General features: G+C 31.1%; 56 protein-coding genes (1 of these 56 running past the window's edge). 27 read left to right on the top strand and 29 right to left on the bottom strand.

From position 1 onward, the window contains the following. The 5 genes from RMO70_RS05590 to rpsF all read right to left on the bottom strand — a co-directional run. Window positions 1-94, bottom strand: partial view of a DUF6495 family protein gene (locus RMO70_RS05590; RefSeq protein WP_310555438.1) — the start only. 380 nt of this gene lie to the left of the window's left edge; 94 of the gene's 474 nt are visible here — the first part of the coding sequence; its start codon is at window positions 92-94; its stop codon lies off the left edge, out of view. A gap of 100 nt (window positions 95-194) precedes the next feature. Then, the gene (locus RMO70_RS05585; protein ID WP_310555437.1) at window positions 195-3,347 is read right to left on the bottom strand and encodes a TonB-dependent receptor domain-containing protein; all 3,153 of its coding nucleotides are present in this window, start codon (window positions 3,345-3,347) and stop codon (window positions 195-197) included. Window positions 3,348-3,433: 86 nt separating this feature from the next. Continuing rightward, window positions 3,434-3,877: a 50S ribosomal protein L9 gene (gene rplI / locus RMO70_RS05580; RefSeq protein ID WP_310555436.1), complete on the bottom strand. Its 444-nt coding sequence runs from the start codon at window positions 3,875-3,877 to the stop codon at window positions 3,434-3,436. 15 nt (window positions 3,878-3,892) lie between these two features. Beyond that, complete coding sequence (gene rpsR / locus RMO70_RS05575; protein ID WP_309607883.1) at window positions 3,893-4,189, bottom strand: 30S ribosomal protein S18; 297 nt, start codon at window positions 4,187-4,189, stop codon at window positions 3,893-3,895. A gap of 5 nt (window positions 4,190-4,194) precedes the next feature. Next, on the bottom strand, window positions 4,195-4,536 hold the full coding sequence (gene rpsF, locus RMO70_RS05570) for a 30S ribosomal protein S6 (protein ID WP_310555435.1): 342 nt from the start codon (window positions 4,534-4,536) through the stop codon (window positions 4,195-4,197). A gap of 165 nt (window positions 4,537-4,701) precedes the next feature. Here rpsF and RMO70_RS05565 point away from each other — a divergent pair, with 165 nt between their 5' ends. After that, a complete protein-coding gene (locus tag RMO70_RS05565) occupies window positions 4,702-5,394 on the top strand; it encodes a LytTR family DNA-binding domain-containing protein (RefSeq protein WP_310555434.1) in 693 nt (230 codons plus the stop codon). Here RMO70_RS05565 and priA read toward each other — a convergent pair. Genes priA through nadC form a run of 4 tightly spaced genes read right to left on the bottom strand, consistent with a single transcriptional unit; the run spans window position 5,391 to window position 10,143 of the window. Beyond that, entirely contained in the window at window positions 5,391-7,841 is a 2,451-nt protein-coding gene (gene priA, locus RMO70_RS05560; protein ID WP_310555433.1) for a primosomal protein N', read from the bottom strand. The two genes, RMO70_RS05565 and priA, sit on opposite strands and share 4 nt — an antisense overlap. Window positions 7,842-7,850: 9 nt before the next feature. After that, on the bottom strand, window positions 7,851-8,273 hold the full coding sequence (locus tag RMO70_RS05555; RefSeq protein WP_310555432.1) for a DUF2147 domain-containing protein: 423 nt from the start codon (window positions 8,271-8,273) through the stop codon (window positions 7,851-7,853). Window positions 8,274-8,277: 4 nt separating this feature from the next. After that, window positions 8,278-9,225 (bottom strand): YihY/virulence factor BrkB family protein, encoded by a 948-nt coding sequence (locus RMO70_RS05550; protein ID WP_310555431.1) that lies wholly within the window; start codon window positions 9,223-9,225, stop codon window positions 8,278-8,280. 60 nt (window positions 9,226-9,285) lie between these two features. Then, window positions 9,286-10,143, bottom strand: a complete 858-nt coding sequence (gene nadC, locus RMO70_RS05545) for a carboxylating nicotinate-nucleotide diphosphorylase (protein WP_310555430.1) — start codon at window positions 10,141-10,143, stop codon at window positions 9,286-9,288. Between the two features lie 115 nt (window positions 10,144-10,258). On the opposite strand from nadC, the gene rlmH reads away from it, so the two are divergent. Beyond that, entirely contained in the window at window positions 10,259-10,732 is a 474-nt protein-coding gene (rlmH, locus tag RMO70_RS05540; RefSeq protein WP_310555429.1) for a 23S rRNA (pseudouridine(1915)-N(3))-methyltransferase RlmH, read from the top strand. Window position 10,733: 1 nt separating this feature from the next. Next, entirely contained in the window at window positions 10,734-11,621 is an 888-nt protein-coding gene (locus tag RMO70_RS05535; RefSeq protein WP_310555428.1) for a glycosyltransferase family 2 protein, read from the top strand. A gap of 2 nt (window positions 11,622-11,623) precedes the next feature. Here the strand turns inward: RMO70_RS05535 and RMO70_RS05530 are convergent, their stop codons facing one another. The 3 genes from RMO70_RS05530 to RMO70_RS05520 are packed head-to-tail and all read right to left on the bottom strand — an operon-like array spanning window position 11,624 to window position 14,222. Beyond that, window positions 11,624-12,724 carry a glycosyltransferase gene (locus tag RMO70_RS05530; protein WP_310555427.1) on the bottom strand — a complete coding sequence of 367 codons (1,101 nt, stop codon included), beginning with the start codon at window positions 12,722-12,724 and terminating at the stop codon, window positions 11,624-11,626. Further along, a complete protein-coding gene (locus tag RMO70_RS05525) occupies window positions 12,721-13,125 on the bottom strand; it encodes an FdtA/QdtA family cupin domain-containing protein (RefSeq protein ID WP_310555426.1) in 405 nt (134 codons plus the stop codon). Before RMO70_RS05525 ends, RMO70_RS05530 begins: the two co-directional genes overlap by 4 nt. Continuing rightward, a complete protein-coding gene (locus RMO70_RS05520) occupies window positions 13,122-14,222 on the bottom strand; it encodes a glycosyltransferase (RefSeq protein ID WP_310555425.1) in 1,101 nt (366 codons plus the stop codon). Before RMO70_RS05520 ends, RMO70_RS05525 begins: the two co-directional genes overlap by 4 nt. 46 nt (window positions 14,223-14,268) lie before the next feature. Here RMO70_RS05520 and RMO70_RS05515 point away from each other — a divergent pair, with 46 nt between their 5' ends. After that, entirely contained in the window at window positions 14,269-15,162 is an 894-nt protein-coding gene (locus RMO70_RS05515; protein ID WP_310555424.1) for a glycosyltransferase, read from the top strand. A gap of 22 nt (window positions 15,163-15,184) precedes the next feature. Here the strand turns inward: RMO70_RS05515 and RMO70_RS05510 are convergent, their stop codons facing one another. The 4 genes from RMO70_RS05510 to RMO70_RS05495 are packed head-to-tail and all read right to left on the bottom strand — an operon-like array spanning window position 15,185 to window position 19,509. Next, window positions 15,185-15,943 carry a transferase gene (locus RMO70_RS05510; RefSeq protein WP_310555423.1) on the bottom strand — a complete coding sequence of 253 codons (759 nt, stop codon included), beginning with the start codon at window positions 15,941-15,943 and terminating at the stop codon, window positions 15,185-15,187. Further along, on the bottom strand, window positions 15,940-17,418 hold the full coding sequence (locus tag RMO70_RS05505) for an O-antigen translocase (RefSeq protein ID WP_310555422.1): 1,479 nt from the start codon (window positions 17,416-17,418) through the stop codon (window positions 15,940-15,942). The genes RMO70_RS05510 and RMO70_RS05505 overlap by 4 nt, the downstream gene beginning before the upstream one ends. Before the next feature lie 13 nt (window positions 17,419-17,431). Beyond that, complete coding sequence (locus RMO70_RS05500) at window positions 17,432-18,535, bottom strand: DegT/DnrJ/EryC1/StrS family aminotransferase (RefSeq protein ID WP_310555421.1); 1,104 nt, start codon at window positions 18,533-18,535, stop codon at window positions 17,432-17,434. Then, window positions 18,532-19,509 carry a GNAT family N-acetyltransferase gene (locus RMO70_RS05495; protein ID WP_310555420.1) on the bottom strand — a complete coding sequence of 326 codons (978 nt, stop codon included), beginning with the start codon at window positions 19,507-19,509 and terminating at the stop codon, window positions 18,532-18,534. The genes RMO70_RS05500 and RMO70_RS05495 overlap by 4 nt, the downstream gene beginning before the upstream one ends. A 109-nt stretch (window positions 19,510-19,618) precedes the next feature. On the opposite strand from RMO70_RS05495, the gene RMO70_RS05490 reads away from it, so the two are divergent. From RMO70_RS05490 to RMO70_RS05440, 11 genes are all read left to right on the top strand, one after another. Then, on the top strand, window positions 19,619-21,400 hold the full coding sequence (locus tag RMO70_RS05490) for a gliding motility-associated C-terminal domain-containing protein (protein ID WP_310555419.1): 1,782 nt from the start codon (window positions 19,619-19,621) through the stop codon (window positions 21,398-21,400). A gap of 41 nt (window positions 21,401-21,441) precedes the next feature. Continuing rightward, window positions 21,442-22,233 carry an RNA methyltransferase gene (locus tag RMO70_RS05485; RefSeq protein WP_310555418.1) on the top strand — a complete coding sequence of 264 codons (792 nt, stop codon included), beginning with the start codon at window positions 21,442-21,444 and terminating at the stop codon, window positions 22,231-22,233. Between the two features lie 87 nt (window positions 22,234-22,320). Continuing rightward, window positions 22,321-24,540: a RelA/SpoT family protein gene (locus RMO70_RS05480; protein WP_310555473.1), complete on the top strand. Its 2,220-nt coding sequence runs from the start codon at window positions 22,321-22,323 to the stop codon at window positions 24,538-24,540. Between the two features lie 156 nt (window positions 24,541-24,696). Then, window positions 24,697-25,491 (top strand): hypothetical protein, encoded by a 795-nt coding sequence (locus tag RMO70_RS05475; RefSeq protein WP_310555417.1) that lies wholly within the window; start codon window positions 24,697-24,699, stop codon window positions 25,489-25,491. 120 nt (window positions 25,492-25,611) lie between these two features. Continuing rightward, window positions 25,612-25,983 (top strand): hypothetical protein, encoded by a 372-nt coding sequence (locus RMO70_RS05470; protein ID WP_310555416.1) that lies wholly within the window; start codon window positions 25,612-25,614, stop codon window positions 25,981-25,983. Window positions 25,984-26,076: 93 nt separating this feature from the next. Further along, entirely contained in the window at window positions 26,077-26,949 is an 873-nt protein-coding gene (locus RMO70_RS05465) for a DUF3347 domain-containing protein (protein WP_310555415.1), read from the top strand. Window positions 26,950-27,433: 484 nt separating this feature from the next. Next, window positions 27,434-27,790 (top strand): heavy metal-binding domain-containing protein, encoded by a 357-nt coding sequence (locus tag RMO70_RS05460; protein ID WP_310555414.1) that lies wholly within the window; start codon window positions 27,434-27,436, stop codon window positions 27,788-27,790. A 61-nt stretch (window positions 27,791-27,851) separates the two neighbouring features. Next, a complete protein-coding gene (locus tag RMO70_RS05455; protein WP_310555413.1) occupies window positions 27,852-28,565 on the top strand; it encodes a MauE/DoxX family redox-associated membrane protein in 714 nt (237 codons plus the stop codon). Between the two features lie 5 nt (window positions 28,566-28,570). Then, the gene (locus tag RMO70_RS05450; RefSeq protein WP_310555412.1) at window positions 28,571-28,711 is read left to right on the top strand and encodes a hypothetical protein; all 141 of its coding nucleotides are present in this window, start codon (window positions 28,571-28,573) and stop codon (window positions 28,709-28,711) included. 140 nt (window positions 28,712-28,851) lie between these two features. Continuing rightward, a complete protein-coding gene (locus RMO70_RS05445; protein ID WP_310555411.1) occupies window positions 28,852-30,342 on the top strand; it encodes a serine hydrolase in 1,491 nt (496 codons plus the stop codon). A gap of 355 nt (window positions 30,343-30,697) precedes the next feature. Beyond that, window positions 30,698-30,925, top strand: a complete 228-nt coding sequence (locus tag RMO70_RS05440; RefSeq protein WP_310555410.1) for a hypothetical protein — start codon at window positions 30,698-30,700, stop codon at window positions 30,923-30,925. Window positions 30,926-31,121: 196 nt separating this feature from the next. On the opposite strand, the gene RMO70_RS05435 is transcribed toward RMO70_RS05440, so the two are convergent. Together RMO70_RS05435 and RMO70_RS05430 are read right to left on the bottom strand one after the other, a co-directional pair. After that, window positions 31,122-32,393 carry a glucose-1-phosphate adenylyltransferase gene (locus RMO70_RS05435; RefSeq protein ID WP_310555409.1) on the bottom strand — a complete coding sequence of 424 codons (1,272 nt, stop codon included), beginning with the start codon at window positions 32,391-32,393 and terminating at the stop codon, window positions 31,122-31,124. Beyond that, complete coding sequence (locus tag RMO70_RS05430; RefSeq protein WP_310555408.1) at window positions 32,390-33,814, bottom strand: glycogen synthase; 1,425 nt, start codon at window positions 33,812-33,814, stop codon at window positions 32,390-32,392. The genes RMO70_RS05435 and RMO70_RS05430 overlap by 4 nt, the downstream gene beginning before the upstream one ends. Before the next feature lie 605 nt (window positions 33,815-34,419). Here RMO70_RS05430 and RMO70_RS05425 point away from each other — a divergent pair. Together RMO70_RS05425 and RMO70_RS05420 are read left to right on the top strand one after the other, a co-directional pair. Next, a complete protein-coding gene (locus RMO70_RS05425; protein WP_310555407.1) occupies window positions 34,420-34,986 on the top strand; it encodes a hypothetical protein in 567 nt (188 codons plus the stop codon). A 114-nt stretch (window positions 34,987-35,100) separates the two neighbouring features. Next, window positions 35,101-35,514, top strand: a complete 414-nt coding sequence (locus tag RMO70_RS05420) for a DUF4345 domain-containing protein (RefSeq protein WP_310555406.1) — start codon at window positions 35,101-35,103, stop codon at window positions 35,512-35,514. A 459-nt stretch (window positions 35,515-35,973) separates the two neighbouring features. Here RMO70_RS05420 and RMO70_RS05415 read toward each other — a convergent pair whose 3' ends face one another. Next, window positions 35,974-37,029, bottom strand: a complete 1,056-nt coding sequence (locus RMO70_RS05415; RefSeq protein ID WP_310555405.1) for an oxidoreductase — start codon at window positions 37,027-37,029, stop codon at window positions 35,974-35,976. 118 nt (window positions 37,030-37,147) lie between these two features. Here RMO70_RS05415 and RMO70_RS05410 point away from each other — a divergent pair, with 118 nt between their 5' ends. The 4 genes from RMO70_RS05410 to RMO70_RS05395 all read left to right on the top strand — a co-directional run bounded on the left by RMO70_RS05410 (window position 37,148) and on the right by RMO70_RS05395 (window position 43,305). After that, window positions 37,148-39,136 carry a KUP/HAK/KT family potassium transporter gene (locus RMO70_RS05410; protein WP_310555404.1) on the top strand — a complete coding sequence of 663 codons (1,989 nt, stop codon included), beginning with the start codon at window positions 37,148-37,150 and terminating at the stop codon, window positions 39,134-39,136. Window positions 39,137-39,141: 5 nt separating this feature from the next. Then, complete coding sequence (locus RMO70_RS05405) at window positions 39,142-40,005, top strand: bestrophin family ion channel (protein ID WP_310555403.1); 864 nt, start codon at window positions 39,142-39,144, stop codon at window positions 40,003-40,005. A gap of 77 nt (window positions 40,006-40,082) precedes the next feature. Further along, on the top strand, window positions 40,083-42,503 hold the full coding sequence (pheT, locus tag RMO70_RS05400; protein WP_310555402.1) for a phenylalanine--tRNA ligase subunit beta: 2,421 nt from the start codon (window positions 40,083-40,085) through the stop codon (window positions 42,501-42,503). A gap of 85 nt (window positions 42,504-42,588) precedes the next feature. Further along, the gene (locus RMO70_RS05395) at window positions 42,589-43,305 is read left to right on the top strand and encodes a hypothetical protein (RefSeq protein WP_310555401.1); all 717 of its coding nucleotides are present in this window, start codon (window positions 42,589-42,591) and stop codon (window positions 43,303-43,305) included. On the opposite strand, the gene RMO70_RS05390 is transcribed toward RMO70_RS05395, so the two are convergent. Together RMO70_RS05390 and RMO70_RS05385 are read right to left on the bottom strand one after the other, a co-directional pair. After that, window positions 43,302-44,192, bottom strand: a complete 891-nt coding sequence (locus RMO70_RS05390) for an EamA family transporter (protein ID WP_310555400.1) — start codon at window positions 44,190-44,192, stop codon at window positions 43,302-43,304. The two genes, RMO70_RS05395 and RMO70_RS05390, sit on opposite strands and share 4 nt — an antisense overlap. Window positions 44,193-44,266: 74 nt before the next feature. Next, on the bottom strand, window positions 44,267-46,027 hold the full coding sequence (locus tag RMO70_RS05385) for an MFS transporter (RefSeq protein WP_310555399.1): 1,761 nt from the start codon (window positions 46,025-46,027) through the stop codon (window positions 44,267-44,269). 124 nt (window positions 46,028-46,151) lie between these two features. Here RMO70_RS05385 and RMO70_RS05380 point away from each other — a divergent pair, with 124 nt between their 5' ends. After that, window positions 46,152-47,108 carry a hypothetical protein gene (locus RMO70_RS05380; RefSeq protein WP_310555398.1) on the top strand — a complete coding sequence of 319 codons (957 nt, stop codon included), beginning with the start codon at window positions 46,152-46,154 and terminating at the stop codon, window positions 47,106-47,108. Here RMO70_RS05380 and RMO70_RS05375 read toward each other — a convergent pair. Together RMO70_RS05375 and RMO70_RS05370 are read right to left on the bottom strand one after the other, a co-directional pair. Then, the gene (locus RMO70_RS05375) at window positions 47,105-47,662 is read right to left on the bottom strand and encodes a Smr/MutS family protein (protein WP_310555397.1); all 558 of its coding nucleotides are present in this window, start codon (window positions 47,660-47,662) and stop codon (window positions 47,105-47,107) included. The two genes, RMO70_RS05380 and RMO70_RS05375, sit on opposite strands and share 4 nt — an antisense overlap. Next, window positions 47,662-47,850: a hypothetical protein gene (locus RMO70_RS05370; RefSeq protein ID WP_310555396.1), complete on the bottom strand. Its 189-nt coding sequence runs from the start codon at window positions 47,848-47,850 to the stop codon at window positions 47,662-47,664. Before RMO70_RS05370 ends, RMO70_RS05375 begins: the two co-directional genes overlap by 1 nt. 92 nt (window positions 47,851-47,942) lie before the next feature. On the opposite strand from RMO70_RS05370, the gene RMO70_RS05365 reads away from it, so the two are divergent. Together RMO70_RS05365 and RMO70_RS05360 are read left to right on the top strand one after the other, a co-directional pair. Continuing rightward, the gene (locus tag RMO70_RS05365; protein WP_310555395.1) at window positions 47,943-48,227 is read left to right on the top strand and encodes a DUF2752 domain-containing protein; all 285 of its coding nucleotides are present in this window, start codon (window positions 47,943-47,945) and stop codon (window positions 48,225-48,227) included. Between the two features lie 12 nt (window positions 48,228-48,239). Beyond that, window positions 48,240-48,566, top strand: a complete 327-nt coding sequence (locus RMO70_RS05360) for a CCC motif membrane protein (RefSeq protein WP_310555394.1) — start codon at window positions 48,240-48,242, stop codon at window positions 48,564-48,566. Window positions 48,567-48,647: 81 nt separating this feature from the next. On the opposite strand, the gene rocD is transcribed toward RMO70_RS05360, so the two are convergent. The 6 genes from rocD to RMO70_RS05330 all read right to left on the bottom strand — a co-directional run bounded on the left by rocD (window position 48,648) and on the right by RMO70_RS05330 (window position 54,479). Further along, window positions 48,648-49,928 (bottom strand): ornithine--oxo-acid transaminase, encoded by a 1,281-nt coding sequence (gene rocD, locus RMO70_RS05355; RefSeq protein WP_310555472.1) that lies wholly within the window; start codon window positions 49,926-49,928, stop codon window positions 48,648-48,650. Window positions 49,929-50,081: 153 nt separating this feature from the next. After that, window positions 50,082-50,624: a DUF1697 domain-containing protein gene (locus RMO70_RS05350; protein WP_310555393.1), complete on the bottom strand. Its 543-nt coding sequence runs from the start codon at window positions 50,622-50,624 to the stop codon at window positions 50,082-50,084. After that, window positions 50,621-51,583, bottom strand: a complete 963-nt coding sequence (locus tag RMO70_RS05345; protein ID WP_310555392.1) for a hypothetical protein — start codon at window positions 51,581-51,583, stop codon at window positions 50,621-50,623. The genes RMO70_RS05350 and RMO70_RS05345 overlap by 4 nt, the downstream gene beginning before the upstream one ends. Next, entirely contained in the window at window positions 51,576-53,402 is a 1,827-nt protein-coding gene (locus tag RMO70_RS05340) for an AAA family ATPase (RefSeq protein WP_310555391.1), read from the bottom strand. Before RMO70_RS05340 ends, RMO70_RS05345 begins: the two co-directional genes overlap by 8 nt. 260 nt (window positions 53,403-53,662) lie before the next feature. Then, entirely contained in the window at window positions 53,663-53,950 is a 288-nt protein-coding gene (locus RMO70_RS05335; protein WP_310555390.1) for a GIY-YIG nuclease family protein, read from the bottom strand. Window positions 53,951-54,326: 376 nt separating this feature from the next. After that, on the bottom strand, window positions 54,327-54,479 hold the full coding sequence (locus RMO70_RS05330; RefSeq protein WP_310555389.1) for a hypothetical protein: 153 nt from the start codon (window positions 54,477-54,479) through the stop codon (window positions 54,327-54,329). 16 nt (window positions 54,480-54,495) lie between these two features. Between RMO70_RS05330 and rlmD the strand changes: the two genes are divergently transcribed. From rlmD to RMO70_RS05315, 3 genes are read left to right on the top strand one after another with little or no spacing between them, the layout of a single operon-like run. Beyond that, the gene (rlmD, locus tag RMO70_RS05325; RefSeq protein WP_310555388.1) at window positions 54,496-55,911 is read left to right on the top strand and encodes a 23S rRNA (uracil(1939)-C(5))-methyltransferase RlmD; all 1,416 of its coding nucleotides are present in this window, start codon (window positions 54,496-54,498) and stop codon (window positions 55,909-55,911) included. Window positions 55,912-55,952: 41 nt separating this feature from the next. Further along, window positions 55,953-56,456, top strand: coding sequence for a DUF6452 family protein (locus RMO70_RS05320; RefSeq protein ID WP_310555387.1), 504 nt, complete (start codon window positions 55,953-55,955; stop codon window positions 56,454-56,456). After that, window positions 56,428-57,171, top strand: a complete 744-nt coding sequence (locus RMO70_RS05315; protein WP_310555386.1) for a DUF6048 family protein — start codon at window positions 56,428-56,430, stop codon at window positions 57,169-57,171. The genes RMO70_RS05320 and RMO70_RS05315 overlap by 29 nt, the downstream gene beginning before the upstream one ends. Window positions 57,172-57,671: the final 500 nt, after the last annotated feature.

Below are 57,671 nucleotides of genomic sequence, written 5' to 3'. Positions count from 1 at the left end.
ATTCCGCTTTATCGATGGATTGAGTTGCTAAAAAATTGATGAATTCTGGATGCAATTCTTCAAACTGTTCTTTAGTTAATCTGTCGTATTTCATTTTAAATATTAGATTTTAGATATTTGATTTTAGATTTAAAAATGATGTAAAAAAAAGCCTTCTTTATTAAAGAAGGCTAATTTAGATTTTTTCAATTGTATTAGAAAATATAACGTACTCCAAATTGTGCTTGCCATCTTGAAGCTAAACTTGCATCATAAGAGAAAGTTTTATTTTGAGTACCATTGAAAGTATATGTTGGAGTGGCTCCAACAACGGAAACACCAATTGGCTGTACACTTGTAGGAACTTGAACTAATCCCCATTTTGAATTTAGTAAGTTTCCAAAATTTAATACATCTATACTTAATTGAATCGTATTCTTTTTGTCAGATCCAGAAGAAACCTTAAAGTTATAATCTTGCATTACTTTAATATCCCATTTTCCTCTTATAGGTGATAATGCACCATATCTTGAAGCATATTGACCTCTATTAGCACTTAAGTATTCGTCTTGATCTATATATTGGTTAAACGCTACACCTTGACCAGGTCCAGAAAAACTCATTACACTAACTTCTTCCGTAGTAGGAATGTATATCAAATCGTTCACTCCAGAGCCATCATTATTTATATCTCCAGCATAGGTATAACTAAAACGACCACCACGAGCATATTCACCAAATGTTGATAAGGTTGTAGCCCATTTATCATTACCATATTTGAATTTTTTTGATAAAACAACAATCAATCTATTAGTATCACCATATTTTGAATTGGACAATACCGCTTGATTTACATTTCCTAAAGCTGGATTAAATGCAAATGCATCTCCTGTAATTTCTGCTTCGATTGAATTTACGTCTTGTGCAGCAAGAAAATTATAAGCTACACTTGCAAAAAGTCCATTTTCGAATGATTTTTGCAATTTAATAGTGGAGTTGAAAGCATTTCCTTTATTAGAATTTGTCATTACATAAGCACTTTTGGTACCTTTATCCGAAGCATTGTAGATTAATCTATTATCAATTCCTGATAATGTCCCAGTTGGCGCTTTTAAACCCCAGTTTTGAACGTGAACTCCATTAATATCTTGATTGTAAGACAAATCTGCAGTTAACACTATATTATTTTCAAATTTATGATCAAATCCTAAACTTGTTCTCCAAACTTGTGGCCATTTAAAATTTTTATCCATAATTTGTAAAAACCCATCATCAGCACCACTTACTTGGTTACCTAACCATACAAATGGTAGCTTCCCTGTAAAAATTCCAGTTCCACCACGAAGTTGAATCGATTTATCACCCAAAGCATCCCAATTGAATCCTAGCCTTGGTGACCATAATAATTTATCAGTTGGCAAAGTTGTAGAAATTAGCTTTTCTGCTTGACCTGTTTGAGGGTTAAAATAGTCAACAGTTTCATCTCTTGTAGTGTGATTGTTAACAAATTTTTTAATTAAATCACTTGTGTTAAAATACAAAGGTTTGTCTGCTCTAACTCCTAAAGTTAATTTAAAATTGCTACTAGCACTTATCTCATCTTGAGCATAAAAAGCTAATTGTCCAACATTAAGTTCTGCAAGTTTCCAACCACCTTTAACACCAACTCCAATTGCATTTAAAGTATTAAACTCTGTTTGGGCATAAGCCAGATTAGCAGCTAATCCAGCCGGATTTGCCGCTTGTGCCAAAAATTCTGCTACACTTGAATACGGTCTGAATGTTCCAAAATAATTAGCTCCTCCACCAAAATTATTATATGAAGTTAAATTAAAAGAGTTATCAAACTGAAATTTTTCAAACGACCCTCCAAAAGTAAATAAATGTCTTCCTAAATTATAATTCAAATTATTTGTTACTTGAATTACTTTTTGATCCAATGTATTGTTGATTGAAAAAGGCTCATGTCCTGCAATAATATAATTGGAACCTGATCCATCTTGAATAGTGATTACTGGTGCTGGAGTAGAAAAAGGTTTTCTAAAATCATCAAAAACGGTATAACCCGCTTGTAATTTATTAGATACTTTTTCGCTAAACTTTGAGTTTAATTCAATCAAACCAGAATACAGATTATTATTAATTTGATATCCAGATTTTTCGAATTGAAGTATTGCAGCATTAGGTCCTCTGAAACCAAGTGCTGATGGATGAGCAGGTTTATCTTTTGATGCATTTAGAAAATTACCTATTACCGATAATTTGTGATTATCATTAATATTCCAATCTATTTTTAAAATTCCTTTTGTAGAATTTGAATCGTGAGTATATCCTTGATAAGCTCCTGTATTATATCCTAGTCCTGCTAAAGCTGAAGATACAGCTATCAAATCAGCTTCTAAAACTCTAGATTCATTTATTCCTTGAATAGCATCTCCATTGTTAGCAATAAAATTTGAACCTAAATCACTTCTCTTATCGATTTCAAAATTGGTAAAGAAAAATAATTTATCTTTAATTATTGAACCTCCTAAACTAAAACCAGCCTGCGTTTGTTGTAATGAAGGAACAAATATTTCTTCCTTATCAATTTTGCTTCCAGTTAATTTTTCATTTCTATAAAAACTATATGCAGTACCACTAAACTGATTAGTACCCGATTTTGTAACCGCATTTATAGAAGCTCCAGTAAATCCAGACAATGTAATATCGTATGGAGCTGTAGCCACTTGAATTTGTTCAATAGCATCTAATGAAATTGGCTGTGCATTGGTTTGTCCTCCAGGAGTTGCTGCATCTAATCCGAAAGGATTGTTAAATACCGCTCCGTTTAACGAGTAATTATTGTATTGGTCATTTCTTCCTCCAAAAGATCCACCGCTTGACGAAGGTTCCAATCGAGTAAAATCTTCCGCAGACCTTGATATTGTTGGTAAAACCGTTAGCTCTCTTCTACCAATTGTAGTTTCTGCACCAGTCCTTCCACCTTGAAATACCTTACTTTTTGAAGCAACAATTTTAACTTCTTCCAGTTTTTGATTTACATCTTTAAGAATAACATCTAAACTATATGGATTTCCAAGTTCAAGATAAACATCGTCAATTTTATTTTCTTGATATCCCATATAGGATACTAAAATAGAATAAGGACCACCTACTCTCATATTGAGCATATTAAATCGTCCATCAAATCCTGTAACAGCTGAATATTTAGATCCAGTTGGGGTATGAATAGCAATAACGTTTGCTCCAGGCAGTGTTTCTAGATTTGTACTTTTAACAACCCCTTTTATACTTGAGGTAGTCGTTTGTGAAATAATAGTATTTATCCCAAAAACAATTAATAGTAAGGATAGTAATTTTTTCATAGTTGTGTTTAATTTTAATTTGGCACAAAATTAATAAAAAAAAATCACTCCGAAGAGTGATTTTAATATATTGTTAAAATAAAATATTAAGCTTGTTCAGCAACAATTTCATACCCTAATTCTACAATTACATCGCGGTGTAAACGAACAGAAGCATTGTATTTTCCAGTTCTTTTAACTATACCTGATGTTATAAATTTTCTATCGATAGATTGACCACCTTTAGCTAATGCTTCAGCAATGTCAATATTAGTAATCGATCCGAATAGTTTTTCACCACCCGCTTTTGCAGCAATTTTAATTTCGATAGCTTTTAAAGCGTCTCCTAATGCTTTTGCATCAGCAACAACTTTAGCTTCTTTGTGCGCTCTTTGTTTTAAATTTTCAGCTAATACTTTTTTAGCTGAAGAAGTTGCCATATGAGCAAATCCTTGTGGTATCAAAAAGTTACGACCGTATCCTGCTTTTACAGATACAATATCGTCTTTAAAACCAACATTCTGTACGTCTTGTTTTAATATAAGTTCCATAATTTTGCTTCTTTATTATTTTAGTAAATCAGCCACATATGGCATTAATGCTAAGTGACGCGCTCTTTTTACAGCTACAGACACTTTTCTTTGGTATTTTAAAGATGTTCCTGTTAAACGACGAGGTAAAATTTTACCTTGCTCGTTAACAAATTTCAATAAGAAATCTGCATCTTTATAATCAATATACTTGATACCAGATTTTTTAAAACGACAATATTTTTTCGTTTTGTTAGTATCAATGTTCAAAGGCGTTAAATATCTAATATCTCCGTCTTTTTTTCCTGAAGCCGATTGTTGTAATGTTGCCATAATGATTACGCTTTAGTTGCTTTTAATTTTGTTCTTCTTCTTTCAGCCCAAGATATTGCATGTTTGTCTAAACTTACTGTTAAGAAACGCATGATGCGCTCGTCACGTCTAAATTCAGTTTCAAAACCAGCTAATACTTCGCCAGCAACTGTGAATTCAAATAAATGGTAGAAACCACTTTTTTTGTTTTGAATTTCGTAGGCCATTTTTTTCAAGCCCCAATCCTCTTTGGATACCATTGTAGCACCTTTTGAAGTTAAAAAATCTTCAAATTTGCTTACTGTTTCCTTTACCTGGGTTTCAGATAAAACGGGATTCAAGATGAAAACAGTTTCATAATGATTCATAATAATTAATTTTATTTGTTAAAAATGTGGGTGCAAAAGTACTCTTTTAATTTAAGAAAACAATATAAACTTTAAAAAAATCGACGAAAGTTATAATTTCTCCGAAAAAATTTGCTTGTTAATTAATTTTTATTACTTTTATGAGCCGAACCTATTAATAATATTATGAAATTGAACTGTATAGTTGTAGATGATAGCTCTATTCAACGCATTTTGGTAACAAAATTAGTTGATGCTCATCCCAATTTATTACTTGTTAATGAATTCTCAAATGCAATTGAAACAAAAAATTGCTTGTCCACAAAAAAGATTGACTTATTATTTCTTGATATTGAAATGCCAATTATTAGTGGTTTTAACCTTCTTGATGGATTAAAAGAAAAACCACAAATCATTTTCATAACTGCAAAAGCAGAGTATGCTGTGAAAGCTTTCGATTACGATGCTACTGATTATTTACAAAAACCTATTACCAAAGAACGTTTTAACGCTGCAATTAAACGTGCAATGGATATGTACCAATTGAGAAGAGATAGTCTTGAAGAGGAAGGGGAACATATTTTTATAAAAAGTAATTTAAAAAAACTTAAAATTTATACTGCAAAAATCAAATGGATTGAAGCTTTCGGAGATTATGTAAAAGTAATAACCGAAGAAGATTCGCATTTGGTATTATCAACAATGAAAGCCTTTGAAAGTGATTTATCAAGTGACAAGTTCATTCGTGTTCATAAATCATTTATTGTAAATATCGACAAAATTGAGAAATTCAATAGCAAATTTGCAGAAATAGGACTTACAAAAATTCCATTAAGCAGAAACAAAAAAGAAAATTTAATAAAAGCTTTAGATTCTTAATAAAAATCTACATTCACATTTACTTTAATAGCACGATATTGCGAAACAGCCTCAAAACTATTTAGAATTTTCTGAATGGTTTTTTTTGTGTTTCCTAACGACTTATTCTGTGGTATTTTAATTAGAATAGTTCTAATATACTCATTTCTAATACGACTTACAGGTGGTTCTTCTGGACCTAAAATTGGGAAATCAAATTGCTGTTGCAAGACTTGAAACAACCACATAGCGCCTTCTTTGAGTTTGTCAAAATCTCGCTGTTTTAGTGTTAATTTGATTAATTTAAAATACGGTGGATACTTATATATTTGTCGTTCGTATAACTGTTCCTTATACATTGCAACAAAATCATTTTGAGTCACTTGTTGTATAATAGTATGATTGGGATTGTAAGTCTGGATAATAACTTTCCCTTTTTTGTCTGATCTTCCCGCCCTACCCGCTACTTGAGTCATCATTTGAAAACTGCGTTCAAAGGCACGAAAATCTGGAAAATAAAGCATCGAATCGGCATTTAATATTCCTACAAGAGAAACATTATCAAAATCCAAGCCTTTGGCGAGCATTTGAGTTCCAACCAAAATATCAATTTCACGATTCTTAAAACTATCAATCAATTTTTCAAAAGCATATTTTCCTCTCGTGGTGTCTTGATCCATTCGAGCAATTTTCTTTTCAGGAAAAAGAGTCTTAAGTTCCATTTCTATTTGTTCGGTTCCAAAACCTTTAGAAATTAAATCAATGCTAGAACAAGCGTGACAACTGTTTGGTTTAGCCATACTATAACCACAATAATGGCAACGAAGTTGGTTTTTGTGTTTATGATAGGTCAAACTCACATCACATTGTGGGCATTGTGGCACGTGACCACAAGTCATACATTCCATAACTGGCGCATAACCACGACGGTTTTGAAAAAGTATGATTTGTTCTTTATTTGATAAGGCTTCGGCAATCGCTTCTACTAAAGTCATACTAAAATGTCCGTTCATTTTCTTACGGAAATAACTGTCTTTCAAATCGACTAATTCGATTTCAGGCAAAACGGCATTTCCAAAACGCTCACTCATTTCAACTAAACCGTATTTGCTATTTTGAGCATTAAAATAGGTTTCAATACTTGGCGTTGCAGAGCCTAACACTACTTTTGCATTGTGAAAACCAGCCAAAACAATGGCTGCATCTCGAGCGTGATAGCGTGGAGCAGGATCGTTTTGTTTGAAGGTTTGCTCGTGTTCTTCATCGACAATAATGAATCCTAAATTTTGAAAGGGTAAGAATAAAGACGAACGGGCTCCAATAACAATTTGGGCTTTTTTAGAAGAATTCAATACCTGATTCCAAACCTCAACACGTTCGTTATTACTATATTTGGAATGAAAAACTGCTACTTTGTTCCCAAAATATTGGGTTAATCGAGAAACTAACTGGGTTGTTAATGCAATTTCTGGTAATAAATACAAAATCTGTTTTTCTTGCGTCAAAAATTGCTCGATTAACTTGATATAAACTTCCGTTTTACCTGATGCGGTAACACCGTGAAGCAGGCAAACTTCTTTTTCAGAGAATACAGATTCGATTTCTTGAAAAGCTTTGGTTTGAAAATCATTGAGCCCAACTTTATTTTTTTCAGAATCCGAAAAGGCAACACGATCTTGTTGAATGAAATATTCCTCAAAAATATTTTTATCGATTAATGCTTTAATAATTGAAGAAGTAGTACCTGAGAAATTAATTAATTCTTTTACAGAAATAGGGCTTTTATTTGAAGCTCTCATCTGGAAATAGGATAATAATATGTCTTTTTGCTTTTGAGCATTCTTTAAAATCAGAAGTAATTCTTGCAATTTCTCGTTGGAATCAAATTCAGAAACCAGCCGAATGTATCGCAGCAGTTTTGGTTTGTACTCCTCAATCATTTCTTCTTGAAGTGAAATAACGTTTTTCTGAAGTAATTTTTGAATGATAGGAAAAACATTTTTCTTGTTCAAAATTGCAACCACTTCATGTATTTTGAGTGAACTTTGCTGATTTAAGGCTTCAACTAGCAAAAACTCATCGTCCGAAAGTTGTGCCTCATCAAAAAACAATCCTTGCTTGTGCGAAATTATAGTTTCGCTTTCTAACAATAATGCTGATGGCAATGCGGAACGAAAAACCTCGCCAATGGAACACATATAATAGGATGCAATCCAATCCCAATGTTTCAACTGGCTTGGGGTTACTATAGGGTTTTCATCAATAATTTGATGAATTTCTTTAGCTTCATACAAAGTGGGTTCGTTGTGGTGTTTGGAATATACTAAACTGGTATAAAATTTACTTTTGCCGAAAGGCACAGCCACGCGAGACCCAATTTGAATAAAATCAAACTCAGCCTCAGAAACTCGATATGTAAAGGTACGAGGAACTGCAAGCGGCAAAATAACTTCTATAAAATAAGACATTGACTCAAATTATTTTACTCGAACCCAAGTTTGAGAACGACCTATAAGTGCAAAACCAATATAACCTCGCACTTCAAGCTTGTCTTTTCCAGAAAGTTTTATAAATGATTTGTAAATTTTCCCGGATTCTGGATCTATGATTTTTCCACCATTGTATTCGTCTCCATCTTTAGTCAAACCTTTAATTATATGGAGTCCAATTAGCGGTTTATCCTTATCAGAACCTGTACATTTTTCGCATTTGAAATTTCTTTTGGACACATCAACTATATCTATAATTTTACCATAGACTTTTCCTGCATTTTCATAAATCTCAATAATCGATTTAGCTTCACCTGTTTTATCATCGATGGTTTTCCATTTTCCAAAAACAGATTGTGCATTGGTTTGCAAACCAATAAGAAATAAAAAAATACATATTCTGTTTTTCATAGTTTTATAATTGAGGGTTTACTTCTGGGTGATGTTTTAATTTGGCAATAGCTGCATCAAGTTCAAAGCCAAGTAGCAGTATCATACAGTTTATCCAAAGATAAAACATCACAATTAATAATGTGCCTATAGAACCATATAATTCATTATACTTTGAAAATTTGACCACCCAAATTCCAAAAAAGTATGATGTTACAATAATTAAAATCGTTGTAAATACTGTTCCAATAGTTATAAATGCTCGTTTTTTAGTTTGCTTGATTCCAAATCTAAAAAGTATGGCTATGGCAAAAATTATTAAGGCTAACACAAAAATATATCTTCCAAATTGTATCAAAGATATTTTATCCGATATTCTACTGGAAAGTACGTCTTGAATGATAGTTTTTTGTATAAAAACCTCAAAGATAATGATGGAAGCCACCGCTACTATTAATATAAAGGATAATAAAAGAGAGATGCAAAGTGCTACAAAATATTGACGAAAATATTTTCTTTTCACTACAATATGCTGGGAAGTTTCAAAACCACTCATTACTGCGTTTACACCATTAGTCATCAAGAAAACCGACAATATAAACCCTGACGAAAGCAACCCTTTGTAACTATTGTGTAAGATATCTTTGATTATGGTTTCAATAGCTTCATAGGTGTTTGGCGGAACAGCATCTGAAACAAAAAATAAGAAATCTTCTTGAAAACCTTCGATTGGAATATACGGTATCAAATTTAAAATAAATAACGCAAACGGAAATAGTGCCATAAAGAAACTCCACGAAATGGCTGCGGCACGATAAGCTAAAGCACCTTGCACAATTCCAGCGATATAAAACTCCAAAAGTTCATATAACGACAATCCTTGCAACCAAGATAGTTTTATGCTTTGCAACACGATGACTATCTGCCTAAGTATCGGAATTTTTTTTAAGGTACTTTCTAGTTGTTGACTCATTTTTATAGTATTCAGTGGTCAGTGTTCAGTCCCGACGGCTATCAATAGTATTACGTATTTTTAAAAAGCTTTTAAACTCAAATCCATATTGTAAACTGAGTGTGTTAATGCTCCTGATGAGATGTAATTCACGCCACAATCAGCATAGTCACGAATGGTTTTTTCATTAATATTGCCAGATGATTCTGTTAGACATTTATTTCCGATTAATTGAACCGCTTTTCGGGTATCGTCAAAATTAAAATTATCTATTAAAATACGATAAACGCCATCAGATTGAAGTATTTCTTCTATTTCTGATAAATTTCTGGCTTCGACTATGATTTTTAAATCGAGATTATTTTCTTTCAAATAACGCTTTGTTTTGCCTATTGCCAATGTGATTCCGCCTGCAAAATCATTGTGATTGTCTTTGAGCATTACCATATCGTACAAAGCAAACCGATGATTTTCTCCACCACCAATTTTGACAGCCCATTTCTCGGCAGCACGAAATCCTGGTGTTGTTTTGCGAGTATCTAAAACTTTCGTAGAAGTTCCTTCTAGCAAATTGACGTATTTCTTAGTTTTGGTAGCAACAGCGCTCATTCGTTGCATTGAATTCAAAACCAATCGTTCTGCTTTCAATATGGATTGTGAACTTCCAGAAACGTGAAAAACGACATCACCATATTTTACAACGCTTCCATCTTGGATAAAAGTTTCGATTTGCAAATTGGAATCTACGTGTTTAAAAATCATTTTGGCAAAGTCGACACCAGCAATAATGCCTTCGTCTTTGACTAGTAATTTAGCTTTTCCAGTAGCTGATGTTGGAATACAGGCTAGAGAACTGTAATCGCCTGAACCTATGTCTTCTCGGATTCCGTTTTCGATTATTAAATGTAGTTCGTTTTGAAATTGCGCTTCTGAAATCATTTACTGATAAATTATTGGGCTAAAATAAGGAAAAATGTGGATTTGGTTATTTGTTTATTCGGTTATTTGAAAAAACTTTGCAACTTTGTAGCTTTATAACTTTGCTATTTAATTTATGAACATCAAACTTATTGCCATTGGCAAAACGGATGACAAATCGCTTCAAACTTTGATTGACGATTATACGAAACGATTGTCGTTTTATATCAAATTTGATTTAGAGATTATTCCCGATATTAAAAATGCAAAAAACCTATCAGAAAGTCAACAAAAAGAGAAAGAAGGGGAACTCATTTTATCAAAAATAGCTGCTACAGATCAATTAATCTTATTAGATGAAAACGGAAAAACCTTTTCTAGTATTGCATTTGCTGATGAATTACAAAAGAAAATGAATTCCGGAATTAAGACTTTAGTATTTGTAATTGGAGGTCCTTATGGATTTAGTGATACTATTTATAAAACAGCTACTGGGAAAATTTCGCTTTCGCAAATGACTTTTTCACACCAAATGGTTCGATTGTTTGTTATTGAGCAATTGTATCGTGGATTTACTATCTTGCGCAACGAACCGTATCATCATCAATAATATGCTTTCTATATTAATTCCTACTTATAACTATAATGCGCTGCCTTTAGTTGAAAAGTTATATGAACAATGTGTTGAGGCAGAGATTGTTTTTGAGATTATTGTTTTAGATGATAAATCAACTGATTTGAATTTTTTAATCGAAAACTCAAAAATAAATACCAAGGCAAATTGTAAATTTGATGTTTTAGAAAATAATATTGGTAGAAGTGCCATAAGAAATTTATTAGCAAAAAAAGCAGCTTACGAAGATTTACTATTCTTAGATGTAGATACCATTCCTGTTCATAAAAATTTTATATCAACATATGTTTCTCAAATAAACAAAGAGGAGAGAATAGTTTATGGAGGTATTTTGTATCAAAATCAAAAACCGCATAAAACACAATTATTAAGATGGGTTTACGGAAATAAAAGGGAAGCATTATCTGTTAAAGAAAGAAATAAGAATGTATATGTTTCTTTTTTGACTTTAAACTTTTTAATCAAAAAAAATATCTTTAATAAAGTCTTATTTAATGAAAACATCCCAAATTTAAGACACGAAGACACCTTGTTTTCATTTGATTTGAAAAGAAATCAAATTAGCATATCTCATCTAAACAATCCAGTATATCATATTGGTATTGAAAATAGTATTGCTTTTCTAAAAAAATCCGAAGAATCAATTATTGGTTTACATTTTTTAATTTCAAATAATTATCTTGATTATAATTATACAAAACTAGGTTTAACTTATTTTTATTTAAAAAAAATGAGAGTTATAGAAATAGTAAACTATCTTTTTACCAAAGTAAAATTTTTATTTAAAAGAAATCTTTTGAGCAAAAATCCTTCTTTATTTATTTTTGATTTATACCGAATTTGTTATTATTGCTCGTTAAAGTAATTTCAATTTTTAGCTAGTGATTCAAACAAAGAATTCCATTTTTTCATAATCAAATCCAGATCATATTTTTTTGAAGTTTCAAAAGCATTGCTTCCTATGCGTTTTAAAACCTCATTATTTTCTATTAGTTCAATTACACAATTGGCATAAAGATTTATTTGTTTTTCAGGAATTAGAAAGCCATTGTAATCATTTTTTATTAATGCTCTTGGACCAATAGGGCAATCAAACGCAACACAAGGCAAACCAGATGACATTGCTTCAATAAGCACCATCGGGAAAGCTTCAAATCTTGAAGTCATTACATATATGGAAGCTTCATTGTATTTTCCTTGGATTTCTTTAACGGGTTCAAAAAAATTAACACAATGCTCAATTTGCAACTCCTTTGCCAGTTTCAAATAGGTTTTGTTGTCATCCATATTTCCATAAATATCCAAAACCCAATCTGGATATTGCAGTACAACTTTTTGCCAAACTAAAAGTAATAAATCAATTCCTTTTTCATAACAATGTCGAGAAACTGATATGGCTTTTTTGCTATTTAATAATGATTTCTTTGTTGATGTGAACCAATTTGGATTTGGGATAATTTGTCCTTTTTCCAAACCCCATTCCTTTCGACTTTCCTCCGAAAGCAGGATTACTGTTTTGAACATTTTTACTGCAAATGATTTCAAAACTAAACTTACATAATATTTAGATTTAGTAAATAAAGTAGGTTTAGATTTTCTTTCATCAATGAATTTAGAACAATGAATTTCAAAAACTACAGGAATCGTTGTTTTAATTAATAATCGAAATAGACATCCTTTTATACCATTATCGCAAACTACAATTATATCTGGATTAATTTTGTTGATACAATGATGCAATGCTTTACAATATCGAAATAAATACTGCAATCTATTTCTTTTTAAAATTATAGTATGATGTTTTATTTTTTTATTAAAATCATAAAAAAAAGGAACATCGCCACTATCTTGTGCAATAATATGAATGTCGTATTCAAATTTTTCAACTAAATAATTAGTTTTAACAGAAAGAACTCTAGAAACGCCACCTTCATCTTTAATAGTTGGTGTTATGTAAAGGATTTTCATTTTTTAGATTTTAAAAAATCTTCATATTCTCTTATGTAATCTTCTTCTTCAAAAAGTGCCGAATTTAAAACTAAACAAATGGCTCCTGATGAAAAATTACCCAATTCACGCCATATTCCCGGAACAATGTGTAGCCCAATGTTGGGTTTGTTTAAGAAATAGCTTTCCTTTTGGTTTCCATCATCTACAATGACTTCAAAACTACCACTTAAAGCAATCAAAATTTCGTTTTGTTCTTTATGGGAATGACCTCCACGGTGCGCAGAACTTGGAACATCATATAAGTAATATACTCGTTTAAAATCAAAAATAAATCCGTCGTTTTGAATGAAGGCTAAATTACCTCTCGTGTCTTCAACTACTGGCAATTCTATTAATTTTATATCCTTTAAAGTTGTCATTTTTTTATTTTCATTAATTCTAACCACTGATTTCCTATGTTCTCTAAAGAAAATTTCTGGATACTATCTTTCGCATTATTTTTACAAATTGCATACAATTCTAGGTCAGAATACATCAAATTCAATGCTTCCGTTAGTTTATTGAAATTTTGATTCTCGACTAATATACCATTTTTTTTATCTTGAATGATTTCTTTTGGTCCAGATTCACAATCAAACGACACTACAGGGATTCCTGTTGCTAATGCTTCCAAAATAACATTAGGCAAACCTTCATTCAAACTACTTAGAACCAAATATAATGCATTTTTTAAATACTTATATGGATTGACTTGATATCCTAACAAATGTACTTTATCTTGAACATTATTTCTTCTTGAAACTGAATTTAAAAGCTCCAATTCACCATTTCCTAAAATAACTAAGTGAATATTCTCTTTTGGCAAATCGGAATTAGCATAACTTTCGATTAACTTATGGAACTGTTTTATCGGATTTTCATATTGACCAATAGCTATGATGTATTTGAAATCGATCTCTATTTTTTCGATACTTTTAGCAGTAATTTCTTCTATATTAACTGGATTGTAAATTAGTTTGATATTTTGCAGCTGGTGCTTTTCTTCTACGATTTGTTCTATTTGCTTTGTTATAACCACGTTTGCATAACAGGTATTGTACATCAATCGTGTTACCCAAGAATTATTAGGCATATAATGATCAATCAAAAAACTATGTACTGTGAAAATAGTATTTTTAGGATATAGGATTCTAGCAATTATAAGCTCTTGAATAATTTTTGATCTGAAACGAAAATCAATAACAAAATCAAAATGTTGCTCTTTAATGTACTGATTTAAAACTCTGAATCTTTTTAATTTATTAAAAAAACCATTGGACTTATTTTTCAGTAATCCCAGATTTAATATTTTCCCTTTATAAAGATAACTTACTTGATCAATGACGGTAATAATGTGTACATCAATGCCATTATTTTCAAAAAAAATAGACAAATTAGCCATTACCTTGTCACTTCCACCATCGCTTAATCGATATCCCACTAAAGCTATTTTGTGTTTTTTATTAGGATTAATCATTGGCTATTGCTTAATTTCGTAACAAATATACAGTTTATCAAAAAATATGCAAGACAATCCATTGGTTTCGATTATATGTTTGTGCTACAACCACGAAAAATATGTGGTCGAAGCCCTTAATTCTGTTATAAATCAAAGCTATAAAAATATTCAATTGATAATTGTAGACGATTGTAGTACAGATAGCTCTGTAGCTGTTATTCAAAATTGGTTGTTGGCGTATCCTGAAATTCAATTTATTTCAAACCATATAAATCTAGGAAATACAAAGTCGTTCAATATCGCACTACAATCTGTGACTGGAGCGTATATTATTGATTTGGCTGCTGATGACATTTTGATGCCAAATTGTGTGGCACTTCAACTGGAATGTTTTACAAAAACAAGCTATAAAAACACAGGAGTGGTATATGGTAATGTTGAATTAATTACCGAAAATGGTGATTTTGACTCTTATTATTTTCCAGTAAATGAGCAAAAAAAAGTAATTGAAAAAAGAAATACAGGTAATATTTACAGTAGTATATTAGCTGGAGGAAATAGTTTGTGTTCGGTTTCGGCAATGAGTACCAGAAAAGTTTTTGATGAACTAAATGGCTATGACGAAAACTTATACTATGAAGATTTAGATTTTTGGATTCGTGTTGCTAGAAATTATGATTTTGATTTTATAGACAAAATATTGGTTCAAAAGAGAGTTTTAAAAAACTCCCTTGGTGCTGATTTTCATAAGAAAAATTCAGCGCAATCAAGGAAAATAAATCATTCGACATATCAAATTTTAAAGAAGACGCTTCTATTAAATAAAACCAATGAAGAGAACAAGGCGGTCTTGAAACGAATACATTATGAAATGATTTTGAATTTCAAAGGAGGAAATTATGGTTTGCTATTAAAGTATTTATTTTTGGAGATTCAATTTAGAAGCAAGTCCATTTAATCCTGTAAACTTATTGAGACAACTAAATTATTATTAAAAAATCTTCTAATAATTCTCTTTCTTTATCCCAGTCTCTCGTATACTCTTTTTTGATTAACTTAGCAGGAACACCACCTAATAGAATATTACTACCCAAATTTGTATAATCTTTATTGCAAAGTGTGTTGGAGCCTATAACACAATAATCTGGAGTTCTAGTATTCAATCGTATCGAAACCCTATTTGATATTGAGTTATGAGTACCAATATGAATAGGAGCTGTCATAGGTATATCTTCTCCAGTCAGGCTATTTTTCATTGGATGTGAGTTTGTGTCAACTATTTGTGATTCATATCCAATTCTTGCCCAATCCCCTATTTTTATTTTATTAATACAAATAATTTTTACATCAGAACCCAAACACGACATATAACCAAATTCACAGTATGCATTTTCTCCAACATATATAGAAACATCTTTACCAATGTGCATATTCCCATTAAAAACAAGTTTGCCGTGCAAGAAAATTTCAGCAACTCCTTTTTCTTTCTTGAACAACTCAAAACGTTGCCCATAACCTATCATTCCACGTTTTATAGGAGCATTAATGATGACTTCTCCTTTTAAACTTTGAAATGTTACTTTGCCATAGAAAAATACAGGAAGTTTTACTGCAATCGATAAAGGAAATTTTTTGAAATTAAAATAAATGGTTTTAATCCAATTTACGGAATAATATAGCTTTATACGATGGTAAAAACTTCTTAATTTTCTATATGCTATTTTTAGAAATTCTATCATCTTCTTGTATTAAACTTTGAACTCATAATTTCTTTTAAATTCATTTTTTTATCTAAATGATATAATGAAAACAGTATTGAAATCACTACCATAAAAAACATTAAAATTGTTTTTAAAACGGAATTATCTATATATCGTAATGCGAAAGTAGCAAAACACATTAGAATGCACAACAAATATATTTTGTAGAAAGTAGGTTCGAAATAAAAATCATAGTGCTTCTTCACTATTATTTTTAGTCCATAGAAATGAATAAAATAATACAGTACGAAACTAATACCAAGTCCTTCAAGTCCATAAAAATAATATCCTAAACAATTTAAAATCAAAGATATTGAATTAAACCCTAAAGCTGTTTTTGTAAATAATTTAGAATCGCCTTTGGCAATCAATATGAAACCTATTGACCAAGAAACTGCTTTGAATAACATTCCTAAAACACCCCAGGAAATCATTGCCGTAATGACTAGAAATTCTTTTGAATATAAGATTTCAATAATTAATGATGCAAATACTAAAAAAACAATAATTATGGGTGTAATAATCAAAACAGCAATGGTAGCTTGTTCTAAAACTGATTTATTTACTTTAATTTTATCATTGATTGCAGCGGTTAATCTAGGGAAATAATCAGTAGTCATCACCGTAAAAATAATTCCAACATAAGAGTTTAAAATAGTAAAACCGGCATTATAAAACCCAACTTGGGTTATACCTCCAAGTCTATTTATAAAAATTTGCAAGATGTAGGAAGCGGCCAACGTTATAAATCCGCTTAAACTTAACATAATCCCTAAATGTAGTATACATTTAGCTTCTGTAATAATTTCTTGATTTGATAACTGAACTTTTGGTATTTTAATTTTACTGGAAAAATAAAATGCTACCAAATATCCTATCAATGAAGAAATTATTATAGACGGTGCAATTGCATCTATCTTCCAGTAATAATACATTGGAATTGTTACTACAAAACCCAATAAACTTCCATACAAATTGGCTCTTGCTAGATTGTTCAGTTTTCTTAACCCTTGAAGAATAGCTAATTTACCTGATGTTAATTGTTTTAATAACAACGAGATAGAAATCCAAATGAAATATATCGTATAATCAGAGTTTCCAAACGTAAGAATACTCAACCAATATGAAAATACAAGTGTAAAAGTAAAAGCAAAAAATCCTGTAATCCATACCAGTTTATCTATTACAGTAGCCGTTTTAGACAATTTTAAACTATTTTCATCAGATTCAGCGATTGCTTTTGTAGCACTGGTTTGCAAACCAAAATTAGTAAATCCAGCTATCAATTCTATTGTTGAATTCAGTAAACCTATAACACCAACACCCATTGGTCCTATAAATAATGTAATAAGTTTTGTCCGAATTACGGCAATCAAAATAGTAAAAAACTGGACACCACCAAAAAGTGAGGTTGCTTTCAAAATTTGCCGATATGAAGATTTACTTTCTGACATATTTCGAGTTCAATTAATATCGATTCAAAACATTAATCACAAAATCAACTTCTTCATTAGTTATTTCTGGACTTATAGGTAAACTCAATACTTCATTGTGTATTTGCTCTGTGATTGGAAACGATAAATGATTTAAAAACGAAAGTGCTTTTTGCTTGTGAGGCGCAATAGGGTAATGAATTAGGGTTTCAATTTTATTTTCTTTCAAATAATTTTCCAGTGCTGAACGATTTTTGGTTCTAATCACAAACAAATGAAAAACGTGATTCAGTGAATTATTATAAAACGGAAGTGTAATTTTTGGATTTTTTATTTCAGAAATATATCTTTTAGCAATACTTCTTCTCTTTTCATTGTCGGAATCTAAATGCGGTAACTTCACATTCAAAAAAGCGGCTTGCACCTCATCAAGACGAGAATTTACACCTATGAAATCATTATAGTATTTAGTTTCTGAACCGTAATTTCGGAGTGATTTTATGGTTTTGGCAAGTTCATCATCGTTAGTAGTTACTGCACCGCCATCGCCTAATGCTCCTAGATTTTTACCTGGATAAAAACTAAATGCAGCTGCGTTAGAAAGGTTTCCTGTTTTTCGAAATTTGTAATTCATTTCTGCTCCATGGGCTTGTGCAGCATCTTCAATTACTAGCAAATTATTTTGAGTTGCAATTTGATTAATCAGATCCATTTCTGCTAGCTGTCCGTATAAATGAACTGCAAGTATGGCTTTGGTTTTTGAGGTTACTTTTTCTTGTATTAAATCTGGATTGATATTATAGGTTTCTTCTTTTGGTTCGACCAAAACTGGAATTAAATCAGCTTGTAAGACCGATAAAATACTAGCAATATAAGTGTTTGCTGGAAGAATAACTTCATCTCCTTTTTGCAATTTTCCGAGTTGAATGTAGGCTTTAAAAATAAGCACCAATGCATCCAACCCGTTTCCTACACCTATACAATGTGTTGTTCCGCAATAATTAGCGAAATTTTGTTCAAAAGTCTTGACTTCATTGCCTAAAATATACCAACCTGAATCCATTACGTTTTGCAACTTTTCTTGAAAAGCTTTCTCGTATGGTTTATTGATTTTATGTAAATCTAAAAATGAAATCATAGTATTACATTTTCTAACAAATTAAAATTTGCTGTTTCTACTTCATAAAAATCTTGAACAATGGTACTAGCTCCAAAAGATTCTTTCCAAAAATGGAGTCCATTATTCAAATTTTTTCCTTGATTTTCATTTGAAATTCCAAAATCAAAGTATTTTTTGTTCTTAAAAACTTCCGAAAGTAAATAATGATACAAAAAATCCAAACTCCCTAATGCATTCTTATCTTCATTTGCAGAAATATATTGTGCGTGCGCTACTTGATTGCTTTCAAAAATTGTAGTCCCAGCTACAATTATGTTGTTTTGGTACACATTAAATTGTCGAATATTTTTTGGAAATTTAATATGTAATTCTTTTATTTCCTCAAGAGTATGAACAGGTTTTGCTTGATGTTTTGCTTCTAAATTTGGAATTAAAACGGAGTTCCAAAATAAATCAAAATTAGGTTCTTCCATTATTTTTAGATTATTTTTCAACCCTTTATTTACACCCTCCATTCTGCCTTTAGAAATCGATAATTCATTTCTTAAATCAATAACGGATAAAGTATCACGACGAATCAACTTACTTTGGGTTAAAAATAAAGCATATTCAAATTCTTCCGCAGGTTTAATATGGTAAATACTTGGAATGGTTTTAATCTGAATTTGAAAAATATCTTTTTCTTTCAAAAATTGTAAAACAAAACTAAAAATGGAAATTACAGCAGCTAGCTTAATTTTTTCAGAATAAACTAATCCACCATAAGTTAATCCTTGATGAGAATAAACGGTATCTCCCACTCTATTAGCAGGCAATACACAAACCAGTTTATCACCCTCATAAACCATCAACGAGAAATCCTCGAATCGATTGTTATGGTACTCCATAAAATTACGATCAAACAAGAAAGTCCCATTCTTAGATTCACTTACCAAAGTGTTCCAAGAAGTATAATCAGTCGCTTGATATTGTTTGACGTGGTATTGTTTCAATTGTATTGTATTATCGTGCCGAAATTACACCTTTTTTTCATATTTCTTTTCAATTAAATTGTCTAGCATTTTAAAATTTGTACCTTTAAATTTCATTTTGAGAATTTCGATGAGGCAAAAACTATATTTAATATTTCTTTTCGTTTTACTTAGTCTGCAAAATAGTTGGAGTCAAAATGTCGTATTATACAATCAATTTAGTGGTCGATATGATTTTACCTTCGTTGGAAATACTTTAAATCCCGATGAAAACTCATTAATGACTACACCCGAAGTACTAACAACGTCTGATGCCGTTTTGACTCTTTCTCCTTCAGATGAAATAGAGAGTGCCTATTTGTACTGGGCGGGATCTGGAACTGGTGATTTTGATGTTAAACTAAATAATGTCAATCAAATTCCTGATAGAACTTTTAGCATACAACGTGTCGTAGGTACTTTGGTTCTTGATTATTTTAGTGCTTTCAAAGACGTAACCACATTAGTAAAAAGTACAGGAAATGGCACGTATACTCTTTCAGAGTTAGATATTTCTCCGTTTATAGACGATCATTTTGTAAGACGCACTAACTTTGCAGGTTGGACAATTGTTGTGGTATACAAAAACCCTAGTTTACCCTTAAATCAACTTACCGTTTATGATGGATTGCAAGCTGTACCTGATGTTTTAGATATTACATTGAACAGTTTGAATGTGATTGATAATGTGGATGCAAAAATAGGATTTGTTGCTTGGGAAGGTGACCTTAATATTGCTAATAATGAATCCCTCCGCATTAATGGAACTGTTTTGAGCAATGCTTTAAATCCTGCCAACAATGCTTTTAACGGGACCAATAGTATAACAAATGCATCCAATTTGTTCAATATGGATTTGGACATTTATAATATTCAGAATAATATAAATGTTGGAGATACAAGTGCTACGATTCAACTCACTTCAAGTCAAGATTTTGTAATGATAAACACCATTGTTACTAAATTAAACAGTCAATTGCCTGATGCAACCATTGTGGCACAAAATATTACACAAGAATGCAATACTCGAAAATTAATTATCGATTATGAAGTACGTAATTTTAATTGTACAGAAATTCTCCCATCAGGAACTTTTATATCTGTTTATGCCAATGATGTTTTTGTAGGAACTGCTCAAACTACAGAAAATATTTCAATTGATGAATTTAGAACGTACCAAATTACTGTTATTATTCCAGATGCTATTCCTGCTGATTTTGAATTAACTTTTAGAGTAGATGACAACAATGGTGTGGCCAGTGTGAATGAAACCATAGAAACGAACAATTTTTTTATACAAGATATTTCCCTTTGGCTTTCGCCCGATTTCTATACTGTGGATGATTTGATTAATTGTAGAGAAGATGCCAATAATTCGTTTTTTGATTTTTCGCAATTTTGGAGAATCATCAAGAAAAACGACACCGATGTGATTGCCTATTTTGAAACCGAATCTGATGCTATTACCAATACAAACGCTATTAATAATCTCTCTAATTTTGAAGCAATTCAAGTTCCGAAAACTATTTTTGTGAGGATAAATGATGCCAATTGCTTCTCAATAACCTCTTTTAATTTGGATAAAAAGTATTGCAGATTAGAATTTTCAAATTATTTCAATCCAAATCTAAATGATTTTTTTATCAAAGGGTTGTCAGATGTTTTCCCAAATTACGAACTGGAGATTTACAATCGTTGGGGCATTTTAGTCTGGAAAGGGAATAAAAACAATCCGAAATGGAATGGAAACGACAATCAAAACGGTATTTTAATTTCTGGAAAGCTTCCTGATGGAACCTATTTTTATACGATTGACTACAAAGATCCGAATGCTATGGAGAAAAAAACAAGTTGGGTTTTTCTTGATAATTGAAAGATTATTTTTATACTTTAGCAATTTTATATTCATTTCTATTGAAACAAATCACTTCCATACAAAATCCATATATAAAATCATTGGTTTTATTGCAAGAAAAAGCCAAAGCTAGAAATCAATCAGGTACTTTTTTAATAGAAGGACAACGTGAAATTGAACTCGCAATAAAAGGGAATTATGAAATAGAAACCATTCTTTTTTTGCCCGAATTGATTACTACACATCAAATATCTAAATTAACAAATAATCAAGTAACCGAGACTATAGAAATCTCGAAAGAAGTATATCAAAAACTAGCCTATCGAGACACCACCGAAGGAATATTAGCAGTTGCTAAAACAAAAGCATTATCACTAGAAGATTTAAAATTATCGAACAATCCTTTGATTCTAGTAGCTGAATCGCCAGAAAAACCAGGGAATATAGGTGCGCTTTTACGCACTGCCGATGCGGCAAATCTAGATGCTGTAATTATTGCCAATCCAAAAAGTGATTTATACAATCCAAACGTTGTTCGATCTAGTGTAGGTTGCCTGTTTACAAGGCAAATTGCCACAGGATCTACTTCAGAAATTATTACTTTTTTGAAAGAAAAAAACATTCATTTTTATTGTGCCACTTTACAAAATTCAACATCATATCACACACAAGATTACACCAAACCCACCGCAATGGTAGTAGGCACTGAAGCAACTGGGTTAACTGACGAATGGCGAAATGCTGCCACTCAAAATATTATCATTCCTATGCAAGGCGAAATCGACTCTATGAATGTGTCTGTTTCAGCGGCAATTTTAATTTTTGAAGCCAAACGCCAGCGAGGATTTTAATACTAATTAAAAATCATCTTCAATAACAAATAAATACTTTCATAATTCAATTTTTTATTCTAACTTTAAGAATTGAAGAACATAGTTATGGTAGAGATTGATATCGAAAAGGAAAATAAGGCTATTGCTCAGGAATACAAGGAGTTACTTCGCATAAGCTACCAAACGCTTACTACCGAAGATAAAAAACTGATTCGTAAAGCTTTTGATGTAGCTGTTGAAGCACATCAAGACCAACGACGAAAATCGGGTGAAGCTTATATTTTTCACCCCATAGCTGTAGCAAAAATTGTTGCTTCAGAAATAGGTTTAGGTGCCACCGCTATCGCTGCTGCCTTAATGCATGATGTAGTTGAAGACACTGATATTACGGTTCAAGAAATCGAAAAAATGTTTAATCCAAAAGTAGCCCAATTGGTCGAAGGATTAACAAAAATTTCTCAGGTCAAAAAAGACATGAACATATCGATGCAAGCCGAAAACTTCCGCAAGATGCTGTTAACCCTCAATGATGATGTTCGTGTAATCATAATAAAATTAGCTGATCGTTTGCACAATATGCAAACTATGGATTCGATGGTGGATCATAAGCAAGTTAAGATTGCTTCCGAAACTTTATATATTTATGCACCACTGGCACACCGATTGGGGTTATATAACATTAAAACCAAACTAGAAGATTTAGGTTTAAAGTACACAGAACCAATTATTTATAATGATATTGTAAGCAAAATAAAAGAAACCAAAGAAGAGCAAGACCAATACATCAAGAATATTTCTGATGTTTTAAAAAAATCACTTGATGAAGAAGGAGTTGAATTTATTATAAAAGGGCGTCCAAAATCGATTTATTCCATTAGAAGAAAAATGGCAGCTCAAAATGTCACTTTTGATGAAGTATACGATAAATTTGCGCTTCGCATTGTCTATAAATCAAATCCTCACGACGAAAAGTTTTTAGCTTGGAAAATATATTCTGTGGTTACGGATCATTATCGTCCAAGTCCAAGTCGATTGCGCGATTGGATTTCGTCACCAAAATCAACAGGTTACGAAGCCTTGCACATTACCGTTATGGGACCTTTGGGGCGTTGGGTTGAAATTCAGGTTCGCAGTGAACGAATGGACGAAATTGCTGAAAAAGGATACGCAGCCCATTACAAATACAAACAAGGCGCCACCGAGGAAAGTGGTCTTGATACTTGGCTGAATTTACTTAAAGAAGCTTTGGAAAATTCCGAAACCAATGCTGTCGATTTTGTAGAAGATTTCAAAATGAATTTGTATGCCAAAGAAATTTACGTTTTTACACCCAAAGGCGAAATAAAATCGCTCCCCAAAGGGGCAACTTCGCTTGATTTTGCTTTTAGTATTCACTCCGAAATAGGTATAAAAACTAGAGGAACTCGGGTAAATGGAAAATTAGTTCAACTGAATCACGAACTCAAAAGTGGCGATCAAATAGAAATTATAACCTCTCAAAACCAAAAACCATCTATCAACTGGTTGGATTATGTAACGACTTCGAGAGCGAAAAACAAAATCAGAAACGTTCTTAACGAAGATACCAAAAAAATAGCCGAAGACGGAAAGGAACTTTTGACACGGAAATTAAAGCACCTTAAAATCACACTCAACGAAGCTACTGTCAACGAATTGGTCAATTTTTTTAAATTAAAAACAAGTCTTGATTTATTTTACAGAGTCGGTATTAGTTCCATTGACAACCAACAGTTAAGAGATTTTGCAGCACAAAAAAGCAATACTATTTATAATTTCTTTAAAAATAAAATAACTCGAAAACCAACTGCAAACCTTGAAATAATTCAAAAAAATGAATTGTCAAGCAATTATGATATGTTGGTTTTTGGGGCTGAACATGATAAGTTAGACTATAAATTATCTGCTTGTTGCAATCCAATTCCTGGTGATCCTGTTTTTGGTTTTATAACTATTAATGAAGGTATTAAAGTGCACAAACGAGATTGTCCAAATGCTATTAGTATGCAATCTAATTATGCGTACCGAATTATGCAAGCCAAATGGATTGATTCTTCGCAACAGGAGTTTAAAGCACTTCTTGAAATAACAGGTATGGACAGTATTGGGTTAACAAACGAGTTAACACGAGTTATTTCAAACAATATGCACGTAAACATTCAAAATATTTCGCTCTCTGGCGATGCTGGTATATTCAAAGGCACACTGGCAGTTATAGTCCCAAACAATACCATTCTAAAAAAACTTATTGATAATATTAAAAAAATTGATGGAGTAGATCGAGTTACAAGGATTTATAACAATTAGTATATCTAATTCTTTTTTGGTTTCAAATAATGAAATCTAGTTGATAAATAACTGTGATTAAATAAGTAGCTAAATATTTTTATTTAATTTTTTATAAATTTTAAAAAATAAAAACGTATTTTTATCACTGTTTAAACTAAAATCCTTTCGAACAATATGGTTTTTGAAGTTACTCAATCTCTCGCAATAACAATGAACGGTTTTCAAACCACACTGAAAACAAGATTTAATGTCGAATTTCTATCCCTAAATAAAGCCGAAGACAAACGAGTATTTGGTATTAAAAAAAATAAAGCACCCTCAATTTCTATTGCTGACAACAACTATTTAGAAGTTCTTGAAGAGCTCGAATTGCAAACATATCCTATAGAAATTGAAACGGATTTAGAAGGTAATTTCTTAAGAATCCTAAATCATAAAAAGTGGCTGAAAGATTGGGAGCAAAAAACAGCTACGATTCCTGATGGGTATGAAGATTCTGAAAATGTAAAAGATATTCGGAATAAATATTATGAAGTAATAAAAGACGAAGCAAAATTTGTAGAAAGTAAGTTTAAAGAACCCTTTTGGAATTTATTATTTTTTAATCCACCTATTGACAGTGAGAATGATCCTGAAATTGGGACGTCATTAAACTGGAATCTCAAATCCATAGGTTCAACAAAATGTACTGGGCGAACACAATTAAAAAACTCAACAGATGAGGAAGTCATCATTTATTTTGAATCGAAACAAAAATTAAGTGATGATATCGTTGAAAAGTTAAAATCAAAAACTGGAATCATTGACTTAAACTGGGAAGATCGAAAAGTCAATTTACAAGTAGGTGCCACTTTCAATACTGTAGAGAAAAAAATAAAAAGTAAAAAAGCTTTATTCGAGTTGGTAATAGACGGCATTTTTTCATACGCAGAAGAAACTATTATCAATTTCAAAAAATCAGAAGACTAATTTATTGTATTGCACCCATAACAAAAAACTAGAATTAAATAGTCTGTACTATGTATCATCCTAAAATAGGTTGACTAAAAATTAACGAAATATTTTAAAATTACGCCTTATCTTTGCCAAATGAAAAAACGGTTACACATAATAATTATAATTCTAACGCTTGGCTTCATTTTGTCGCCAACTTTGAGTTATGCGTGTGGAACTAAAACCGAAAAATCGTTTTGCAAAAAAGAAACAACTTCTAAAGTAGAAAAAAAAGACTGTTGTAACGGCAAAAACTCAAAAGATAAAGATAAAAGTTGTGGCGGAAAATGCGGACACTCAAACTGCACATCATCAACATCAGTAAATTTTAGTATAATTTCATCATACGAAATTAATTTTAAGAATATTAGTTTTAATTTTTCTAACGAAAAACCAAAATTTTATCATTCAGAAACCTTTATTTCTTCGGGTTTTACTTCCGTTTGGCTTCCGCCAAAAATAAAATAATTCCAAACATTGACAGCCATAAAACTGTCTTGTCGAAAACAAACACTTTGTTTTCAAAATTATTTATTTAACAAAAATTAAAATTTTATCAAAATGAAATCAATATCAAAAATATTGGTAGCAATCTCAGTATTGTTATCATTTACAGTGTGCAATGCACAAATTAAAAATTCAGTAACCGAAACAGTTAAAGTCTATGGTAACTGCGGAATGTGTAAAACAACAATCGAAAAAGCAGGAAATCTTAAAAAAACTTCCAAAGTAGATTGGAACGTAGATACTAAAATAGCAACCATAACTTACGATGCTAAAAAAACCAATCAAGATGCAATTTTAAAAAGCATTGCATTATCAGGTTACGATAGCGACAAATTTCTTGCACCAGATAAAGCTTATTCAAAATTGCCAGGTTGTTGCCAATACGACAGAGTAGCAAAAGTTGCTGTAAAAACAGAACAGAAATCCGAAAGTGTTCCAGAAAATCATAGTAATCACGCAAATCATTCAGAAACACCAAAGGTTGAAGTTCAAAAAGAAAACCAATTAAAAGCAGTTTTCGACAACTATTTTGAAGTTAAAAATGCTTTAGTAAAAACAGACGGAAACACAGCGTCTACAAAAGCAAGGGCGCTACTTTCTGCAATAAATGCAGTCAAAATGGAAACTTTAAATACAGACGAACACACCGTTTGGATGAAAGTTTTAAAAAGTATAAAAGAACATACTGAACATATTGCAGATACAAAAGATGCAAAACACCAAAGAGACCATTTTGATACACTTTCTTTAAATATCTACGATTTAATCAAAGTTTCTAAACAAGAAACACCAACCTATTACCAATTTTGCCCAATGGCAAACGACGGAAAAGGTGCTACTTGGTTGAGCAAAGAAAACGTTGTTAAAAATCCATACTATGGTGCGATGATGTTGAGTTGTGGAAAAGTAACAGAAACCATTAAATAATTTTTGTGGGAATTACACAACTCTAAAAAATAAATATGTAACATTCTAAACATAAATACATTGTACTATTATATGTAGAAATTAATCTGCTTTTAATAAATACATAAAATGAAAAATGTTCAAGTAAGTATTGAGGTTTGTTTGGCTTGTATGGTCGAATGTGAAAAATGTTCAACAGAATGTTTAACAATGAAAGGACACGACGAGTGTGTAAAACTGTGCCAAGATTGTGCAGACATCTGTGCACTTTATGCAAGGTTGTGTGCGAGAGGTTCTCAATTTGCAGATGCACTTTGTGAATTGTGTGTAAAATGTTGTGAAGCCTGTGCAACAGAATGTAACAAAAACGATATGGAGTGTTGCAAAAAATGCGCAGATGCCTGTAAAAAATGTGCAGACGCCTGCAGAATGTAAAAAGTAATCAATTCAATGCTAAATGCTTATCAAAAAAGCATTTAGAATCGTTTTTAAAAAATTAGAAAAAATGAAAAATATAATTTTAGCAGTCTTAATTTTGGCTTTAGTAACTATTTCGTGTAATAAAAAAGCCGCAGAAAAAGGAACAATCGACACGCATATGATGAACGATGGTTCAGAAATGATGAATGGAAATACCGAAATGAATACACACGCTTGTTCAATGCACCCAGAAATAATGGGATTAAAAGGAGACAAATGTTCTAAATGTGGTATGGAATTAACAGAAAAAACAACTGTTAAAAAAGTTGTATCAACTATTTATTCTTGTCCAATGCACCCAGAAGTTCAAGGTAAATTAAACAGCAAATGTTCAAAATGTGGAATGCCTTTAACAGAACCAGTTGTAGAACAAGCAAAATAAAACAGAACTGATCTAAAGACAAAGCCAAAAATGGCTTTGTTTTTTTTTTAAATAGTATAAAATGACACATACCTATAAATTAACAGGAATGACTTGTTCTAGTTGTGAAGCCAAAGTAAAATCGGCTTTGCTAACTATCGAAAATGTTACTAATGTTGCCGTTTCAAAAGATTTAGAAACTGCAACTATCACAATGGATAAACACATTGCATTATCCGACTTGCAAAAAGTTTTAGACAACAAATACCAAATATCGGCAATCAATCATAGCGAAATTGCAGAACAAACAAAATCGTGGTTTGAAACTTACAAACCTATTTTACTAATATTTTTCTACATTCTATTAGTAACGACATTGGTGCAAACACAAAATACAAAATTCGATTTTATGCAAGCAATGAGACATTTTATGTCAGGTTTTTTTCTTGTTTTCTCTTTTTTTAAATTACTAAACCTCAAAGGATTTGCTGAAAGTTATGTAATGTATGATGTTTTAGCAAAACAAATTCCAGTTTGGGCGTATTTGTATGTATTCATCGAATTAGGTTTAGGTATTGCTTTTCTAATCAATTTCAATCCAATCCTAACTAATTCAATTACAGTAATTGTAATGAGCATCAGTATCATTGGTGTTTTACAATCGGTACTAAACAAAAAGAAAATACAATGTGCTTGTTTAGGTGCAGTTTTCAATTTACCAATGAGTACAGTTACCATTATCGAAGATGCGTTGATGATTGCTATGAGTGGAATTATGCTATTTATAATGATTTAAGAACTATGGAAGAGCAAAAATATATCCCAGCATTAGGCTATGATTTTTTAACAGTTTACTATGATTTAGCAATTAAATTAACAATGCCTGAAAAGAAATTTAGAGGGTTGCTTATTGATGAATTAAATCCACAAGACAACGAATAAATTTTAGAGTTTGGTTTTGGAACAGGGCAAAATTTAATTTTAGCAAAAAAACAAAATCAAAAAACAAAATCTATTAGATGAATTTTTGTAACAAAAAAATAGAATTTTGACTTATACATAAATCATCAAATCAAAATCATATGAAAATCTTCAAACAATCACTATTTCTATTCTTTTTTGTAACTATTTCGCTTTCTGCACAAATCGACAGAAAATCAGAATTGTACAAAAAAATAATTTCAAAAGATAGTTTGCTTTTTAATGTTGGTTTCAACACTTGTGATATTAGCCAATTCGAAAATTTATTAAGCGAAAAATTTGAATTTTTTCACGACAAAGATAGTATTTCTTACAAAAAGGAATTTCTTCATAATCTTCGAAATGGATTATGTATTTCTCCAAAAACTTATCAATCGAGAAGAGAATTGTTACCAGAAAGCACAGAAATTTATCCGCTTTATAAAAAAGAAAAACTTTATGGTGCAATTCAAGTGGGAGTTCATCAGTTTTATGAAACAATAGAAAAAAGAAAAGAAGTATTTGGAAGTTCGGCAAAATTTACACACGTTTGGCTTCTAGAAAACGGAGACTGGAAACTTACGAGATCGTTAAGTTACGACCATCAAATTAAACAACTTGACATAAATAAATCAACAATTTTTGATAATGATGCTGAAATTGAAAATTGGTTAACCGAAAACAAAGTCCCAACTTTAGGAATTGGAGTAATTAACGATGGGAAATTGCAACAAATAAAAGTATTTGGCGAACTAAAAAAAGAAATTATAGCGCCATACAATACTATTTTTAATGTTGCTTCACTCACAAAACCAATTACAGCAATTGTAACCCTAAAATTGGTCAGTTTAGGAAAATGGGATTTAGACGAACCAATTTATAAATATTGGATTGACCCAGATATTGCAAATGACAAAAACTTAAAAAAGATTACAACAAGGCATATTTTAAGTCATCAAACGGGTTTTCCGAACTGGAGATATTTGAATAAATCTGGAAAATTAGATTTTCAATTTGAACCTGGAACAAAATATCAATATTCTGGCGAAGGAATAGAATATTTGCGAAAAGCATTAGAAAAAAAGTTTCATAAAACGCTCGACGAATTAGCGAAAGAATTAATATTTGAACCATTAGAAATGAATGATACCGAGTTTTTTTGGAGCAAGAAAACGGACGAAAGCAGATTTGCAATTGGATATAAAAATAACGGAATTGCATACCAAACTGAAAAAACTAAAACAGCAAATGGCGCAGACAATTTATTAACAACAATTGAAGATTATGGCAAATTTTTAGTTAGTGTAATGAAAGGCGAAGGATTATCAAAAAAAATTTTTGATGATATGACAACAAATCAAGTTGAAACCAAAAACGGAAAACATTTCGGATTAGGCTTTGAAATTTATAATCTAGAAAATGGAGAAACTGCCCTTTCTCACGGTGGAGCAGATAAGGGCGTTCAAACCATTGTTTTTATGCTTCCTAAATCAAAAAAAGGTTTAATTATATTTACAAACGTTGATGACGGTTACAAAGTTTATGAAAAATTGATAGCACATTATCTGGGAGAAAATGGAAAAAAAATATTTGAAATAGAAACCCGAAAATAACTATGCATAACAAAGTTTAAAAAATTGGGGGTTTAGGCATCCCGATAGCTATCGAGATTAAAGTTGGTTTTGTATCTAGAGGTTCCGTTTTAATGGATATTTTTGGCATATTAAATCCACAAACTCGCCAAGCGCCTGAACGTGATATGATACCCTTACGCCGATTCAGACATTCAACGCAACAAATGTTAAAAAAATTAACATTTTTGCACTATGAAAACACCTATAAAAGACTTCAATTAGAAGAACGAATTGAGATTGAAAAATTGCTTTCTCAACGCTTTTCTATAACTTAAATTGCTTCAAAACTAAATCGAAATAAGAGTACTATTTTGAAAGTATTGAAACCGATTTAATGAAGATTAATAATTTATACTTTATAACTCATTCTGAAATAAATATAACGGGCAAAATAATTGATGTGGAGAATAAATCACTTCCTTTTAAAATGACACTTCACTCCTATTGGAATAATTTTAATATAAATAATCCTGAAAAAATAAAAAACCAACAAGAACAACATTTATTTCAGAAAGTCGAATTTAATGATACTTTTTGGAAAACATATAAACTTCCAAATTAAAAAACCGAACAGTTAACACAGATATTTTGTGCAATTACTGCGTCCGTTCACTATAGCTCAACTAAACATGAACGTTATGCGATAGCGGAAATGTTTTACGTGCCCGCAAAGATTAGAAAATCAAAATCAAAAAAGCACAATTTTTACGTTGTGTTTTTTTGATTTTACGTTCTGTTTTTTTGATTTTACAAACTCTTTAAACCTCAAAACCATCTGGTAAAATAGCTCCTTTTTTAACCACAATAATACCGCCTTTTATGGAATAAAGTGGCGTATTTGTATCTTCTAAATGCTTTCCGCCATTGAGTTTAACATCGTTTCCGATTCTACAATTTTTATCGACAATTGTGTAGTTTATAAAACAACGTTCGCCAATTCCGATGTTGATAATATTATTTTGGTCGTTCGAAATAATTTCTTCTATATTCTGATAAAAATCATTCCCCATTAAATACGAATTCGAAATCGTGGATCCAAAACCAATTCTGCTTCGAATGCCAATAACAGAATGAATAATTTCCGATCCATTAACAATACATCCCTCGGCAACGATAGACTTATCAATTGTTGATCCACCAGTAATTTTTGATGGAGGCAAAACACGGGCACGCGTATAAATTTTACTTGAATTATCAAACAAATTAAATTTCGGCATATCGTCTGTCAAGCCCAAATTGGCTTCAAAAAACGAGTCAATGTTTCCGATATCTGTCCAATAACCCTCATATTGATAACTCAAAATCTTTTGTTTCCCGATGGCTTGCGGAATAATTTCTTTCCCAAAATCTTTGGTATCTGGATTGGACATTAACTCTGCCAAAAGCCCTTTATTAAAAATATAAATTCCCATCGAAGCCAAATAATGTTTGCCTTCTTCTTTCATTTCGTTACTTACTTCTGATGTCCAATCGGGCAACAATTCGGCTTTCGGTTTTTCTATAAACGAAGTAATAAAATTATCAGAATCGGTTTTTAAAATCCCAAATTCTGGCGCATCTTTTGAAGTAACTGGCAATGTTGCAATCGTAATATTTGCGCCACTTTCATTGTGCGCTTGTATCATTGCGTTAAAATCCATTTGATACAATTGATCGCCCGAAAGGATTAAAGCATAATCAAATTCGTGGTTCATAAAATGCGTCATACATTGGCGAACAGCATCGGCAGTACCTTGAAACCAAGTTGGATTTTCTGGCGTTTGTTCTGCTGCCAAAATATCAACAAAAGCAGTGCTAAAATGACTAAAATGATAGGTATTTTTAATGTGCTGATTCAATGAAGCCGAATTAAATTGCGTCAAAACAAACATCCTTTTGATATCCGAATTGATGCAGTTAGAAATCGGAATATCAACTAAACGGTACTTTCCTGCAATCGGAACTGCTGGTTTTGAACGGCTTTCGGTCAATGGAGCTAATCTCGAACCTTGCCCGCCACCTAAAATAATGGCTAATGTACTTTTATTCATTTTGTTAGTTTTTTTAGAGATTGGTATACATTTATATATTCTGTTGCAACTTTATCCCAAGAATGGTCAATTTGCATCGTTGATTTTCGAACAGCATCAAATTTTTCTGAATCCTTATACAAATTAATGGCACGATTGATAGAATAATTTACATCAAAAACACTAGTTTCGTTATGACAAATTCCAAAACCGCCATCGCCAATATCCAAAACCGTATCTTTTAAACCTCCTGTTCTTCGCACAATCGGAATCGTTCCATAACGCAAAGCATACATTTGATTCAATCCACAGGGTTCAACGCGTGATGGCATCAATAAAAAATCGGCGCCAGCATAAATTTGATGTGCTAATTTTTCGTTATAACCAATATAGGCATTGTAGTTCCCGTAATAGAAAGATTTTAGATTTTCTAAACTACTTTCTACACCAGCATCTCCAGATCCAAGTACTAGAATATTGATTTTGTTGACATTTTGGTTGAGTGCTACACTGCAAATTTCAGTTAATAAATCAGCTCCTTTTTCGCCAACCAATCTTCCAATAAAAGTAAAAAGTGGTTTTTTAAAATCTAAATTAAATTGCTCACACAATATTTTTTTGTTTTTAGTTTTACCTTTTATAAAATCGTTTAAATCGTAATTTATTGCCAACATTTCGTCCGTTTTGGCATTCCAAACTTCGTTGTCAATTCCGTTAAGAATTCCGATAGATTTGCGTCTTTCATAACGCAATAAATTTTCTAAACCATTTGCATTGCTGCTAATTTCTTCTAAATAACTTGGAGAAACAGTCGTGATTTTCCAAACACATTTTATGGCAGAAGCCAACGGATTTATTGCTCCATTCCATTCTAAAAAACCTAATTTTGAAGGATGAAAATCGGGCAAATAATGCAATTTATTAGCTTCAAACCAACCTTGATATTGTGCGTTATGAATCGTTAAAACGGTCGGAATCTGTTTTAGATGTTGATAATTATAACAATTTTGAACCATAAACGGAATCAATCCCGAATGATGATCGTGGCAATGCAAAATATCGGGATATTGGTTGGTTTCGGTAATCCAATTCAGAAAAGCGATTTGAAAAGCCAAAAACCGCTCCGTATCGTCTTCATAAGAATAAATGTTTGGGCGATCGAATAAATCTGGAATCACAATCTGGTACAATTCAAAACCCAATTGATTCCTTTTTTCTTTTAAAATGGAGTACGAAAACTGAAAATAACCCAATGTGAGTTGACCGTTATGCACGTTTTCGAACTCATTCTCTCTAGAAAATTTGGTGTCATAACCAGGAACAATAACTTTTGCTTGGTGTCCTAATTGGTTGAGGTATTTTGGCAAAGCACCAACAACATCCGCTAATCCGCCAACTTTGGCAACGGGATAACATTCGGCACTGATATGAAATATTTCCATTTTTATTTGCATTTAATATTGCAACCAAAACTTGATTTTTGTGGTTTTTTAAAATTCGGTTATATAATGTGACCCTTTTGAGCCTTTTAAATAAAAAAAGAATAATGGTAATTAGAATGGTGTCTTTCAGTTTGAATTTTAGAGCCAAAGTTCTGAGAGAAAGCATACTTGATGAGGCTTGTGCCATTTCAATTTTAAACTTTTTACTAAATTACGACAAAAACAGAAGTAAAAAAAACGTTACAGTCTATTTTTTTGTAATTTTTGTAAGTAAGGATTATAAGCTTTAATTTATATAAAAATAACTATACGACAGCAACAGGAATTGATTATATTAGTCCCTAATTATGCGAGTTAGAACCTTATTCATTAAAAGAAGTTGAAAGTTGAAAGGTTACTCTTAAATCGATACATTTGACTAATGAAATTTCAAACTGAACACCACTGGATGTTCTGCGTTATTGTGCCGTATAAAAATAACTAATACTAAAAATTTATGAAAAAAATTATTTGTTTCAGTTTATTAACTTTAATATTTTTCGCGTGTAAAAATGATGAAAGTTCACAAAAAAATTCAATTCCAGAAAAATTAAATAAAGATATTGATGTTCAATCCAAAAAAAAATGAAAATAACAATAGTTTAGGCACATACAATTCAAAATATATTGACTTTGAAAATGTATTAATTAACAACCACAAAGTGATTTTATCTAAAAGTGATTTTGAATCCATTCATAATAAAATTGATTCTACAAAAACGATGATTTGGGAATGTGGAAGCCCTTTTGAATGGTTAGATGAAGAATGGATGATAAAAACCTATGGAAATAAAACGGAAGAAAGTGGTGCTTTTGATACGTTTAATGGAGAAATAACTACCCTTTTTGGAAAAGATATTGAATTTAACACAAACAATAATATCGTTTTATTTGACAAGGCTTTTGCGAAAAATAATTCTTTTGAAATAATTTCGCATAGAATAAAATTAAACAAAAACACAAGTTTAGAAGATTTTAAAAAAATGTTTCCGAATTCAGAAATGGAAATATTAGAAGAACGAAATGAAGTTCGATTCCGATTTTACCTTAATGATAAAGCTGATGATGCATTTCTTTTTTATTTTAAAAAAGGAAAACTGAACTATTTTACTTTGTGGTGGCTTTTATGTTAATAAAAAAACAGTTCTCAAAAGTGTTCTTTTAAAATATATTTGCTTTGAGAAGACTCAAAACTTTGAACCTGATTTTGCCCAAAAAACTGAAACTAAAAAACAAACAACTAATTAATGAAAAATAATATTTTTAAAGTAAAAAACTTGCATTTAGGATTGTCCTCTTTTACAGTAATCGGAGTTGGATTATCATATGGAATTAGTCCAAACGAAATTTTACCATTTTTCTTTGATTTTAAAGTCGAAAGTGTTGATTTGAATAATGTTTTTAGAGCAATAATGGGATTGTATTTAGGTTTAGCAATTTATTGGATAATTGGAATTTTCAAACCTAAAAATTGGCAAAACGCAACACTTATAGTCATAATTTTTATGGGTGGATTAGCACTCGGGAGAATAATTAGTATTATGTTAGATGGAATTCCATCACTTCCATTTTCAATTGGAACTCTTTTGGAAATAATATTTATGATTTGGGGAATTAGAAACTTAAAAACCGAAAACATTATAAAAAGAAATCGAATTTAACCAAGAGTAGGAAGATAAAATAATGAGCGAAAAAAAATAATGCTAACTAAGAGAATTATTATTTATTCCTCTGTTGATGGACTGAAAAAAAGAATTTGTCTCCATATAAAAGATATTTTAATTCTAGACAATCAGTTGCTTGTTGCGGTGAATTTTGGGACAGTTTATTGTTACTGGAAATTAAAAATAAAACAATAGAAATTTGGTGATTTGTTAATTTCGGAATAAAAGTATTGACTTGAGAAAAATAAACAATGAACTGCCAACAAAGTTTGGAGCAATTACCCCATCTGTTCGAACTTTTGGGTGTAGTTTCAGGCTCCCGATAGATTGGGATTAAAGTCAGTATTGTACTTCAAATTCAATCTTGAATCTATACGTTTGATTAATCAAATTCTCAACGGCAATCGAAGCTTCGAAAATGTTGTGGCCTATTTTATCAAAAAAATAATTGATGATTTATTTCTTAAATTCAATTTTAAAAATTTTATTTTTACCAGCAGCAATTGCAGTTTTATCATCAATAAATCGAATGGTGTACAACTCTTTTTCATCCGAAAGTTGTTTCCATTTCTTATCCTTTTGACGGTAATAAAAAACACCAGAATTTGCAACTACAACTAATGATTTTCCACCACTATTTGGTAAAAACTGGACACACGATGCATACCCAAAGGCTTTATTATCGTCTATTAATTTCCAAGTGACACCACCATCTTTTGTAATGGCTTTATTTGAATAATTTTGATCTTGCTTTTCGTAATTTCCACCAGTTATAAAACCAATGTTTTCATCATAAAAATCAGCTGTAAAAATACCAGTCATTGCTTCACCTTGAACAATTGGCGTTTCAAAAATTTCCCAGATTTCTCCCTTATCAATTGATCGGTATATTTTAGATTTTTTTCCGCCAGAAGCCAACCACATTGTATCGTCTTTTAGCACTAAATTCGTGTTACTCGTTGCAAAAAAAGCTTCGCCTTCAGCAAATTTAGGCAAATTTTTACAAGAAATTTTTGTCCAACTCTCACCTCCATTTGTAGTTTTGATAATGGATGGACAATCTTCCGTTGGATCGCCAACAGCAAATCCTTCTTCTTCATTCAAGAACTGCATACTATCATAAAATACCTTTTCGTGATTTTCTTGATATACTAGTTTTATTGCCGAATTATCTTTTGCAATTCGGTACAACAAAGCAGGATTCCCAATACTTAATATAAAAATATATTTAGATGTTTGGGCTATACTTCTAAACTCTAACTTCAAATTTTCTTTTGCAATATTTCCTTTGAAATCAGCTAAAGTATCGAGTGAAATAAATCCATAATTACCATTGTTTCCAGCATACCAAACTTTGTTTTTATCAATTAATATAGCCCTAGTACTAAGTTTTTCATTAGACAAAGGATTCATAGCGATTTTAGTGAAATTTGGATTACTAATTAGTTTTTTATCTGATATACAGCTAAATAGAAGCAAAAATAGCGAAATTACAAAAAAATATTTTCTCATTTTAAAATTTTAAAAGTCTAAAGTACAGTTTTTTATAAAAAAAATAAACATAAATATTAAAAAAATAGATTCTATTCAAATTAAAAAAATTAATTTTGACTTCTTTTAAGAATTAAATATGAGTAACGTTTCACATCAAACACTCCATTCAAAATGGACAATAGCAGGATTACTAGTTAGTTTAGGAATTATATACGGCGACATCGGAACCTCTCCTTTATATGTAATGAAGGAATTAATAGGATTAAACTTTGCCATAAACAAAGATTTGGTTCTTGGAGGAATATCACTAGTTTTTTGGACTTTAACGTTACAAACGACTATAAAATACGTTATTTTAACATTAAGTGCTGATAATCACGGCGAAGGTGGAATTTTTGCATTGTATGCATTGGTTAAAAAAACAAAAATAAAATGGTTGATTGTTCCTGCAATCATTGGGGGTAGTGCACTTTTAGCTGACGGAATTATCACCCCACCAATATCAGTTGCATCTGCCGTAGAAGGAATAAAAATATTCTATCCAGGACTTGAAGTTTCTGATATTCAAGGAATTGTAATTGGGATTTTATTTGTACTATTCTCTATACAACAATTTGGCACTAAGCTAGTTGGTAAGTTTTTCGCACCTGTAATGTTATTATGGTTTTCAATGTTAGCAATTTTAGGAATAATGCAAATTGTGCAACATCCTGAAGTATTACAAGCAATAAATCCATATTATGCTTACCATATTTTGGTTGCTCCAGAAGGTCTAAATCCCGAAGGATTCTTTATTCTTGGTTTTGTTTTTTTATGTACAACTGGTGCAGAAGCATTGTATTCTGATATGGGACATTGCGGACGAAAAAATATTAGAATCAGTTGGGTATTTGTAAAAATTACTTTATTGTTAAATTATTTTGGACAAGCCGCCTACTTAATTCAGCACGAAGGACAAACATTGACCCAAATTAATAGTTCAAATCCGAATCCATTTTATTTAATGATGCCTGAAATTTTCCAACCAATTGGGATTGGAGTGGCAACACTAGCGGCAGTTATTGCCTCTCAAGCCTTGATAAGTGGATCATTTACATTGATTAACGAAGCCATGCGATTGAATTTCTGGCCAAAAGTAAAAATCAAATATCCAACCGAAGTTAAAGGTCAAATGTATATCCCATCAATAAACTGGTTATTGTTTATTGGCTGTGTTGGTATTGTTTTGTATTTCAAAGAATCAAGTAAAATGTCTCATGCTTATGGTTTAGCAATTATACTTTGCATGATTATGACTACGATTTTACTTAATTTTTATTTGATAATGAAAAGAGTAAAATGGTATTTCATAGTACCATTAATGACAATGTATGGTGCGATAGAATTGAGTTTTTTAGCTGCTAATATTACTAAATTTAAAGAGGGTGGTTTTGTAACAGCAATTATAGCATTAGCCATAATAACTGTAATGTCAATTTGGTTTTTAGCTAAAAAAATTAGCAAAAATTATACTAAAATTGTCAAAATTGCCGATTACAAAAAAGTGCTTGCTGAATTGAGTCTTGATTTATCAATTCCTAAATATGCAACACATTTAGTTTACATGACAAATGCCAATCGTGTTGACGAAATCGAAGAAAAAGTAATGTATTCCATAATGCAAAAACGTCCAAAACGTGCCGATGTTTATTGGTTTGTACACGTCAATATTTTAAGTGAACCATACAAAACCGAATATAAAGTTACCGAAATTATCAAAGACGATTTGTACAGAGTCGATTTCAATTTAGGGTTCAGAGAACCTACAAAAATTAATTTGATGTTTAAAGAAGTCCTCAAAGATATGGTTTCTAATGGAGAAGTTGATATTTCTAGTCGATATGAATCCTTGAATAAAAACAACATTCTTGGCGATTTCAAATTCGTCTTGTCTGAAAAATTCTTATCCAATGATAGTGATTTATTGTGGCACGAAAAACTAATTATGAACTCGTATTTCTTTTTCAAAAAAATGAGTTTATCAGAAGAACAAGCCTTTGGATTGGATAGTAGTTCTGTAAAAATTGAGAAATTCCCAATGGTTTTGCATCCACCAGAAAAAATTCAATTAACCAGAGTACACTAAATCTTATGATTTCTTACAATCCTAAAGAATGGTTCACTTTTATATTTAGATTTCATAAAGCCGACACTTTTAGAAAGCTATTACCATTGATTATTGGAATTTCAATTTATACTGGAATTATAGGTTTTTTAGAAATCGAAGTTTTTAAACTAACAGAAACAAGTCACATCAAAAACATTACTATAATGCATAGTATGCTTGGTTTTGTAATTTCGCTTCTTTTAGTTTTTAGAACAAATACTGCCTACGATCGCTGGTGGGAAGGGAGAAAGCTTTGGGGAGCTTTAGTCAACAATAGTCGGAATTTAGCATTAAAACTTTCATCTATTTTGGTTGAAAAAGAAGATAAAATTTTCTTCAGAAAAATTATACCTTATTATGCTTATGCGATGGATTTACATTTAAAAAATCAAAATGTAAGTCAAGAATTATTTGAAGAATTCAATATTGCTATAGAAAGTAAAAAACACAAACCCAATCAGGTGGTCAAATTACTTTTAAAAAAAATAAACGAACTTCACTTATCCAATAAAATTTCAGGAGAGCAATTGATTTTTCTAAATCCAGAACTTTCCTCCTTTACAGATATTTGCGGTGCTTGTGAACGAATAAAAAATACGCCTATTCCCTATTCATATAGTGTTTTTTTGAAAAAATTCATCTTTTTTTATATAATGACTTTGCCTTTAGGATACGTTTTTAGTCTTGGTTATTTCGCAATTCCTGTCGTTGTTTTCATATTTTATGTATTGGCAAGTTTGGAACTTATAGCCGAAGAAATTGAAGAACCTTTTGGCGATGATGAAAACGATTTGCCAACAGCAAAAATTGCAGAAAACATAAAGAAAAATATAGACGAAATTCTATAATTTATACATAAAAAAAGCTTTAAAAATTTCATTCTGCAACCGCAATTGTTATCTTTGCACCCTTATTATTTATTCAAATGAAAATTTCATATAACTGGCTCAAACAATTTATCAAAACCGATTGGGATTCTGAAAAAACAGCTTCAATGCTTACCGATTTAGGTCTTGAAGTCGAAGGAGTCGATGCATACCAATCTGTTAAAGGTGGTTTACAAGGAATTGTAGTTGGTCACGTACTTACTTGTGTGCAACATTCAAACGCTGATAAACTAAAAGTTACAACTGTAAATATAGGTGCAGAAGCTCCATTACAAATCGTTTGTGGTGCTAGCAATGTTGCCGAAGGACAAAAAGTAGCCGTAGCAACCATTGGTACTATTTTATACGACAAAGAAGGGAAACCATTTGAAATTAAAAAAGGAAAGATTCGTGGCGAAGACAGCTACGGAATGATTTGTGCTGAAGATGAATTAGGTCTTGGCGATAGCCACGATGGAATTATGATTTTGGATCAAGAACTTGTCCCTGGAACACTCGCCTCGGAAGTTTTTGATATTGAAAATGACGAAGTTTTCGAAATAGGATTAACACCAAATCGTGCCGATGCAATGAGTCATTGGGGAACAGCACGCGATTTAAAAGCAGGGATGTTACAAAACGGAACAAATGTAGAGTTGATAACTCCATCAGTTTCTAATTTCAATATTGAAAAACGGACACTGAAAATCGATGTTGCTGTGGAAGATTCCAAAGTAGTTCCAAGATATTGTGGTGTAACAATTTCTGATATAAAAATTGCACCATCACCAGAATGGCTTCAAAATAGATTAAAAGCGATTGGGCTTTCGCCAAAAAATAACGTAGTCGACGTTACCAATTATGTCTTACACGAATTAGGACAACCTCTTCACGCCTTTGATGCAGCAAAAATTCACGGAAAAATCACTGTTAAAAATGCAATCGAAGGAACAAGATTTAAAACGTTAGACGATGTAGAGCGAACCCTAAGCGAAGAAGATATTATGATTTTCGATGATAATGGTCCTCTTTGTATTGCAGGTGTTATGGGTGGAAAAAATTCTGGAGTTTCAGAAAACACCAACTCCATTTTTCTTGAAAGTGCTTATTTTAATGCTGTTTCTGTTAGGAAAACAGCTAAAAGACATACTATAAATTCTGATGCTTCCTTTCGATTTGAAAGAGGAATTGATCCAACTATTACAGAATATGCCTTAAAGCGAGCTGCCATTTTGATATGCGAAGTTTCAGGAGGAAATATAACTTCCGATGTGGTGGATATTTATCCAAAAAAAGTAGAAGATTTCCAAGTATTCCTAAATCTTCAAAATGTAACCAAGGTTATTGGTCAAGAAATTTCTAGTGAAGTTATTAAAAATATTTTAGTTTCTTTAGACATCAAAGTAAATAGTATTTCTAAAGTAGGCCTAGGTTTAATAATTCCTTCGTATCGTGTAGATGTAACCCGTGAGATTGATGTTATTGAAGAAATTTTGAGAATTTACGGTTACAATAATATCGAATTTACTCAAAAATTGAATGCTTCCATTTCAAACTCTTCTAGAACTGAAGATTATAAAATTCAGAATATTGTTGCTGATTTACTTACTGGAAATGGGTTTAATGAAATGATGGCAAATTCACTCACTACTCCAAATTATGTAGCGTTGAGTGAAAGTTTGAATGAAAATAATAATATAATCATTCTAAACCCTTTGAGTAACGATTTATCAACAATGAGACAATCACTTTTGTTTTCTGGATTGGAAGCCGTTTCATTTAATATTAATAGAAAAAATAACAATTTACGTTTGTTTGAATTTGGAAAAACATACCATAAATTATTATCTGGAAATCAAGAAAACAATCATTTAACTCTTTTTATGACAGGAGATAGAATGGCTGAAAGCTGGACAACAGCACAAAAACCTTCTGATTTTTTCTTGTTCAAAGGATATGTTTTAGGAATTTTAAATCGATTAGGGCTTTCAAAAATTATAACTTCACCACTTAATACGGATGTTTTTGCCGAAGGAATGGTTTACGAAATGGGAAATTCAACACTTGTAGAATTTGGAACCGTTAAAAAATCGATTTTGAAATATTTTGACATCAAACAGGAGGTTTTCTTTGCTGATTTTAATTGGAATGCAATTTTAAAACAAATATCAAATAATATAAAGTATACTGAAATTCCTAAATATCCAGAAGTTCGTCGTGATCTAGCTTTACTAATAGATGATGCTGTGGAATTTTCACAGTTGTTTGAATTGGCAAAAAAGACCGAAAAAACAATGCTAAAAGAAGTTGATTTGTTTGATGTTTACCAAGGTACGAATCTTCCAAAAGGAAAAAAATCGTATGCCTTGAGTTTTATTCTCCAAGACAATTCAAAAACGTTGACTGATTCTCAAATTGAAAAAGTGATGAGTAAATTGACACAAAACTTTCAAAATGAGTTAGGAGCTACTTTAAGATAAAACAACTTCAACAATAGTTAAACTTACATATTGCGACACAATGCATTCATTTATTGATTAAATTTATAATCAAAATAAATGTATTATGTGGTTTGAGAAAATAAACATCGAAACAAAGTTAGCACAACTTCAAAGTAAAACATCGAATCAAATTGATGTTCTGGAACAAGTTAAAACTATTTTAAATCAAGACGAAGCTACTAGAGTAGAAATTAAATCGAGAGTGATAGGAAAATTTAATACTATTTCAAACGATTTTGATTTTGATTTACTTGAGAGAGATAAAATTTTTCATATTGATTCTATAAAATCAATTTGTGTGGATTATCGTTTGCGATTTTTGGACAGTCATTTGTTTAAAAATGATATTCCTGAAGAAGCCATTTCAAAAATTAAAAATTTAGAAAAATCACATCAAACCAAATTGGAAGGTTTCAGAATTATGGCTCCTGCCAAATTATTTAAACTCAAAAATTATGACGATCCACTCCTATTTGCTCCAATTGGAAATGACTATTATTATTTGATTCACAAATGGGGAAATGACATAAACCCGTTTCGAAAATTATTGATGTTGCCTTTCAAAAGTTTAAGTAACTCGATGGTTGCACTTATTGTTTTGAGTATTTTGACCACTTTAATTTTACCAGTTTCAAAATTTGGTCCTGATAATATTAATGTTGTAAAATTTATATCGTTTCTTTTTGTGTTCAAATCCTATTGTGCCATTTTCTTGTATTACAGCTTCTGGAAAGGAAAAAACTTCAGTTCCGAAATATGGAATAGCACTTTCTATAACTAATTAGCTTTTTTTCTAAAAATAAATTTTTCATTAAAAATAATAACGGAAAGTAGAATTAAAGAGTAAGATATAATTTGTGTTAGGTTGATTTCTTCTTTAAAATAAAAAATCGCCAAAAAGAAATTTATAAGCGGATTGGTGTACATCAAAATACCAACTGCCGAAGAATTCATACCTTTCAGAGCAAACAAGTTCAAGAACAGAGGAATAATGGTAAACAAAATCACAATAACAATCATCAAAATATAAAACAATGCTGCTGTTGGAGTTTCTCCACGATAAAACGGAAAAAATGGTGCAATAACAACAGATGCAATAACCATTTGAACTGTCAACACCACAAATTTATCAAAACGATTGTTTTTGCGTTGGCTTATCAAGTACAAAGCAAACGATACAGCAATAATCAAGCTATAAACCAACCCAGTTAAGTCGCCGTAGGATAAAATAGTACAACTAACAATGCATAATCCTACTGAAAACCATTGCCAAGCACTTAGTTTTTCTTTCAAAATAAAAAATGCAAAAATTGTAGTTATAATTGGACAAATTAGGTATGCAAACGATGCCGATTTCAAACTCACGTGATTCACAGCATACATAAACAGAAACCAGTTGAGTGTAAGCAAAAAACCACCAAGAATGGTTAAGGAAAGAAACTTATATTTTTCTTTTTTTTCTAAATTTTTAAAAACTTGAAGATCATTTTGAACTATTTTTTTCCTAAACGTTAGGTTAATTAATAGTAATAATCCAGTTGCATAAAAAACCCTGTAAAACAAAATATCCAACGATGGATAGTCGTGCAACGGTTTTAAAGCCAAACTAAAGAAGCCCCAAATGATAAACGATGACAATGCCGAAGCATAATATTTATTGATTTGCATATAAAAAAAATTCAGCACAAAAGTAATCAATAACTTTGTCCTGAATTTTTATTTTTTAGAATTTGTTTTTTTGTTTAATGTGCGCCTTCAACTTCAATATTGTCGACATCTATATTTTGTTTTTTCAAAATTCCTTTAACCAAAACAGCAAAAAGCGCCAAATAACCAAAACAAACTACTGCAACAATATACGATTGATGAATTCCAATAATATCGGAAAGTTTCCCTTGAATTGGAGGAATAATTCCGCCACCTAAAATCATCATAATCAAGAATGCAGAACCTTGCGAAGTATATTTTCCTAATCCTATAATTGACAAACTGAAAATGGCTGGCCACATAATACTGCAAGCCAATCCACCTGCCAAGAAAGAATAAATTGCAATGGTTCCAGTTGTGAATAACCCAATTAACATTGCGATGATTCCAAAACTTCCAAAAATTAGTAGCGTTCTTGCTGGTTTGTCTTTACTTAAAAAGAAAGCACCAATTTGAATCAAAACACAAAAAACATAGTAATACAATGGTTTCATATCTTTTCCTGAAAGAATGTTTACCCCAAGAATAATTCCAAAGGCAAGCAATGGAATAATAATTAATGCTATTGTTTTCTTGCTTCCTTGTAAGTTAAAAACACTAATCGCTCCAGCCCAACGACCAATCATCAAACTTCCCCAATACATAGAAATATATGGTGCAATGTCTGACGATTGCATATTTCCAAATTCTGGTAACTTTAATAATTCTCCAAGGTTACTACCAATAGCTACTTCAACTCCAACATATGTAAATATGGCTAACATTCCTAAAACCAACTGTGGATATTGCATTGCACCCCAACCATTTGCATTTTTCTTAGCCGATAAAAATGAATACAAAATTCCGCCTAAAACTACTAATAATGCTCCTGAAAGCCATAACATTCTTTTTTGTTCCAAAGGCTCTTTTAATGCCTTTATTTCTATTTCTTTTGTATCAATGATAGGGTTTTTGTCATTTTTACTACCTGTTATTTCCATTACTTGTTTAATAGCTATTACTTCCGTATTTAAACTTTCAATTTTTAAAGCTTCTTCGCTTTTATAACTTTGAAAAATTGGCGTAAACATAACTCCTAACAAAACTGTCATAACAACCAAAGTTCTCAAAGCTTTATTGGCTTTTTCCATTGGTTCAATTGCAATTCCGCTTGGTACTTTTTTAGAAAAGTAGAATAAAGCTGCAGCAGCAATAAACAACAATCCTACTCCAATATATAAAATAATAACTTTGCTAAGTTCCAGTAATTTTATTTGTTCATCAGATACAGAAGCTGCTGTTCCAAATAAGGCTAATGCAACAACAATAGGACCAATTGTGGTTCCAAAAGAATTGATTCCACCGCCTAAGTTTACTCTACTCGCTCCAGTTTTGGGATCTCCAAGTAATATTGCAAATGGGTTTGCAGCAGTTTGTTGTAATGAAAATCCTAACGCAACTATAAACAAACCAACTAACATTCCTGCATATACATTTGCTTCAACAGCTACAATCATTGCACCTGCTCCTAATGCCGAAAACAAAAGTCCATAAACAATACTTTTTTTGTAACCCCATTTTCCAACAATATCTTTCCCTGATAAATCTCCCAAAGCAAACAAAAGTAAAGCACCAATATAATAAGCCGTATAAAAAGCAAAATCTATTAATTGACTTTGAAATTGGTCTAATGTGAAATAATTTTTACAAAAAGGAATAAAAATACTATTTCCAGCGGCTATAAATCCCCAGAAAAAAAATACAGTAATTAAGGTATACAGTGCAGGATAATTGGTTTTGTTGGCTTCTAAATCCATAAAAAATAAGTTTTGTTTACAATTAGTTTCCTCAAATATAACAATAATGTTTAATTTTTCTTAAAATGCCTTGGAAAGCTTTCATTAGAAATTAAAAATATTATTTTTGTTTAAAATAAATGGTATGAAATATTTCTTTGGTGCACTTCTTTGCTTTTTTACACTATCTGGTTGTGATGATGGTGATTTAATTACCGAAAGTTTTAATTTTGATGCTATCACAACATTGCAAAAGTGTAGTACTTCAAATGTAATATACAAAATAAATGGTGCTGAAGCTCTAATTTTAAGTACGCCTGAATTTAATTTTATAAATGAAGAAACTGAAGTCAATTCCCCTAGAGTTAAGAATATTGGGACTACTGATGCCACCTCTGTTACCTACAAAAAACTTAGTAGCACTGCAACCACTAATGAACTATGTGGAACGCCAACACTTGTTGTCCTTGAGGAATGGAAAGTAGTTGGTGGATCTATCGAAATTGTAACTACTAAAGTAGTAGATACTAATGGAATAACGATAATTGCCTATAATCACAAAATAACATTCAAAAACGTAACTTTTGTGACCAATGGAAAACAAATAAGTTATACCTCATACGAGTATGGCAACTACAGAACGGATGTTGTTGATTTAGCATTTGCTTTTGAGCCATTACCTACTCAAAAATGCTCCAACAATTCCGTTTTATTCAAATACAGCAATAGTAAAGTTTTGTTATTAGATATTGACCCCTCACTTTTTTTAAATGAAGTAACAGCGGTTGGATCTCCAAGAACAGATTTAATAAATACTACAACAAACAGGGTGATTTACAGGGTTTATAGTGGTGATTTGAACTCAAACTTTTTCTGCTTGGCAATTCCGCCTGCTTTACCCACTCTAGTTGAAGAATGGATTCCAGAGATTGGAGTAGCAGCTACCAGTGGGATTATCAAAGTTGAAACCGTAGCATTGAATGCTACAACATTTGAACATACTATCTCGCTTTATAAAACAACTTTTGTTAAAGGGAATTTTAAATACAGTCCAAATCCAGATGGCGACTATATTTTCGGAACCTATACAACAACTCTTTAAAGCAGTTTCTTTTTTTGAATAAAATAAACTTCAGTGGCTCCAACTCCGTATTTTTGATAATTGGCATCTTGAAAGCTTATGTTTTCATAACGTCCTAATAAAAAATCCAATTCCGATTTTAAAACGCCCTCGCCTACTCCGTGTATAAAAACAACTTTCGGGATTCGATTGCGCTGGGCAAAATCCATTTGGCGTTTGATGGTTTCGGTTTGAATGTTTAGAATGTCGTAATTACTCATTCCTCGTTTGTTAGGAACTAGTTTTTCGATGTGTAAATCGATTTCCAAAACAAAATCATCTTTGCTCGATTTTTTTTCCTTAACAAAACTTCTTGGTTTTGGAATTTCCTTTTCTTTTGCTACTGATGAGAAATTAGTTTGCGCTATATTTTGCAAAAAATCTGAATTAGAATGAATTCGTATCAGCTCTTTTTGATTGAAATTTAATTCAAATCCATCTTCGGTTTCAATAGTAACCAGTGCACCATTGATTTTTAAAACAATTCCATTTATGGCATCATCTAAAACCGAAACTTTATCTCCTATTGCAAACATTACTCTTGATTTTCTTGATTTTCCTGATTTTTACTTGGCGTCTTGCTACTCAATTGGGACATTCCATAAAAAAATAAAAGTATACCCAAACTTTGAATCCAAATATTTGGTTTCAGTTTTGTTTGATCCCAAATTAAAAATCCAGCAACAACAATCATTAGCACTATGAAATATTTATTGGCTTTCATTTTTTATTATTTCTACAAAAATACCAACTTTAAATGCAAACTCTTTTATAGTTGACAATAATTTTGTAAAATTGTTATCGCAATTCAAATTTATGAAATTAGATGATTATATGATCCCGTGTATGAACAAATCCGTTTTTGGTCTGGATTGTTTGGGTTGTGGTACACAAAGAGCACTGCTTTTAGTCTTTAATGGCGAATTTTTAAAAGCTTTTTATATGTTTCCAGCCATCTACACTACAATAGCCTTTTTTGTAGTTTTAGCACTTAATTTCATCGATAAATCTAGAAATTATCATAAAATTATAGTTACTTTGGCAATTTTGAATGCACTCATTATGATTATTTCTTATTTTTATAAATTTTCTAACCTTTAAATTAAACAAACAATGCAAAAACAAAAATTACCAAATGCTACAGCTGTCCTTATCTTAGGAATTTTCTCCATTTTAACTTGTTGCTGTTATGGCGTTTTAGGGCTAATATTAGGAATTGTAGCTTTAGTTCTAGCCAAAAAAGATTTGGCGCTTTATGCTCAAAATCCTGAATTATATAGTGATTATAGCAATTTGAATACAGGAAAAATACTTGCAATTATTGGAATTGTATTAAGTGCTATTTATTTAGTTTGGAATATTTACTTATTTTCTTCTGTAGGAGCTGAAGGACTAGAGGAAATGCAAAGAGAAATGCTTGACAAATTACAAAACAGATAATATAAAAATTTTTTTATAAAAACAAAATCCGTCAAGTTTAATTACCTGACGGATTTTTTAGTTTAAATTTATTCAAATCTTTTATTTCTCAAATTGCTTTAAAGTCTTAATAATAATTGACACACAATCTAACAATTGTTCTTCATTCATCACCAATGGTGGTGCAAAACGAATGATGTTTCCGTGTGTTGGTTTAGCTAATAATCCATTGTCACGCAATGCGATACAAATATTCCAAGCGGTATCACTTTCTTCAGTATCGTTAATTACGATTGCGTTCAACAATCCTTTTCCGCGAACTAAAGTTGCAATATTCGAAGTTTGAACATATTTATCAATTTCTGAACGGAAAATTTTACCCAATCGACGAGCGTTTTGAGATAAGTTCTCATCAGAAACCACATCGAGAGCTGCCATTGCTACTGCTCCAGCAATAGGGTTTCCACCAAAAGTAGAACCGTGTTGACCTGGTTTAATCACATTCATAATAGCATCGTTTGCCAACACTGCCGAAACAGGATAGGCTCCACCAGACAAGGCTTTTCCTAGAATTAAAATATCAGGTTGTGTGTAAGTAGCTTGTTTTTCGCACGCTTTTTCACAAGAACAATTCCCGCAAACTGCTAGTAATGATCCTGTTCTCGCTATTCCTGTTTGTACCTCATCAGCAATAAACAAAACGTTATGTGCTTCGCAAAGTGCTTTGGCTTTCGCCAAATAATCTTCTGAAGGAACATAAACTCCCGCTTCTCCTTGAATAGGTTCAACTAGAAATCCTGCTATATTTTTTGAAGATTTTAATACATTCTCTAAAGCTGTTAAATCGTCGTAAGCAATTTTAATAAATCCTGCGGTGTATGGTCCAAAGTTTTTACGCGCATTTTCATCGTTTGAAAACGAAATAATGGTAGTCGTTCTTCCGTGGAAGTTGCCATCGCAAACAATAATTTGTGCTTCATTTTCGGTAATTCCTTTTTTCTCGTATGCCCATTTTCTACAAAGTTTCAGTGCCGTTTCAACTGCTTCAGCACCAGTATTCATTGGTAATACTTTATCAAAACCAAAATATTTGGTTACATATTCTTCATAAATTCCTAGCTTGTCATTGTAAAAAGCACGAGAAGTCAACGTCAATGTTTGTGCTTGCTCAATCATTGCACCTACAATTCTAGGATGGCAATGACCTTGATTTACAGCGGAATAAGCCGAAAGGAAATCGTAATATTTCTTTCCTTCTACGTCCCAAACATACACGCCTTCTCCACGAGCTAAAACAACTGGAAGTGGGTGGTAATTGTGTGCTCCGTATTTGTCTTCTAAAGCAATAATTTCTTGTGAACTGATTTTTTCTACTACTGACATGGTAATAATGGTATTGATTTTAGTAATCTCAATTCCTTCTTTTGGAGAGAAATCATCCATATTTTTGACAAAAGTAATGAAAATTTGTTGGAAGTTAGAAGTAGGAAGCTGGAAGTTTCGCTATTCCTTTTCAAACTTCCAACTTCCCTCTTCTTACTTCTCGGAATACATTTCTAATAACTTCGTCACGGTATTCCAATTTCGAATAGTAGCAACAACATTTAGTTTTTTTTCAATATATTTTTGGTCTAAACGTGTTTTTCCAGCACCGACATCGTATTTGATATATATTCGACTGGAATCAATTGCGGCTTCATCAGGTTTGAATTGGCTGATTTTGAGTTCGTCCAACGCACTATTTGTCAATTCTTTGGATATGAAAGCTACATATAGTTTTTTAATATCGTCTGTGTTTTTCAAATAGGGATTGTTTTTGAAACAGGATTCTAAATCACTTTTATTGATGACAACCAGTGGAACATCAAGTCCAAGAGATTTGAAAATTTCTTGTTTGATTTGGAAACCCACTTTCGATGGACTTTCTTCGTCGGTATCTACAAAAACATTTCCAGATTGGATATAGGTTTGCACATTTTGGAAACCTATATTTTGTAATGTAGTTGTTAAAACTTCCATTTTAATCATATTGTGTCCAGAAACGTTGATGCCTCGCAGGAGAATGAGATGGGTTGTCATAGGTTAGCTTTTATATTAATATCATCAAAAATATCTTTTTTTAATTTACTAAAAGGTCTTTTGTGAAGTTTGTCTTCTTCGTAATATGATTCAAAAAGTATTTTATAGGAATCATTAAATGATATTTTATAGGAAGCTTCTAATTCATTCATATATTTTTCAGTAAAAATTAATTTTTTATTTATAATTTCTTTGATAACTCCTTTATGATTCTTTTCGTAGGTATCTTTTGTATTGAAAAATTGTAATGTTCGTTCTATTTCTTCCTTTACTTTCTGATTAATTCCTTCTTTATAATTAATTCCAATTTCAATATTTTCTTTTTTACCAATTAAACTTTCATAATCATTAGGTGTAAAACTAAAAGTATAATAATTTGTTATATAATCTTGATTATATGGATGTCTTAAATTAATATTAGTAGCATTCTTTATACTAGAATTGCAAATTGAACAAGTTGGAATGAGATTATTAAAAGACAAAGCAAAAAGAGGAAAATCAGTTTGTGATTTAAAGTGATCAAAAGCAGGAAAAATATATTTATTTTTTTCAATATCTTTTACATTAACCTTATACTGGTGTGAAGTTGTATAATTACGATTGCAATATGGGCAAACTTCAATTCCTAAATTTTTAGATAATTTATATAAATTATATAAGTGTTCTTCTCTACCTCTTATTGTTTCATAAATAAATATTTTTTTTAAATCTTTTTGTAATATATCAACTCCATCTTTATCTATTTCTACAATTAATTTAACAAGTTTTTTATTTAATGTCAAAAGTTGTTGTAAATCCCCAATCAAAATTTTTTCCGAATTTTCTCTAATAAATTGTTTTAATTTAGTTTGATTTGAAGCGGACAAAGACAATTCTACATTTCTAATAATGTACTTTTCTAATCCTTTTTTATGCTCTTTTTTTGCAAAAGATAGTTGCTTTGGATCAATACTAATCATCACTTTTTGTTTTTAAGTTATTAAGCCTTTCTATTTCAGCATCTATATAATCATTATCTATAATGTTTTTAAGATACATTTCTTTAAGTTTATATTTAACTAAAGGTTCATCAATAATTTCAATAATTTGTTTAGCTTCTTCTTTTGTTTTTATTTTTGATTCTTTTTTATTTAAAAAATCAATTACATCATTTATTTTGCTTTTAGCAAAATCACCAATCAATCCATCTTCAATAAAAAAACTATCAGCTAATAAATCTGTAATATTTGCACCGAAGGATTTTTGTGGTCTTTCAGTACCTTTTAAAACTTTTGTTTTGTCTCCATCTTTTTTCAAATAAACAATATTGCTGTTTGGAATGTCTGACAATGTTAATGGGTCGTGTGTTGTGAAGATGATTTGGATAGGTTTTGTTTTAGAATGTTCAAAAATAATTGGAATCGCCTGAACGATAGCATTAACAAATTTCTTTTTCCAATAAGGATGAAAACCCAAATCTGCTTCATCTAGAAAAATAAATTGATAATGTCTGTCTTTAACAGCGTACAAATTTGAAAATAATTGAATTAGGTATTTTTCGCCCTGAGAAATAGGAGTAATGGATTCAAAAATTAAAAATTCTTTGTAAAAATCCATTGATGACTTTTCATCTATCAGTTTATTGAAAGTATTATGAGATTGATAAATTTCTAAAATATTATCAATTTTATCTTTCGTAATATCGTATTCAAGATTTTGATTTTCTTCAATAAAAGAATAGAAATTTTGAAATTCAGTCAAAACTTTTTTAATAATCTCTTCAAAATTCTCAGGATTATATTCAATATCATCAGGTTTGTAATCTAAAACTACTTTTATTTTAGAAGAAAAATTATTTAATTGATTCAAAATTTCTGTTGATAAAATTTTTTCTAATTCTGAATTAAAGTCTAAATAATTTTTATCTCCATTAATATTAGTATTTATTAGCATTTCAAACTTGAACAATACAATTTTTGCTAAAATTAATAACTTAATCGTATGTAAAGTATCATTTGTAATCCTGAATCCTAATCTATAAAAAAAACTTGACTCTTTATAATTATTTTCTGAATTATCAGGTAATACTTTTTTCCAAAGATCTCTTGCAGTATTATTTAAATAAGTATCAAAATCATTGGGTTTAATTCTAATTTTTTTGTAAAAATTGATATTCCGTTCAAATGTTTCATTCAAAACATCTGTTAACTCTTTGTCAGATAAGAAATTTAACTTTTTTTCAAATTGCTTCCTTTTTGTTTCAATCTTTGAATCAATTGCAGTTTCATTTTTTGTTGGATCGTATAAAAATATATTATCGCAAACCATTGATACTTCTCTATTACTCTCAATTATAGAAAGAACCTTAGTCTCATTGATTATTTTTTTACTGTCAGTAAAAATTAATTCATCATAAATATTAGTTTTTTTATCTTCTTTTATATTTTCTTTATGATTTGAAGAGAATGAAAATGTACATCTTGCAGTTTTATTATCGTAAAAAATCTTATCGGATTTATAATCTTCATAAATCAAAATTAAAATTTTCTCATAATTATTTTTTAGAATATCCAAAATATTACTCTTCCCAGCACCGTTTTCTCCTACAATCGCAGAAACCAAGCTTATATTTTCACCCCAAAAACCATCAATAAAATCTGGGTTTACGGTTTTGGTTATTTCAATTTTATCAGGATTTTTGGGATTAGGTTCAAAACTATAAATATTTTTACCTCCAAAATTTATAGTTTGCTCTTTAAATAAAAAATGTTCTTTAATATATACTGCTGCTAATCTCATTTATTTCTTCTTTCTTCAAATATATCATTTTTAAATTATAATTTATACGCAACCGTCACTTCGAGTGGTTTTTAAAGTTTGCTACAATTATGAAGTTATTGAATGTTTGTTACTTTAAAAATTGTATCGAGAAGCATTTTTAAGACTTCTCGATACAATTTTGGCTATTCATAATTTCATTTTAAAACAACTGTATCGAGCCAAAATCACTCGAAGTGACGTAAAAGGGAATAGTATAATAATCTTGAAGTCACGAAATATTAAAACTTCTTTTTAGCTAGATTGGGCAATGCATCATAATCCCCATTAATCAAAGCTTCTTTTTTTGCTTTTGACCATTTTTTAATTTGTTTTTCTTTTTCGATTGCTAAGTTAATATCGGTAAACTCACCATAAAAAACCAACTCAATAGGTCTTCTTGTAGAAGTGTAACAATCAGGATAAAAGCCTGTTTGATGCTGAAATATTCTTTGTTCTAATTTACTGGTTACACCTGTATAATAAGTTCCGTCGGAGCATTTGAGTATATAAACATAGGACACTTTCATTGAGCTAAAATACTATATTTTTTATAAAATTCTGTGAACACAAATGATTTTAAAAACATCTCGATATTATTTTGGCTATTCATAATTTAATTTTAAACAACTGTATCGAGCCAAAATCACTCGAAGTGAAACGCAACCGTCACTTCGAGTGGTTTTTAAAGTTTGCTTTAACTATGAAGTAATTGAATGTTTGTTACTTTAAAAATTGTATCGAGAAGCATTTTTAAGACTTCTCGATACAATTTTAGCTATTCATAATTCAGTTTTAATTCCACATTATCGAGCCAAAATCACTCGAAGTGACGTGACTTAAATGCTTAATCATAAACGGTAAACCCTGCCCCAGATTGCAGCGGAAAACCCGCAGTTTCAAAACCTATTTTTTTCTTGCTAATGCAAAGCGACCAGAGGAAGCTCTTGCAGTGGCGTAGAAAAAAGGGTTTTGAAACGAGGATTTGAAGCGGAAGGCTGGATTTGGCACAAATAATGAATAATTTACAATTGATAATTGATAATTGATACTTTTCAATTGTTATATTTGCGCTATGGGAAGAAAAGTTACAGACAAAATCGTTTTTGATACAGTTAAAGTCCTTGATGCGGGTGCAAAAGGCGTTTCGGTGGCGAAAGCTCCCGATGGGAAGGTTATTTTTATTTCGAATGTGGTACCTGGCGATGTGGTGGATGTGCAAACTTTCAAAAAACGTAAGGCATATTATGAAGGGAAAGCCATCAATTTTCACGAATATTCGGAGCACAGAACAGAACCTGTTTGTGAACATTTTGGGGTTTGTGGTGGTTGCAAATGGCAGAATATGAAGTATTCGCAACAATTGTATTACAAGCAAAACGAGGTTTACAATCATTTAAAACGTATTGGAAAAATTGAAATGCCTGAATTTGAACCAATTTTGGGTTCGGAAAAGCAGTTTTTTTATAGAAATAAAATGGAATTTGGTTTCTCGAATGCCCGTTGGATGACGGAAGCCGAAATAAAAAGCAATGTAGATTTTGACGATAGAAATGCATTAGGTTTTCATATTCCGAAAATGTGGGATAAGATTTTGGATATTACCAAATGCCATTTACAAGGCGATCCTTCGAATGCGATTCGGAACGAAATTCGTCGTTTTGCAATTGAACATAATTTAGAATTCTTCAACCCTAGAAATCACGAAGGTTTACTAAGAACGTTGATGATTCGTACGGCTTCGACTGGCGAGATTATGGTTTTGATTCAGTTTTTTGAAGAAAATAAAGTGCAACGAGAATTGCTTATGAATCATTTGGCAGAAACTTTTCCTGAAATTACGTCATTGCAATATGTGATTAACGGAAAACCTAACGATACTATTTACGATCAAAATGTAGTTTTGTTTAAAGGTCGTGATTATATTTTGGAGGAAATGGAAGGTTTGCAGTTTAGCATTAATGCGAAATCGTTTTACCAAACCAATTCGGAACAAGCCTACGAATTATACAAAATTACAAGAGATTTTGCAGGTTTAACAGGAAATGAATTGGTGTATGATTTGTATACCGGAACGGGAACTATTGCGCAATTTGTATCGAAACAAGCTCGAAAAGTGATTGGTGTTGAAGCTGTTCCTGAAGCAATTGCTGATGCCAAGGAAAATGCAAAACGCAACAATATTACCAATTGTGAGTTTTATGTAGGTGATATGAAAAATGTTTTCAATGATGCTTTTATCGCACAACACGGTCATCCTGATGTGATTATTACTGATCCGCCACGTGATGGAATGCACGCTGATGTTGTGAAACAAATATTAACAATTGGGGCAGAAAAAGTGGTGTATGTAAGTTGTAATTCAGCAACACAAGCTCGTGATTTGGCCTTGATGGACGAAATGTATAAAGTAACTCGAATTCGCCCTGTGGATATGTTTCCGCAAACGCATCACGTAGAAAATGTTGTACTTTTGGAGAAAAGAAAATAGATTTAAGATTGCTGATTAACGATTTTTGATTTCAGATTTTTATGAAAAAGTGGAAAATATTTTTTATTCTTATTTTAATTGCAACCTTTATATGGAGTTGTGAGAAAGATGATATTTGTGAGGCTGGAACTCCTACTACCCCGAAAATGATAGTAGAATTTTATGATAATTTTAATCCTAATTCAAAAAAAACAGTAACCGATCTTACCATTGTTGCGGAAAACAGTACCGATAGTTTAAGGTTTAACGGGGTTAGCAAAATTGAAATTCCATTAAAAACGTTTGCAGATAATACCAAATATAAATTTATAATTAACGATGGTAATCCTATTCCTTCGTTGATTAATGATGATTTTATAACTCTAAATTACACCAGAAAAGATTTGTTTATTTCTAGAGCTTGTGGGTTTAAAACTGTTTTTGAACTCACAAATCCAAACGGAATTGTTTTGACAACTGATTCAAACAACTGGATTAAAGGAATTGATATTCAACAATATAATATTTTAAATGAAAATGAAGTTCACGCTAAACTATTTTTCTAGTATACTTATTCTATTAGCATCACACTCAGTTCTTGCTCAAGATAAAAAAACGGATACACTAACTCCTAAAACGGAACGTTATGGTTTGCGGATTGGTGCCGATATTTCAAAATTAGTTAGAACTGCGTTTGACTCCGACTACAAAGGTTTAGAACTTGTTGCGGATTATCGATTAACCAAAAGATTATACATTGCAGGAGAAATTGGTAATGAGAATAAAACTACTGTTGATAATATTCTAAATTTCAATACTAAAGGAACGTATTTCAAAGTAGGTTTCGATAGTAATTCCTATCAAAACTGGCTGGATATGGAAAATATGATTCATATAGGTATGCGTTATGGTGTGAGTACGTTTAGTCAAAATCTAAATAGCTACAAGATTTACGATACTTCCAATTATTTTCCCATTTCTCAATTTGTTACCGCAAACAAGAAATACGAGGGACTCTCCGCACAATGGATCGAAATTGTAGCGGGAATGAAAGCAGAAATTTTTAATAATTTATATATGGGCTTTAGTTTCCGAATCAATTATTTAGTCTCAGACAAGCAACCCGATAATTTTGATAATTTATACATTCCTGGCTTTAATAGAACTTATGATGGTAAATTTGGTGTAGGTTTTAATTATACGGTTAGTTATTTTATACCGTTTTATAAATCTAATGGAGCAAAAAAACAATCAATTATAACCTCCACAATTAAGAAATAATTGTTTTTACTCCATTGTTGTCTGATAAAAAATAGCGAAATTCAAATTTGCATAACAACAACATTGGTTGAAAAATACAAACACTTACAGTTTAAAATCTTTTCAAAGTACTTTCTTGTCATAAATTAAGCTGTTTTAGATAGACTAAACGTCTTAAAACTTCTACTCTACAAACCGTTGGGTGAAATTACCGTATTCATATCAGTTCGAGTGTTTTTTTTTGTAGAGAAACGGAACAAAACTTCTCGATACGCTTCACTACTCGAAGTAATGTGTATGGAGAACCGTTTTTAATGAAAACTCAGGATTTCAAAAAAAAATAGATCATATAGGCACATATAAAAAAGAGTTGAATAGACCAAAAAGAAATCGATTTCAAAAAGGAAAAAGCAATAATTTTTGATTTTTGTCCAGACAGTTTTAAGTCCATCGTGTTCCTAGTAGAGAAAATAAAACCGTATGTCTATAATTTAAAAAAAAGACTAAATATCTGATTAAAA

Origin of the sequence: Flavobacterium sp. (genome assembly GCF_031422135.1) — a bacterium.
In the GTDB taxonomy this organism is placed as follows: domain Bacteria; phylum Bacteroidota; class Bacteroidia; order Flavobacteriales; family Flavobacteriaceae; genus Flavobacterium.
Note: the sequence above shows the minus strand (reverse complement) of the source record. Positions and strands in the feature narration are given on the sequence as shown.

What these genes read in the sequence shown, in the direction of transcription:
- RMO70_RS05445 (WP_310555411.1), top strand. Translation starts at nt 28,852, where the DNA reads ATGAAAATCTTCAAACAATCACTATTTCTATTCTTTTTTGTAACTATT.
- pheT (WP_310555402.1), top strand. Translation starts at nt 40,083, where the DNA reads ATGAAAATTTCATATAACTGGCTCAAACAATTTATCAAAACCGATTGG.
- RMO70_RS05430 (WP_310555408.1), bottom strand. Translation starts at nt 33,814, where the DNA reads ATGGAAATATTTCATATCAGTGCCGAATGTTATCCCGTTGCCAAAGTT.
- RMO70_RS05405 (WP_310555403.1), top strand. Translation starts at nt 39,142, where the DNA reads ATGATTTCTTACAATCCTAAAGAATGGTTCACTTTTATATTTAGATTT.
- rlmD (WP_310555388.1), top strand. Translation starts at nt 54,496, where the DNA reads ATGGGAAGAAAAGTTACAGACAAAATCGTTTTTGATACAGTTAAAGTC.
- RMO70_RS05550 (WP_310555431.1), bottom strand. Translation starts at nt 9,225, where the DNA reads ATGAGTCAACAACTAGAAAGTACCTTAAAAAAAATTCCGATACTTAGG.
- RMO70_RS05320 (WP_310555387.1), top strand. Translation starts at nt 55,953, where the DNA reads ATGAAAAAGTGGAAAATATTTTTTATTCTTATTTTAATTGCAACCTTT.
- RMO70_RS05500 (WP_310555421.1), bottom strand. Translation starts at nt 18,535, where the DNA reads ATGATTTCATTTTTAGATTTACATAAAATCAATAAACCATACGAGAAA.
- RMO70_RS05385 (WP_310555399.1), bottom strand. Translation starts at nt 46,027, where the DNA reads ATGGATTTAGAAGCCAACAAAACCAATTATCCTGCACTGTATACCTTA.
- RMO70_RS05425 (WP_310555407.1), top strand. Translation starts at nt 34,420, where the DNA reads ATGTTCAATCCAAAAAAAAATGAAAATAACAATAGTTTAGGCACATAC.
- RMO70_RS05340 (WP_310555391.1), bottom strand. Translation starts at nt 53,402, where the DNA reads ATGAGATTAGCAGCAGTATATATTAAAGAACATTTTTTATTTAAAGAG.
- RMO70_RS05470 (WP_310555416.1), top strand. Translation starts at nt 25,612, where the DNA reads ATGAAAAAACGGTTACACATAATAATTATAATTCTAACGCTTGGCTTC.
- RMO70_RS05515 (WP_310555424.1), top strand. Translation starts at nt 14,269, where the DNA reads ATGCAAGACAATCCATTGGTTTCGATTATATGTTTGTGCTACAACCAC.
- RMO70_RS05455 (WP_310555413.1), top strand. Translation starts at nt 27,852, where the DNA reads ATGACACATACCTATAAATTAACAGGAATGACTTGTTCTAGTTGTGAA.
- RMO70_RS05315 (WP_310555386.1), top strand. Translation starts at nt 56,428, where the DNA reads ATGAAGTTCACGCTAAACTATTTTTCTAGTATACTTATTCTATTAGCA.
- RMO70_RS05475 (WP_310555417.1), top strand. Translation starts at nt 24,697, where the DNA reads ATGGTTTTTGAAGTTACTCAATCTCTCGCAATAACAATGAACGGTTTT.
- RMO70_RS05530 (WP_310555427.1), bottom strand. Translation starts at nt 12,724, where the DNA reads ATGAAAATCCTTTACATAACACCAACTATTAAAGATGAAGGTGGCGTT.
- RMO70_RS05345 (WP_310555392.1), bottom strand. Translation starts at nt 51,583, where the DNA reads ATGATTAGTATTGATCCAAAGCAACTATCTTTTGCAAAAAAAGAGCAT.
- RMO70_RS05525 (WP_310555426.1), bottom strand. Translation starts at nt 13,125, where the DNA reads ATGACAACTTTAAAGGATATAAAATTAATAGAATTGCCAGTAGTTGAA.
- RMO70_RS05520 (WP_310555425.1), bottom strand. Translation starts at nt 14,222, where the DNA reads ATGATTAATCCTAATAAAAAACACAAAATAGCTTTAGTGGGATATCGA.
- rpsR (WP_309607883.1), bottom strand. Translation starts at nt 4,189, where the DNA reads ATGGCAACATTACAACAATCGGCTTCAGGAAAAAAAGACGGAGATATT.
- RMO70_RS05510 (WP_310555423.1), bottom strand. Translation starts at nt 15,943, where the DNA reads ATGATAGAATTTCTAAAAATAGCATATAGAAAATTAAGAAGTTTTTAC.
- nadC (WP_310555430.1), bottom strand. Translation starts at nt 10,143, where the DNA reads ATGATTTCAGAAGCGCAATTTCAAAACGAACTACATTTAATAATCGAA.
- RMO70_RS05390 (WP_310555400.1), bottom strand. Translation starts at nt 44,192, where the DNA reads ATGCAAATCAATAAATATTATGCTTCGGCATTGTCATCGTTTATCATT.
- RMO70_RS05350 (WP_310555393.1), bottom strand. Translation starts at nt 50,624, where the DNA reads ATGACAACCCATCTCATTCTCCTGCGAGGCATCAACGTTTCTGGACAC.
- RMO70_RS05555 (WP_310555432.1), bottom strand. Translation starts at nt 8,273, where the DNA reads ATGAAAAACAGAATATGTATTTTTTTATTTCTTATTGGTTTGCAAACC.
- RMO70_RS05535 (WP_310555428.1), top strand. Translation starts at nt 10,734, where the DNA reads ATGCTTTCTATATTAATTCCTACTTATAACTATAATGCGCTGCCTTTA.
- rplI (WP_310555436.1), bottom strand. Translation starts at nt 3,877, where the DNA reads ATGGAACTTATATTAAAACAAGACGTACAGAATGTTGGTTTTAAAGAC.
- RMO70_RS05415 (WP_310555405.1), bottom strand. Translation starts at nt 37,029, where the DNA reads ATGAGAAAATATTTTTTTGTAATTTCGCTATTTTTGCTTCTATTTAGC.
- rocD (WP_310555472.1), bottom strand. Translation starts at nt 49,928, where the DNA reads ATGTCAGTAGTAGAAAAAATCAGTTCACAAGAAATTATTGCTTTAGAA.
- RMO70_RS05410 (WP_310555404.1), top strand. Translation starts at nt 37,148, where the DNA reads ATGAGTAACGTTTCACATCAAACACTCCATTCAAAATGGACAATAGCA.
- RMO70_RS05435 (WP_310555409.1), bottom strand. Translation starts at nt 32,393, where the DNA reads ATGAATAAAAGTACATTAGCCATTATTTTAGGTGGCGGGCAAGGTTCG.
- RMO70_RS05365 (WP_310555395.1), top strand. Translation starts at nt 47,943, where the DNA reads ATGAAATTAGATGATTATATGATCCCGTGTATGAACAAATCCGTTTTT.
- rlmH (WP_310555429.1), top strand. Translation starts at nt 10,259, where the DNA reads ATGAACATCAAACTTATTGCCATTGGCAAAACGGATGACAAATCGCTT.
- RMO70_RS05380 (WP_310555398.1), top strand. Translation starts at nt 46,152, where the DNA reads ATGAAATATTTCTTTGGTGCACTTCTTTGCTTTTTTACACTATCTGGT.
- RMO70_RS05395 (WP_310555401.1), top strand. Translation starts at nt 42,589, where the DNA reads ATGTGGTTTGAGAAAATAAACATCGAAACAAAGTTAGCACAACTTCAA.
- RMO70_RS05370 (WP_310555396.1), bottom strand. Translation starts at nt 47,850, where the DNA reads ATGAAAGCCAATAAATATTTCATAGTGCTAATGATTGTTGTTGCTGGA.
- RMO70_RS05465 (WP_310555415.1), top strand. Translation starts at nt 26,077, where the DNA reads ATGAAATCAATATCAAAAATATTGGTAGCAATCTCAGTATTGTTATCA.
- RMO70_RS05480 (WP_310555473.1), top strand. Translation starts at nt 22,321, where the DNA reads ATGGTAGAGATTGATATCGAAAAGGAAAATAAGGCTATTGCTCAGGAA.
- priA (WP_310555433.1), bottom strand. Translation starts at nt 7,841, where the DNA reads ATGTCTTATTTTATAGAAGTTATTTTGCCGCTTGCAGTTCCTCGTACC.
- RMO70_RS05450 (WP_310555412.1), top strand. Translation starts at nt 28,571, where the DNA reads ATGGAAGAGCAAAAATATATCCCAGCATTAGGCTATGATTTTTTAACA.
- RMO70_RS05505 (WP_310555422.1), bottom strand. Translation starts at nt 17,418, where the DNA reads ATGTCAGAAAGTAAATCTTCATATCGGCAAATTTTGAAAGCAACCTCA.
- RMO70_RS05585 (WP_310555437.1), bottom strand. Translation starts at nt 3,347, where the DNA reads ATGAAAAAATTACTATCCTTACTATTAATTGTTTTTGGGATAAATACT.
- RMO70_RS05490 (WP_310555419.1), top strand. Translation starts at nt 19,619, where the DNA reads ATGAGGCAAAAACTATATTTAATATTTCTTTTCGTTTTACTTAGTCTG.
- rpsF (WP_310555435.1), bottom strand. Translation starts at nt 4,536, where the DNA reads ATGAATCATTATGAAACTGTTTTCATCTTGAATCCCGTTTTATCTGAA.
- RMO70_RS05420 (WP_310555406.1), top strand. Translation starts at nt 35,101, where the DNA reads ATGAAAAATAATATTTTTAAAGTAAAAAACTTGCATTTAGGATTGTCC.
- RMO70_RS05440 (WP_310555410.1), top strand. Translation starts at nt 30,698, where the DNA reads ATGAAGATTAATAATTTATACTTTATAACTCATTCTGAAATAAATATA.
- RMO70_RS05375 (WP_310555397.1), bottom strand. Translation starts at nt 47,662, where the DNA reads ATGTTTGCAATAGGAGATAAAGTTTCGGTTTTAGATGATGCCATAAAT.
- RMO70_RS05360 (WP_310555394.1), top strand. Translation starts at nt 48,240, where the DNA reads ATGCAAAAACAAAAATTACCAAATGCTACAGCTGTCCTTATCTTAGGA.
- RMO70_RS05460 (WP_310555414.1), top strand. Translation starts at nt 27,434, where the DNA reads ATGAAAAATATAATTTTAGCAGTCTTAATTTTGGCTTTAGTAACTATT.
- RMO70_RS05565 (WP_310555434.1), top strand. Translation starts at nt 4,702, where the DNA reads ATGAAATTGAACTGTATAGTTGTAGATGATAGCTCTATTCAACGCATT.
- RMO70_RS05335 (WP_310555390.1), bottom strand. Translation starts at nt 53,950, where the DNA reads ATGAAAGTGTCCTATGTTTATATACTCAAATGCTCCGACGGAACTTAT.